This is a genomic window from Streptomyces sp. NBC_00289, assembly GCF_041435115.1.
Taxonomy (GTDB): domain Bacteria; phylum Actinomycetota; class Actinomycetes; order Streptomycetales; family Streptomycetaceae; genus Streptomyces.
The window spans coordinates 6,429,447-6,487,117 of the sequence record NZ_CP108046.1 but is presented as its reverse complement, the minus strand read 5'-3'; the positions used below and the strand labels follow the sequence as shown (position 1 = coordinate 6,487,117).

The following is a 57,671-nucleotide window of genomic DNA, read 5'->3' as shown; positions in this document are numbered from 1 at the left end:
GCCGTCACCGACCGCGTCACCGGTGAACTCGTCGGCGAGGTCGTCCTTCACGAGTGGGACCCCGACGCGCGCAGTTGCACCTTCCGCACGCTGATCGGGCCGCGCGGCCGGGGCCGGGGGTTCGGCACCGAGGCGACCCGGCTCATCGTCGGGTACGGCTTCGAGGAACTCGGCCTGCACCGCGTTCAGTTGGAGGCCTACCGGCACAACCACCGCGCCCTGCGGGTGTACGAGAAGGTCGGGTTCGTCACCGAGGGAGTCCGCCGGGAGACGCAGGTGCGCGACGGTGAGTGGGTCGACGAGGTGCTGATGGCGATCCTCGACCACGAGTGGCCCGGCGTCAGCTCCACGGCTGGATGACCGTCACCCCCGCCCCGGGCGCCGTCCCCATCGCCGCCAGCGCGGCCGGCGCCGCGTCCAGCGCGATCGTGGACGTCACCAGGAGGTCGGGGCGCAGCAGCCCCGAGCGCACCAGCTCCAGCATCGGCGGGTAGGCGTGCGCGGCCATGCCGTGGCTGCCGAGGAGTTCGAGCTCCAGGGCGATCACCCTGGCCATCGGGACCGGGGTGGTGCCGGTCGCCGAGGGCAGCAGACCCACCTGGACGTGCCGGCCGCGACGCCGCAGGCCGTTCACGGAGGCGGCGCAGGTGACGGGCGAGCCGAGGGCGTCGAGGGAGAGATGGGCTCCGCCCCCGGTGAGGTCGAGGACCGCCGCCGCGGTGTCCGGCGTCCGCGTCGCGTCCACGCACTCGGCCGCCCCGAAGCGGCGGGCCAGGTCCAGGGCCGCCGGTGACACGTCGACGGCGACGACCCGCGCGCCGGAGGCCGCCGCGATCATCACCGCGGACAGGCCCACGCCCCCGCAGCCGTGTACGGCGACCCACTCCCCCGCCGCCACCCGGCCCTGCCGCACGACGGCACGGAACGCGGTGGCGAACCGGCAGCCGAGCGAGGCCGCCGTCGCGAAGGACAGTTCGTCGGGTACGGCGACGAGGTTCACTTCTGCGTGGTCCAGCGCCACGTACTGCGCGAACGAGCCCCAGTGGGTGAACCCGGGCTGGGTCTGCCGCTCGCACACCTGCTGGTCGCCCACGGCACAGGCCGGACAGGTCCCGCAGGCGCAGACGAAGGGCACGGTGACCCGGTCGCCGGGGCGCCGGCCGGTCACCCGGGCGCCCACCGCCTCGACGACGCCCGCGAGTTCGTGACCGGGAACGTGCGGCAGCGCGATGTCCGGGTCGTGGCCCTGCCAGCCGTGCCAGTCACTGCGGCACAGCCCGGTGGCCTCGACGCGGACCACGACCCCGTGCTCCGCCGGCTCCGGGTCCGGCACCTGCCGTACCTCGGCCGGCTCCCCGTACCGCTCGAACACCACCGCCCGCATGTTTCTCCTCCTCGTGGGGCCCGGCCCGCCTCCGGGGCGCGCCGAACCCTGTGCCGAGACCGTGACCGCGCTCGGTCACCCGGACATCATCGCTCGCGGGCGAAGGTCCCGGGTCGGGCACCAGGGCTTGAGCCCAACGACAGGCCCTAGAAGGCTGATGAAGATCTTGGTGAGGGGCTGTCCGGCCGTCAGGCCGGACAGCCCCTCCGGTCATGTAGTGGCTGGTGCGAGGTGCCAGGTGCCACTGGTGTGGGTGAGTCCGAGGTTGATCAGTCGGCGGAGGTTGAGGGCGGCGGCCCGGGTGTGGAGCCAGGTGTTGTTCTTGATGGTGCCGCGGTAGCGCAGGCGCCGGTTGCCGTGGTGGACGAGCCAGGCGACGGCGCGTTCGACCGGTGGTCTCCAGCGGCGGTAGTCGGCCTGCCAGCCAGGGTCGGTGGCGGCCTGGTGGCGGGCGGCTGTCTGGAGGTCGTGGTGCGGTCGGATGGTCAGGATGCGTCCGGCCTTGGCTTTGGTGCACCGCTCGCGCAGGTGGCATGCGGTGCATAAGTCCCCGAAAGAGGCTTTGCGTTGGTGGTGCTGCCCGCCGGGGTCGGACAGGGCCACGGCGTGTCCGGCCGGGCAGGTCACGATGGCGGCTGTGGTGTCGATGGCGAAGTCGTCGAGGATGAAACCGCCGGGGATGGCGGGTCGCAGTGGGGCGGGTTTGAGGAACAGCCGGTGGCCGGCCTCGTGGAGGGTCTGGCGGGCGTCGGCGGCGGAGTAGGCGGTGTCGCCGAAGACGTCCAGCGGGTCGTCCTCGTCGGCGAGCAGGTCCAGGCCGACGGCGGCCTCGTGGTGTTCGGCTCCGGCGCCGGGCCGCAGGGCGACGGCGGTGTATAAGCCGGTCTCGGGCTCGATGGCCAGGTGGGCCTTGAAGCCGTCCTGCTGGTGGCTGCGGGTCTTGTGGATGTGCCGGGCTTCGGGATCGACGGTGGAGAGCATCCGGCTGGGAGCGGTGCCTTGGGTGATGCGCCAGCGTCCGTCGCGGCCGTCGGAGTCCTCGGCGGGCTCGACGTCCTGGCCGGCGACCAGGGCCAGGATGCCCACCACGTTCGCGGCTTTGTCGCCGAGTTGCTGGTCTGGCAGGTGGCCCAGCAGTCGCAGGGCATCGGTGACCAGCGCGTCGACCAGCTCGGCGCGGGCCTGCTCGTCGTTCCAGGCGATGCGGGGCTTGCCCGGGTCGGTGTAGTCGTGGGCGGTGCACTGCGCAGCGACGACCGCGTCGGCGCCGGGGACCTCGCGGATCACCGCGCGGACGGCGGCGATGAGCTGGGTGACGGTGTCCTGGGTGGCGACCGCGTCGTCCAGCACGGTGGAGTCCAGCGCCCGGCGGTGCTTGCCCTTGAGGACTCCGGTGGCCTTCACGACCTCGCGCACGGCCTCGAAGATGCGGTTGGGGCGGGCGGAACGGGCCAGCCGGCGGCGGAAGTAGGCCAGCAGCGACGGGTCGAAGGCCATGTCGTGCAGGCCCAGCCCGCAGGCGGCCTTCCACCGCAGGTCGCACCGCAGCTCCTGGACCGTCTCGAAGTCCGACAGCCCGTTAAGGGCCTGCAAGGTGATCGCGGCGGCCAGAATCTGCGGCGGCATGCTCGGCCGTCCGTTCGCCGACGGGTACATGTCCACGAACATCTCAGCCGGGAACAGCTCGCCGCGGTGCTCGGCCAGGAACGCGAACACACTCCCTGCCGGGATCAACTCCCGGCAGGTCTCCCACACGTCCGGCCCGACCATCTCGCCGACCCACTCACCCATCGCCACATGGCGAGTCTGGCCCTGCCGCTGACGCGGCAGGGCCAGAACCCAAGATCTTCATGAGCCTTCTAGCCGCCTGCCGTGACCCTCGGCCGGTCCTCCTCGGTCTCGACGGTCGGCGCGTCCTCTCCCTCGCTGAGGCCGAACCGCCGGTGGAAGCGGCGCAGCGGGGCGGGTGCCCACCAGGTCGCCCGGCCGGTGAGGCGCATGACCGCGGGGACCAGGAGGCTCCGGACGATCATCGCGTCCATCAGGACCGCCAGGGCGATGCCCAGACCGAGCATCTTCGTGTTGGTCACGCGTGAGGTGCCGATGGCGACCATCACCACCGCCAGGATCACCGCGGCCGCCGTGATGAGCCCGCCCGTGCGCTGCAGGCCGTGCCGGACCGCCTCGTTGTGGTCGCCGGTCCGGTCGTACTCCTCCTTGATGCGGGAGAGCAGGAAGACGCCGTAGTCCATGGAGAGGCCGAAGGCCACGCAGAACATCAGGACCGGCAGCGTCGTCTCTATGGAGCCGGGGCTGGTGAAGCCGAGCAGGCCGGAGAGGTGGCCGTCCTGGAAGACCCAGACCACCGCGCCGAACATCGCCGTCAGGCTGAGTGCGTTGAGCAGCACCGCCTGGAGGGGGATCAGCACGCTGCCGGTGAGGAGGAAGACCAGGATCAGGGTGACGACCGCGATGAAGCCGGCCGCCCACGGGAGGCGCTCTCCTATGGCGTGCTTGGAGTCGACGAGGACGGCGGCCGTGCCGGTCACCTTGGTGGCGAACGGGGCCTCCGTGGCCCGCAGGTCGGCCACCAGGCGCTGGGCGGGACCGTCGACGGCCTCGCCCTTCGGGAGCACCGTGAAGTACGCCGAGTCGCCCTCGACGAGCGGGCCGTCCACCCGCAGCACCTCGGGCAGTGCGGCGATCCGCTCCTTGTAGGCGATGTACTGCGCAGCTGTCGCCCGGCCCTCGGCGAGGACTTCGAGGCCGCCGCCGGGACTGCCGGGGAAGTCGTCGCGGATGTGCTGCTGCACCACGTGGGACTCGGCGGACGAGGGCAGTTGACGGTCGTCGGCGGTGCCGAACTTCACGCCCAGGAAGGGCAGTCCGAGCAGGATCAGGACGGCGGTGGTACCGAGCGCGAAGAACGGGGCGCGGCGCATGACGAGCGTGGCCGTGCGGGCCCAGGCCGTGCCCTCCTGCCCTGCCTGCCCCGGCGGCCGGCCGCGCCGCAGCAGGCGGCGCAGGTCGAGGGAGTCGACCCGGTGTCCGAGCAGCACCAGGGCCGCCGGGAGCAGGATCAGTGCGGCGGCGGCCGCCAGCAGCACCACGGCGATGCCGGCGTAGGCGAAGGAGCGCAGGAAGTACTGCGGGAACAGCAGCATGGCGGCCAGCGACACGGCGACCGTGAGCGAGGAGAACAGGACCGTGCGGCCGGCCGTGCGCAGGGTGGTGCCGACGGCGGTCAACGGTTCGGCGCCGGCGGCGAGTTCCTCACGGAAGCGGCGGACGATGAACAGGGCGTAGTCGATGGCGAGACCGAGGCCCAGGGCGGTGGTCAGGTTCATCGCGAAGACGGAGACGTCGGTGAACTCGGTGAGGCCGCGCAGCACCGCGTTCGTGCCGAGGATCGCGATGATGCCGATGCCGAGCGGCAGCAGGGCCGCGACCGCGCTGCCGAAGACCATGACCAGCAGCAGGAGCGTCACCGGCAGGGCGATCATCTCGGCCCGGGTCAGGTCCTCCTGAATGGTCTTCTGCATCTCGTGCCGTACGGCGACGGGGCCGCCGACCGTCACCTTCACCGGGCCGTGTCCGCCCCGGTAGGAGGGCACCATGCGGTCGAGGGTCTTCCCCATGGTCTTCTCGTCGCCCGTGATGCGGGCGGCGATCAGTGCCTGGTGGCCGTCCGTGGCACGCAGGGCGGGGGTCTTGGACTGCCAGTAGGAGCCGACACCCGTGACGCCCGGCTCCGCGGCCAGACGGGTGGCGAGCCGCCCGGCCTCGGCGGCGACCGCGGGGTCGTCCACGGAGGAGCGCCCTGAGTGGACGAGCAGCAGGAGGTTGGGCTGGGAGCCCGGGAACTCGCGCTCCAGCGCCTTGGTGGCGTAGGTGGACTCGGCGGTCGGGTCCTCCCAGCCGCCGCTGCCGAGCCGGTCGGCGACCCCGCTGCCGGCCAGTACGGCGAGCGCGGTGAGCACCAGGGCCACGAGCAGCGACAACCGGGGGCGAGCGGTGACGAAACGGGTCCAGCCCCCGAGCCGGGGCGGCCTGTCGACTTCGGTCATCGTGCGGTGTCCCCTTCACCGTGATCCCTGCCGCCCGCAGGTGTCCGTGCGCAGGCAGCATGGGTGTGTTGTTGCCATAGACTGGCAAACACGAGTGATCGCTCGCGTTTCACCAGAATGCGAGCGACCGCTCGTGTTTGTCAATCGCGTTCGGAGAGCTGGGGATAACGCGTGCCCGACAACCAGGAAAAGGAACAGCCGCGCCGCCGTCAGGCCCGCGGCGAGCGCCGCGTCGCCCAACTGCTCGAAGCCGCCGCGTCCGTCTTCTGCGCGACCGGCTACACGGCCGCGAGCACCAACGCCATCGCCCGCGAGGCGGGCGTCTCACCGGGCACGCTCTACCAGTTCTTCCCCAACAAGGAAGCGATCGCGATCGAACTGGGCGACCGCCTGATGCACGAGATGCGGGAGACCTACGGCGAGGCGCTCGCCCCGGTCGATCCCGCGACCCCGCTGGAGGAGGCGGTGGGCGCGGCCGTCGACCGGTTCATCGACTTCAACTGCGAACACCCCGTGTTCTTCGCGCTCATGCACGGCCCCGACATCCCGGGCCGGATCTCCGAGGAGCACGACGCCCTGCACGCCACCCTGCTCGCCCGCATCGAGGGCCTGCTCCGCTCCCTCCTGCCCGAGGCGCCCGGCGCCGACGTGACCCGTACCGCGCACATGTGCCTGGGCCTGTACAAGGCCGGCCTGGAGCTGGCCCTCGCCCACGAGGGGGCCGAGCGCGACGCGTACGTCCAGGAGTTGAAGCATGTCCTGATCCGCTACCTGGAGCCGCTGATCGGCGGCCGGACCGCCGCCTCCGCGCATCCCACCGCGCCTCCGCCCGCCTGACCGGACCACAGGCCGCTCCCGCACCCCCGGCCGCCGGGACCTCTCTTTGAGTAGTACCCCCTAGGGGTATAGTGTGAGTGAGGTGAGCACCACTGTGGGCCGGGTAGGCCATGGTGGAACGCGCCAATCCCACACACCTCTGTGAGGAGAACGACATGACCGCGGGAACAGACACCACCGGCTCCGTCACCACCGTCTACAAGGTGACCGGGATGAGCTGTGGACACTGCGAGGGCTCCGTCTCCGGCGAGATCTCCGAGATCCCCGGTGTCAGCTCGGTGAAGGCGGTCGCCTCCACCGGTGAGGTCACCGTCGTGTCCGCGGCCCCGCTGGACGAGCGGGCCGTGCGCGCCGCCGTCGACGAGGCGGGCTTCGAGCTCGTCACCAACGTTTGACCCAGCGTCCGGATCAGCAGTCTGGAGTCGGGCATGTCCAGCACCACCACGGAGACGCCGTCAGCCGCCACGACCGAGGTCGAGCTGCTCATCGGCGGAATGACCTGCGCCTCCTGCGCGGCCCGCGTCGAGAAGAAGCTCAACCGCATGGACGGCGTCAGCGCCACGGTCAACTACGCGACGGAGAAGGCCAGGGTCACGTACCCGGCCGCCGTCGAGGTCGCCGACCTGATCGCCACCGTGGTGAGGACCGGGTACACGGCCGAGGAGCCCGCGCCCGAGGTGGAGGCGCCCGAGCAGGCGCCGCACGACCCCGAACTGTCGGCCCTGCGGGAGCGGCTGGTCGTCTCCGCCCTGCTGGCGGTCCCCGTCGTGCTGCTGTCGATGATCCCGGCCCTCCAGTTCGACAACTGGCAGTGGCTCGCGCTGACGCTCGCCGCGCCCGTGGTGGTCTGGGGCGGGTGGCCGTTCCACCGGGCCGCCTGGACCAACCTCCGGCACCGGGCGGCCACCATGGACACCCTGGTGTCGCTCGGCACGCTCGCCGCCTTCGGCTGGTCGCTGTGGGCGCTGTTCTTCGGTGACGCGGGCATGCCCGGCATGAAGGACCGCTTCGAGCTCACCGCCGACCGCATGGACGGTGCCTCGACGATCTACCTCGAGGTCGCCGCCGGAGTCGTCGCGTTCATCCTGCTGGGCCGCTATCTGGAGGCCCGCTCCAAGCGGCGGGCGGGAGCGGCCCTGCGGGCACTGCTGGAGCTGGGCGCCAAGGACGTGGCCGTTCTGCGGGAAGGGCGCGAGGTCCGGGTCCCGGTGGCGCGGCTGACGGTCGGCGACCGTTTCGTCGTACGGCCCGGGGAGAAGATCGCCACCGACGGCACCGTCGTCGAGGGCGTCTCGGCGGTCGACGCGGCCCTGCTGACCGGCGAGTCGGTGCCGGTGGACGTGGCCGTCGGTGACCCGGTCACGGGCGCGACCGTGAACGCCGGCGGCCGGCTGGTCGTCGAGGCCAGCCGGGTCGGCGCCGACACCCGGCTCGCGCGGATGGCGAAGCTCGTGGCGGACGCGCAGAACGGCAAGGCCGAGGTTCAGCGGCTCGCCGACCGCGTCTCCGGGGTCTTCGTGCCCGTCGTCGTCCTCGTCGCGGTCGCCACCTTCGGCGGCTGGCTCGGCGCCACGGGCGACACCGCCGCCGCCTTCACCGCGGCCGTCGCGGTGCTGATCATCGCCTGCCCGTGCGCGCTCGGCCTGGCCACACCGACCGCGCTCCTGGTCGGCACCGGGCGCGGGGCGCAGCTCGGCATCCTCATCAAGGGGCCCGAGGTTCTGGAGTCCACGCGCCGCGTCGACACCGTCGTCCTGGACAAGACCGGCACGGTCACCACGGGCCGCATGGCCCTCCAGGCGGTGTACGTCGCCGAGGGCGTCGACGAGCGGCAGGTGCTGCGGCTCGCGGGCGCCCTCGAGCACGCCTCCGAGCATCCGGTGGCCCGCGCGGTGGCGGCGGGCGCCGAGAAGCGGGTCGGCCCGCTGCCGGCGGTCGAGCGGTTCGAGAACGTGCCCGGCAGGGGCGTACGCGGGCGGGTGGAGGGCCACGAGGTGGCGGTGGGGCGGCTCGCCGAGCTGTCCGTGCTGCCGGAGGAACTGGCCCGGGCCAAGGACGGGGCCGAGCGGGACGGTCGTACGGCCGTCGTGATCGGCTGGGACGGGGCGGCACGCGCTGTCGTCGCCGTGGCGGACGCGGTCAGGGAGACCAGCGCCGAGGCGGTCCGCGAACTGCGCGCCCTGGGGCTCACGCCGGTGCTGCTGACCGGGGACAACCAGGCGGTGGCCGAGGCCGTGGCGCACGAGGTCGGTATCGACCGGGTGATCGCCGAAGTGCTGCCCGAGGACAAGGTCGACGTCGTACGGCGGCTGCGGGCCGAGGGGCGGACCGTGGCCATGGTCGGCGACGGGGTCAACGACGCGGCCGCGCTCGCCACCGCCGACCTGGGGCTCGCCATGGGCACCGGGACGGACGCGGCGATCGAGGCGGGTGACCTGACCCTGGTGCGCGGGGACCTGCGAGTGGCCGCGGACGCGATCCGGCTCTCCCGCCGGACGCTCGCCGTCATCAAGGGCAACCTCGTGTGGGCCTTCGGCTACAACGTGGCGGCTCTGCCGCTGGCCGCGGCCGGGCTGCTGAACCCGATGATCGCGGGGGCGGCGATGGCCTTCTCGTCGGTCTTCGTGGTGACGAACAGCCTTCGGCTGCGGACGTTCCGTTGAAGTTCGCAACTGTTACCCGGGGTTAGCCGAAGAACGGGGCACCAGTCCCTCTGGAGTCCGGCGCCACCCTCACATAAGCTCTTCACAAGGCTCGCGCATCATCCTTACGCTTGGGTCCCGTTCGCCGTATCTGTTCTCTTGCGCATCTAACGGACATTTGCAAGAGACGCAGATCACAGTGATGCGAACGTAACCATCTAAGGGGTGCGAAGGTCTAAGTTGACGATGTCAGGAAGCGTCTTGGGGGGCGCCGACTGGCATCTGGGGATGTCTTGGGGGACTTCCTCAGAGATGCGTTGCCGGGGCACGTACACCGGGAAGCTTTGAGCGGCCCTCCCAGCGTGCGCTGTCCCGGCAGATCGCACACAGCAGTAGTACGGCGAGTTCTGCTCGTTTTGCTCAACAGCGATTCAGGCGCTGTCTCTCAGACGCCCGGCCGGATCCCGTGGGGGGAATCCGCACCGGGACATGGGAAGGCGCCCTGGACGCCGGCCCGTGGGGGGACCGTCGCCAGGGCGCCTTCCGCTATGTCGGACGCGCTTCGCGATCGTCTACGAACCCACAGCGGAAGGCCCCGCACCCGGATCACCGGATACGGGGCCCTGGGATGCGGCTCAGCGCGCCTCGACGGGGATGAAGTCGCGCTCGACGACACCCGTGTAGATCTGGCGCGGACGGCCGATGCGGGAGCCCGGCTCCTTGATCATCTCGTGCCACTGGGCGATCCAGCCCGGGAGGCGGCCGAGGGCGAACAGGACCGTGAACATCTCGGTCGGGAAGCCCATCGCGCGGTAGATCAGACCGGTGTAGAAGTCGACGTTCGGGTAGAGGCTGCGCGAGACGAAGTAGTCGTCGGAGAGCGCGTGCTCCTCCAGCTTCAGCGCGATGTCCAGCAGCTCGTCGGACTTGCCGAGGGCGGACAGCACGTCGTGCGCGGCGGCCTTGATGATCTTGGCGCGCGGGTCGAAGTTCTTGTAGACCCGGTGGCCGAAGCCCATCAGACGGACGCCGTCCTCCTTGTTCTTCACCTTGCGGATGAAGGAGTCGACATCGCCGCCGGCGTCGCGGATGCCCTCGAGCATCTCCAGCACCGACTGGTTGGCACCGCCGTGCAGCGGGCCCCACAGGGCGTTGATGCCGGCCGAGATCGACGCGAACATGTTCGCCTGCGAGGAGCCGACCAGGCGGACCGTGGACGTCGAACAGTTCTGCTCGTGGTCCGCGTGCAGGATCAGCAGCTTGTCGAGCGCGGAGACGACGACCGGGTCGAGGTCGTACTCCTGCGCCGGCACCGAGAAGGTCATGCGCAGGAAGTTCTCGACGTAGCCGAGGTCGTTGCGCGGGTAGACGAACGGGTGACCGATCGACTTCTTGTACGCGTAGGCCGCGATCGTCGGAAGCTTGGCGAGCAGGCGGATCGTGGAGAGGTTGCGCTGCTTCTCGTCGAACGGGTTGTGGCTGTCCTGGTAGAAGGTGGACAGCGCGGAGACCACGGACGAGAGCATGGCCATCGGGTGGGCGTCGCGGGGGAAGCCCCGGTAGAAGTTCTTGACGTCCTCGTGCAGCAGGGTGTGCTGCGTGATGTCGTTCTTGAACGAGGTGAGCTCGTCGACGGTCGGCAGCTCGCCGTTGATCAGCAGGTAGGCGACCTCCACGAAGGTGGAGCGCTCGGCCAGCTGCTCGATCGGGTAGCCGCGGTACCGGAGGATGCCCGCCTCACCGTCGAGGTAGGTGATGGCGGATTTATAGGCGGCGGTGTTGCCGTACCCGCTGTCCAGGGTCACCAGACCGGTCTGGGCGCGGAGCTTGCCGATGTCGAAGCCCTCGTCGCCGACGGTGCTGTCGATCACCGGGTAGGTGTACTCGCCGTCGCCGTACCGCAGTACTACAGCATTCTTGGTGTGCTCGCTCACGTCATCCCTCACCGACGTTGTGCCTCTTCTTCGAGGTTGCCCTGACTGTCTCTACCATCCCCCATTTGGCGCAGGAGAGTGCACTCGGGGTCGACCATTGGGCCTATCGGCGGCACTCAGTGCCGCCAACCTGCTCATCCTGCCCCCCTTCGGCCCGCTTCCGGAAGAGCTCTGTGACCTAGGTGACTCATTTGATCGATCATTCTTCGTGACGGGTGCGGTCAGCGGCCCGCGAGCCGGAAGTCGAGGGCCGTGCAACGGCGGCCCGCGGACACCGTGCGCACCGCCTGGCCGATCGCCTTGCGGGAGCCGACGAGGACGACCAGCTTCCTGGCCCGGGTCACCGCCGTGTACAGCAGGTTCCGCTGCAGCATCATCCAGGCGCCGGTGGTGACCGGGATCACCACGGCCGGATATTCACTCCCCTGCGAACGGTGAATGGTCACCGCGTAGGCATGGGCCAGTTCGTCCAGTTCGTCGAAGTCGTACGGCACTTCCTCGTCCTCGTCCGTCAGCACGGTCAGGCGCTGGTCGACCGGATCGAGCGAGGTGACCACGCCCACCGTGCCGTTGAACACGCCGTTCTCGCCCTTGTCGTAGTTGTTGCGGATCTGGGTGACCTTGTCGCCGACCCGGAAGACCCGGCCGCCGAACCGCTTCTCGGGCAGGTCGGGGCGGCCCGGGGTGATGGCCTGCTGGAGCAGGCCGTTGAGGGTGCCGGCGCCGGCCGGTCCGCGGTGCATCGGCGCGAGCACCTGGACGTCCCGGCGCGGGTCGAGTCCGAACCTGGCCGGAATCCGACGGGCCGCCACGTCCACGGTGAGCCGGCCGGCGTCCTCGGTCTCGTCCTCGACGAAGAGGAAGAAGTCCTTCATGCCGTCGGTGACCGGATGCTGTCCCGAGTTGATCCGGTGCGCGTTCGTCACCACCCCCGACTGCTGGGCCTGACGGAAGACGCGGGTGAGGCGGACGGCCGGGATCGGGCCGCCCTCGGCGAGCAGGTCGCGCAGGACCTCGCCGGCGCCCACGCTGGGCAGTTGGTCCACGTCCCCGACGAACAACAGGTGGGCGCCCGGGGGCACCGCCTTGACCAGCTTGTTCGCCAGCAGCAGGTCCAGCATGGACGCCTCGTCGACGACCACGAGGTCCGCGTCGAGCGGGCGGTCCTTGTCGTAGGCCGCGTCACCGCCGGGCCTCAGCTCCAGCAGCCGGTGCACGGTGGAGGCCTCGGCGCCGGTGAGCTCGGCCAGGCGCTTGGCGGCCCGGCCGGTGGGGGCGGCCAGCACGACCTTGGCCTTCCTCGCGCGGGCCAGCTCCACGATCGAGCGGACCGTGAAGGACTTGCCGCAGCCGGGCCCGCCGGTGAGGACGGCGACCTTCTCGGTGAGCGCGAGCCGGACGGCCGCCTCCTGCTCGGGGGCGAGCTCCGTGCCCGTACGCCCCTTCAGCCAGAGCAGCGCCTTGTCCCAGGCCACGTCACGGAACCCGGGCATCCGGTCCTCGTCCGTGCGCAGCAAGCGCAACAGCTGGGCGGAGAGGGAGAGTTCGGCACGGTGGAACGGGACGAGGTAGATGGCTGTGACCGGATCGCCGCCGTCCGGGCCGGGGACCTTCTCGCGGACGACACCGGGGTCCTCGCCGTCCTCCGCGGGCGCCGCGAGTTCGGCGAGGCACTCGATGACCAGTCCGGTGTCGACCTGGAGCAGCTTGACCGCGTCGGCGATCAGCCGCTCCTCGGGCAGATAGCAGTGGCCCTGGTCGGCGGACTGCGAAAGGGCGTACTGGAGGCCCGCCTTGACGCGCTCGGGGCTGTCGTGCGGGATGCCGACGGACTGGGCGATCCTGTCGGCGGTGAGGAAGCCGATGCCCCAGACGTCGGACGCGAGCCGGTAGGGCTGGTTCTTCACCACGGAGATCGAGGCGTCCCCGTACTTCTTGTAGATGCGGACCGCGATGGACGTGGACACCTCGACGGTCTGGAGGAAGAGCATGACCTCCTTGATCGCCTTCTGCTCCTCCCAGGCGTCGGCGATCTTCTTGGTGCGTTTGGGGCCGAGGCCGGGCACCTCGACGAGCCGCTTCGGCTCCTCCTCGATGATCGTGAGGGTGTCCAGGCCGAAGTGCTGGGTGATGCGGTCGGCGAAGACGGGTCCGATGCCCTTGACCAGGCCGGAGCCGAGGTAGCGGCGGATGCCCTGGACGGTGGCGGGCAGCAGGGTCGTGTAGTTCTCGACCGTGAACTGTTTTCCGTACTGCGGGTGCGACCCCCAACGGCCCTCCATCCGCAGGGACTCGCCGACCTGGGCGCCGAGCAGCGCGCCCACGACTGTGAGGAGGTCGCCGGCGCCTCGGCCGGTGTCGACCCGGGCGACCGTGTAGCCGTTCTCCTCGTTGGCGTACGTGACGCGCTCCAGGACGCCTTCGAGCACGGCGAGCCGCCGCTCCCCGCCCTCCGCCCCGCTCCCCGCCTGATTCGACATGCTCCGACGCTACCGGGGTGCTCCGACAGCGGGAGCCGCCGCCGGGAAACGCCCGCCGGGCTCCGTTCATCACGATCCGGTCTCGGGATGCGGCCAGGGGCTTGATTGACACCCGTGTAATCGATTCCAATCCTCCGTACACGTTCGTGTAATCGATTCCACGAGGAGGTGGAGCGGCGATGGCGAGCATCAAGGACGTCGCGGCCGAGGCAGGCGTGTCCGTCGCCACGGTGTCCCGCGCCCTGAACGGCCATCCGTCGGTCAGCGCCGACGCGCGCACGCGCGTGCTGGCCGCCGTCGAGGCGCTGGGCTACCGCCCGAACGCCGTCGCCCGGTCGCTGCGCACCGACCAGACCCACACCCTCGGCCTGGTCATCAGCGACGTGATGAACCCGTACTTCACCGAACTGGCCCGCTCCGTGGAGGAGGAGGCCCGGGCGCTGGGCTACAGCGTCATCATCGGCAACGCCGACGAGCGGCCCGACCTCCAGGACCACCACGTACGGACGCTGCTGGACCGCCGTATCGACGGACTGCTGATCTCCCCGACCGACGGCGGTTCGCCGCTGATCCTCGACGCCGCGCGGGCGGGGACGCCGATGGTCTTCGTGGACCGGTGGATCCCCGGCGTGGACGTGCCCGTGGTCCGCTCCGACGGGCGGGCGGCCGTCCGCGACCTCGTCGCCCATCTGCACGGACTCGGCCACCGGCGGCTCGCGATCATCGCGGGCCCCGCCGCCACCACCACCGGCAGTGAGCGCGTCGAGGCCTTCCGGCAGGCCATGGCGGAGTACGGCATCCCCCTCCCGGACGCCTACACCGGCCAGGGCGACTTCCAGGCCGAGAGCGGACGGCGGGTCACCGAGGGCTTCCTCGACCTGCCCGAGCCACCCGAGGTCGTCTTCGCCGCGGACAACCTGATGGCCCTGGGCGCGCTGGACGCCGTCCGCGCGCGCGGGCTGCGGGTGCCCGAGGACCTCGCGCTGGCCGCGTTCGACGACATCCGCTGGTTCGTGCACACCGATCCGCCGATCACCGCGATCGCCCAGCCCACGGGCGAGCTGGGACGCGCGGCCGTGCGCGCCCTCGTCGACCGCATCGAGGGACGACCCCCCGAGTCCGTCACGCTGCCCGCCCGGCTCGTCGTCCGCCGCTCGTGCGGCGAACCGGCCCCCCGGGGGCCGTCGCACCCGACGAATCCCCCAGAGCCGTCCCCCGTAACGAACAGGAGCACGTCGTGAGCAACCGGGATGAGTTGCTGCGCATCGAGGGCATACGGAAGACCTTCCCCGGCGTGATCGCGCTCGACGGCGTCGACTTCGAGCTGAACCGCGGCGAGGTGCACGTGCTGCTCGGCGAGAACGGCGCGGGCAAGAGCACCCTCATCAAGATGCTGTCGGGTGCCTACACCCCCGACGCCGGCCGGATCCTGGTCGGCGGCGAGGAGGTCCGCATCCACGGAGCGCAGGATTCCGAACGTCTCGGGATCGCCACCATCTACCAGGAGTTCAACCTGGTCCCCGACCTGACGGTCGCCGAGAACATCTTCCTTGGCCGGCAGCCGCGCCGCTTCGGGGTGATCGACCGGAAGCGGATGGAGAGGGAGGCCGCCGCACTCCTTGAGCGGGTCGGCGTGCACGTGTCCCCCCGCGCGCGGGTGCGTGAACTCGGTATCGCCCGCCTCCAGATGGTCGAGATCGCCAAGGCCCTCAGCCTCGACGCGCGCGTCCTGATCATGGACGAGCCGACCGCCGTGCTCACCTCCGACGAGGTGGAGAGGCTCTTCTCCATCGTGCGCAGGCTGCGCGAGGACGGCGTGGGCGTCGTCTTCATCACCCATCACCTGGAGGAGATCGCCGCCCTGGGCGACCGGGTCACCGTCATCCGCGACGGCCGAAGCGTCGGCCAGGTCCCCGCGTCCACGCCCGAGGACGAACTCGTACGCCTGATGGTGGGGCGGTCGATCGAGCAGCAGTACCCGCGGGAACGGGCCGACACCGGCACCGCGCTGCTCACCGTCGAAGGGCTCACCCGCGATGGTGTCTTCCACGACGTGAGCTTCGAGGTGCGGGCCGGTGAGGTCGTCGGCGTCGCGGGGCTGGTCGGGGCCGGCCGTACGGAGGTCGGGCGGGCCGTGTTCGGCGCCGACCCGTACGACGCGGGCACCGTGAAGGTCGGTGGCGCACGACTGCGCGGGCATGACGTGACCGCCGCCATGTCGGCCGGCATCGGGCTCGTGCCCGAGGACCGCAAGGGCCAGGGCCTGCTTCTCGACGCGTCCGTCGAGGAGAACCTCGGGCTCGTGACGCTGAGGTCCGCCACCCGCGGCGGACTCGTCGACCTCCGGGGCCAGCACGAGGCGGCCGCCCGGATCGCCGGGCAGCTCGGCGTGCGGATGGCGGGCCTGGGCCAGCAGGTGCGGACGCTGTCCGGCGGCAACCAGCAGAAGGTCGTCATCGGCAAGTGGCTGCTCGCCGACACGAGGGTGCTGATCCTCGACGAGCCGACGCGCGGTATCGACGTCGGCGCCAAGGTCGAGATCTACCAGCTCGTCAACGAGCTGACGGCCGCCGGCGCGGCCGTCCTGATGATCTCCAGTGACCTGCCCGAGGTGCTCGGGATGAGTGACCGGGTGCTGGTGATGGCCCAGGGGCGGATCGCCGGCGAACTCACTGCCGCCGAGGCGACCCAGGACGCGGTCATGGCGCTCGCCGTCGGCTCCCCCACTTCCCCGAAGCAGACCGAGACCGAAACGGAGGCCTCCCGTGGCCACTGACACGCTCAAGAGCACGACGGGCGCGCGAGGCGCCACGGGCGGCCTGCGCCGCCTCCTGCTCGACAACGGCGCGCTGACCGCGCTGATCGTCCTCGTGATCGCGATGTCGGCGCTGTCCGGCGACTTCATGACGACGGACAACCTCCTCAACGTCGGCGTCCAGGCGGCCGTGACCGCGATCCTCGCCTTCGGTGTCACCTTCGTGATCGTCTCGGCGGGCATCGACCTGTCGGTCGGCTCGGTGGCGGCCCTGTCGGCCACCGTCCTCGCCTGGAGCGCCACCTCGCAGGGCGTCCCGGTCGCCCTGGCGGTCGTCCTCGCGATCGCCACCGGCATCGCGTGCGGCCTGGTCAACGGCTTCCTGATCTCGTACGGGAAACTGCCGCCGTTCATCGCGACGCTGGCCATGCTCTCGGTGGCCCGCGGCCTGTCGCTGGTGATCTCGCAGGGCTCCCCGATCGCCTTCCCCGACTCCGTCTCCCACCTCGGCGACACGCTCGGCGGATGGCTGCCGGTGCCGGTGCTCGTGATGGTGGTCATGGGGCTCCTCACGGCGTTCGTGCTGGGGCGCACCTACATCGGCCGCTCCATGTACGCGATCGGCGGCAACGAGGAGGCGGCCCGCCTCTCCGGGCTGCGGGTCAAGAAGCAGAAGCTCGCCATCTACGCCTTCTCCGGCCTGTTCGCCGCGGCCGCGGGCATCGTGCTCGCCTCCCGGCTGTCCTCCGCGCAGCCGCAGGCCGCGCAGGGTTACGAGCTGGACGCGATCGCCGCGGTCGTCATCGGCGGCGCCTCGCTGGCCGGCGGCACGGGCAAGGCCTCGGGGACGCTGATCGGCGCGCTGATCCTCGCGGTGCTGCGCAACGGCCTCAACCTCCTTTCCGTGTCCGCCTTCTGGCAGCAGGTCGTCATCGGTGTCGTCATCGCCCTGGCGGTGCTCCTCGACACGCTGCGGCGCAAGGCGGGGGCGACCCCGGTGGCCGCCGGGGCCTCCGCCGGGAACAGGGGCAGGCAGGCGATGACGTACGGACTCGCCGCGGTGGTCGCGGCGGCCGTCGTCGGCGGGATGTCGTTCCTGCACAACGGCTCGCCGGCGAAGGACCAGAAGATCGGACTGTCGCTGTCGACCCTCAACAATCCCTTCTTCGTGCAGATCCGTTCCGGCGCGCAGGCCGAGGCGAAGAGGCTGGGCGTCGACCTGACGGTCACGGACGCGCAGAACGACGCCTCGCAGCAGGCCAACCAGCTGCAGAACTTCACCAGCGAGGGCATCGGTTCCATCATCGTCAACCCGGTGGACTCGGACGCGGCGGGCCCGTCGGTGCGCTCGGCGAACAAGGCGGACATCCCCGTCGTCGGCGTCGACCGCGGGGTGAACAACGCCGAGACGGCCGCGCTGGTCGCCTCCGACAACGTCGAGGGCGGCAGGCTGGGCGCCCGGGCGCTGGCCCGGAAGCTGGGCGGCAAGGGCACCGTCGTGATCCTTCAGGGCCAGGCCGGCACCTCCGCCAGCCGGGAGCGCGGCGCCGGCTTCGCGGCCGGGCTGAAGGAGTACCCGGGCATCAGGGTCGTCGCCAAGCAGCCCGCGGACTTCGACCGCACCAAGGGCCTCGACGTGATGACGAACCTGCTCCAGGCCCACCCCGACGTCGACGGTGTCTTCGCCGAGAACGACGAGATGGCGCTCGGCGCGGTCAAGGCGCTCGGCGCCAAGGCCGGCACGTCGGTCCAGGTCGTCGGTTTCGACGGCACGCCGGACGGGCTGAAGGCGGTCGCGGACGGCACGCTGTACGCGTCGGTCGCGCAGCAGCCGACCCAGCTCGGGCGGATCGCGGTGGACAACGCGGTCCGGGCGGCCGAAGGCAGGAAGGTCGAGAAGACGGTGAAGGTGCCGGTGAAGGTGGTCACGAAGGAGAACGTGGCCGGCTTCGGCGGCTGACATCGGCGAGCGGGCGGGCGGTCCTGGCGACCGCCCGCCTCCCGTCACATCCAGGGGAGACACTTCATGTACGACTACGACCTCCTGGTCGTCGGGTCGGCCAACGCCGACCTGGTGATCGCGGTCGAGCGGCGGCCGGAGACCGGGGAGACGGTGCTCGGCTCGGACCTGGCCGTCCATCCGGGCGGCAAGGGCGCCAACCAGGCGGTCGCGGCCGCCCGGCTCGGAGCGCGTACGGCCCTGCTGGCCCGGGTCGGCGCCGACCCGCACGGCGAGCTGCTGCTGGACTCGCAGCGGGCCGCCGGCGTGGACACGGCGGGCGTCCTGACAGGCGGGGCGCCGACCGGGGTCGCGCTGATCACGGTGGACCCGTCCGGTGACAACAGCATCGTCGTCTCACCGGGCGCGAACGGCCGGCTGACCCCCGAGGACGTCCGGGCCGCCGCGCGGCTCTTCCGGAGCTCGCGCGTGGTGTCGGCGCAGCTGGAGATCCCGCTGGAGACAGTCGTGGAGGCGGTGCGGAGTGTGGCCCCGGGCGGTCGCTTCGTGCTCAACCCGTCACCGCCGCGGCCACTGCCGGACGAGCTGCTGGCGGCCTGCGACCCGCTGATCGTCAACGAGCACGAGGCGAAGGTGATCCTCGGCGTCGCCGGCGCCGACGCCGGCGAGGAGCCGGAGGACTGGGCGCGCGTCCTGCTCGCGAGGGGCCCCCGCTCGGTGGTCGTGACGCTGGGCTCGGCGGGCGCGCTGGTCGCCTCCGCGGAGGGCATGACCCGGGTGCCGGCCGTGCGGGTGGACGCCGTGGACACGACGGGTGCGGGCGACGCGTTCACCGCGGCACTGGCCTGGCGGCTGGGTGCGGGCGCCTCGCTCGCGGAGGCGGCGGCCTACGCGTCCCGGGTCGGGGCGGCCGCCGTCACGAAGGAGGGCGCGCAGGTGTCCTTCCCGACGGCGGCGGAGGTCGAGGCGTTGAACGACGGGGCGCCGGGCGGCGAACCCCGGACCACCGGCAGCAGCGGCGCCGGGCCGGACGACGCGTGGAACGACGGGGCCCCGGACGGCGGACCCGGGACCACCGGCAGCGGGGCCGGTCCGGACGACGCCTTGAACGGCACGGCCCCGGGTGGCGGACCCGGGACCGGCGGCGGCGTCGGGCCGGACGACGCGTCCGGCACGGGCGGGCCAGGCGAGGCGCGGTGAAGAAGGCCGGCATTCTGAACCGCCGTCTCTCCGGCGCCCTCGCCGAACTGGGTCACGGGGACGGGGTCCTGGTCTGCGACGCGGGGATGCCGATACCGGACGGCCCGCGGGTCGTGGACCTGGCGTTCCGGGCCGGGGTGCCGTCCTTCGCGGAGGTGCTGGACGGCCTGCTGGCCGAGCTGGTGGTGGAGGGCGCGACGGCGGCCACGGAGGTACGGGAGGCCAATCCGGGGGCCGCGACGCTGCTGGACGGGCACTTCCCCGGCCTGGCCCTGGTCTCCCACGAGGAGCTCAAGGAACTGACGACGGGAGCCCGTCTGGTGGTGCGGACCGGCGAGGCACGCCCGTACGCGAACGTGCTGCTGAGGTGCGGGGTGTTCTTCTAGGGCACCGCGGCGGTGCCGGACACAAATTCGAGAGGGCCCGGTCCGTCGACCGGGCCCCCTCGGGTTTTCCCCTCCGCATCAGAACTCCGCGATCCCCCCAGATCCCTCCCCAGAAGTCCTGATGCCAAGTACGACCCGCGGAGTGCGGGAAGGGTTGCACGGGTTCCGAAGATTTTTTCCGGCGGTCAGATCACGTGCTCCGGCGGCCGGATCACGTGCTCCACGAACCGCCCGGCCGTCTCCGCCAGCACCTCGCGCCCGTCCCTGGCCCACAGCCCGTCGTTGAACAACTCGACCTCGATGGGCCCGGTGTACCCGGCCGCCTCGACGTAGGACTTCCACTCCCGCATGTCGATCGAGCCGTCGCCGATCTGGCCGCGGCCGTTGAGGACCCCCTCGGGCAGCGGGGTGGTCCAGTCGGCGAGCTGGAAGGTGTGGATACGGCCGCCCGCGCCCGCCCGGGCGATCTGCCGCGGCGCCGTGTCGTCCCACCAGATGTGGTACGTGTCCACGGTGACGCCGACCTGGTGGGCGGGGAAGCGTTCGGCGAGGTCGAGGGCCTGGGCCAGGGTCGACACCACGCAGCGGTCCGCGGCGTACATGGGGTGCAGCGGCTCGATGGCCAGCCGTACGCCGTGGGCTTCCGCGTACGGGCCCAGTTCGCCGAGCGCGTCCGCGATCCGCTCGCGCGCCCCGTGCAGGTCCCTGGAACCGGCGGGCAGGCCGCCGGAGACCAGCACCAGGGTGTCGGTGCCGAGGGTGGCCGCCTCGTCGACCGCGCGGCGGTTGTCGGCCAGGGCCTCCGCCCGCTCCCGTGGCTCGATCGCGGTGAGGAAGCCGCCGCGGCACAGGGTGGTGACGGCCAGGCCCGCGTCCCGGACCAGTTTCGCCGTGGCCTCCACGCCGTACGACTGGACCGGTTCGCGCCAGAGGCCGACGCCGGGGACGCCCAGGGCGAGGCAGGCGTCGGCCAGCTCCGGCAGCGACAGTTGCCTGACGGTCATCTGGTTGACGGAGAAGCGGGAAAGCGAGCCTGTCACCGGGTCACCCCGTGGAGTGCGAGCAGGGTCCTCATCCGCTCCTCGGCCAGCTTCGGGTCGGGGAACAGGCCCAGACCGTCGGCGAGTTCGTAGGCGCGGGCGAAGTGCGGGAGGGAGCGGGCCGACTGGAGGCCGCCGACCATCGTGAAGTGCGACTGGTGGCCGGCGAGCCAGGCCAGGAAGACGACACCGGTCTTGTAGAAGCGGGTGGGCGTCCGGAACAGGTGCCGCGACAGTTCGACCGTCGGATCGAGCAGGGCCCGGAAGCCCGGTACGTCGCCCGTGTCGAGGACCCGTACCGCCTGGGCCGCCAGCGGTCCCAGCGGGTCGAAGATGCCGAGCAGGGCGTGGCTGAAGCCCTGCTCGTCGCCCGCGATCAGCTCCGGGTAGTTGAAGTCGTCGCCCGTGTAACAGCGGACGCCGTCGGGGAGGCGGCGGCGGAGGTCGATCTCCCGCTGGGCGTCCAGGAGGGAGACCTTGATGCCGTCGATCTTGTCGGGGTGGGCCGCGATCACCTCCAGGAAGGTGTCCGTGGCGGCGTCGAGGTCCGCGGACCCCCAGTAGCCGTCGAGGGCCGGGTCGAACATCGGGCCGAGCCAGTGCAGGATCACCGGCTCGGTGGCCTGGCGGAGCAGGTGGCCGTAGACCTCCAGGTAGTCCGCGGGGCCCTCGGCGGCGGCCGTGAGCGCGCGGGACGCCATCAGGATCGCCCGGGCGCCGGACTCCTCCACCAGCGCGAGCTGCTCTTCGTACGCCGCCCGTACCTCGGCCAGGGACGCCGGGCCGGTCAGCTGGTCGGTGCCGACACCGCAGGCGATACGGCCGCCGACCGACCTGGCCTCGGCGGCGCTGCGCCGGATCAGCTCGGCCGCGCCCGCCCAGTCCAGGCCCATGCCGCGCTGGGCGGTGTCCATCGCCTCGGCGACCCCCAGCCCGTGGGACCACAGATGGCGGCGGAAGGCGAGGGTGGCGTCCCAGTCGACGGCGGCGGGCGAGTCCGGGGACACGTCCGCGAAGGGGTCGGCGACGACGTGTGCCGCCGAGTAGACCGTGCGCGAGGTGAAGGGGGTGCCGGGAGTGACGGCGAGGGGGTTCGTGCGGGGCTCGTACACCCTCAGACCCCCCGTGGCATCGGGGAGTTGGATGGTCACAGCGTGATCTCCGGTACGTCGAGACGGGCGCCCTCGGAGGAGGACCGCAGGCCCAGTTCGGCGAGCTGCACGCCGCGGGCGCCGGCGAGGAGGTCCCAGTGGTAGGGGGCGTCGGCGTAGACGTGCCGCAGGAACAGCTCCCACTGGGCCTTGAAGCCGTTGTCGAACTCGGCGTTGTCCGGCACCTCCTGCCACTGGTCGCGGAAGACCTCGGTGGCGGGGATGTCGGGGTTCCAGACCGGCTTGGGGGTGGCGCTGCGGTGCTGGACGCGGCAGTTGCGCAGACCGGCCACCGCGGAGCCCTCCGTGCCGTCCACCTGGAACTCGACGAGTTCGTCGCGGTTGACGCGGACGGCCCAGGAGGAGTTGATCTGGGCGATGGCTCCGCCGTCGAGTTCGAAGATGCCGTAGGCGGCGTCGTCGGCGGTGGCGTCGTAGGGCTTGCCGTTCTCGTCCCAGCGCTGCGGGATGTGGGTGGTGGCGATGGCCTGGACGGACTTCACCCGGCCGAAGAGCTCGTGCAGGACGTACTCCCAGTGCGGGAACATGTCGACGACGATGCCGCCGCCGTCCTCGCTGCGGTAGTTCCAGGACGGGCGCTGGGCCGACTGCCAGTCGCCCTCGAAGACCCAGTAGCCGAACTCGCCGCGGATGGACAGGATGCGGCCGAAGAAGCCGCCGTCGATGAGGCGCTTGAGCTTCAGCAGGCCCGGCAGGAACAGCTTGTCCTGGACGACGCCGTGCTTGATGCCGGCGCCTGCGGCCAGCCGGGCGAGTTCGAGGGCGCCCTCGAGGCCGGTGGCCGTCGGCTTCTCGGTGTAGACGTGCTTGCCGGCGGCGATCGCCTTGCGGATCGCCTCCTCGCGGGCGGAGGTGACCTGGGCGTCGAAGTAGATATCGACGCTGTCGTCGGCGAGGACGGCGTCCACGTCCGTCGAGACGTGCTCCAGGCCGTGCTGCTCGGCGAGCGTCCGGAGCACGTGCTCACGGCGGCCGACGAGGATCGGCTCCGGCCACAGCACGGTGCCGTCGCCGAGGTCGAGGCCGCCCTGTTCGCGGATGGCCAGGATCGAGCGGACGAGGTGCTGGCGGTAGCCCATGCGCCCGGTCACGCCGTTCATGGCGATACGCACCGTCTTGCGTGTCACGTCTTTCCCTTCGTAGGTGTCGTACGCAGCGTCGTACGCGAGTCGTACGCGAATGTGTGCGCCGCGTCCGCCCTACTGATGAGCGTTGCAGCAAGCGCTTTCTATCCAATGAGAAGCTAGCCTCTGACCAGCGGTCTGGACAAGACCGTGACGGGGTTGAGTTGTTCGAGGGGGCGAACAACGGGGGCCGGTGGCCGTAAGGTCTGCTCGAAACCGTGGCTGTGGGGTGCCTGTGCGGGCTGCGTCCATCGTCCAGGCCGTGCGGCCACGCACCCGTGTACGACGACGTACGGCGACGTACGACCAGATGCGACGAGACGCGCTACCGGAGGACGAGGACATGACGGTGACCCTGGCGGACGTGGCGGCCCGCGCGCAGGTCTCCCCCGCGACGGTGTCGCGCGTGCTGAACGGGAACTACCCCGTCGCCGCTTCCACCCGCGAGCGGGTGCTGCGGGCGGTGGACGACCTGGACTACGTGCTCAACGGTCCGGCGAGCTCACTCGCCGCGGCCACCTCCGACCTGGTCGGCATCCTGGTCAACGACATCGCCGACCCCTTCTTCGGGATCATGGCGAGCGCGATCCAGTCCGAGATCGGGGGGCCCGGCGGCCGCGCCGGCGGGGAGCGGCTGGCGGTGGTGTGCAACACCGGGGGCTCCCCGGAGCGCGAGCTGACCTACCTCACCCTGCTGCAACGGCAGCGGGCGGCGGCCGTCGTGCTGACCGGCGGCGCCGTGGAGAACGTGCCGCACGCGACGGCGATGACGGCGAAGCTGCGGAAGATGGCGGACGCCGGCACCCGGGTGGTGCTGTGCGGTCGCCCGCCCGCACCCGACACCCAGGCGATCGCGCTCACCTTCGACAACCGCGGGGGCGCCCGGCAGCTCACGGAGCACCTCATCGGTCTCGGGCACCGGCGCCTCGGCTACATCACCGGCCCGGAGGAGCGGACGACCACCCGGCACCGGCTGGAGGGCCACCGGGCGGCGCTCGAGGCACACGGCATAGAGGAAGACCCGCGCTGGACGGTGCACGGCCGGTACGACAGACGTTCCGGGTACGAGGCCACGCTCGAGCTGCTGCGCCGGGACCCGTCCCTGACGGCGGTGGTGGCGGCGAACGACTCCGTCGCGCTCGGGGCCTGTGCCGCCCTGCGCGACTCCGGCCTGCGCATCCCGGACGACGTGTCCGTGGCCGGCTTCGACGACCTGCCGTTCAGCGTCGACACGGTGCCGTCCCTCACGACGGTACGACTCCCGCTCGCGGAGGCCGGAGCACGGGCCGGCCGCATCGCGATGGGCCGCGAGGAACCGCCGCCCGGGGGGATCGCCACCGTACGGGGCGAGTTGATGGTGCGGGGGTCCTCCGGGGGGCCCCGGGTCTGAGGGGGGCTCCTCGGGTCGGGTCGGGTGCGGGGTTCTCCGGGGGCCCGGGTTTGAGCGCGGCGCGGCTCGGGTGCGGAGTTCTCCCGGGGGCCCCGGACCTGAGCGCGGCTCGGCTCGGGAGCGGGGGGTCTCCGGGGGCCCCGGGTCTGAGCGCGGCGCGGCTCGGGTGCGGAGTTCTCCCGGGGGCCCCGGACCTGAGCGCGGCTCGGCTCGGGAGCGGGGGGTCTCCGGGGGCCCCGGACCTGAGCGCGGCTCGGCTCAAAGCGGGGCCGGCACAGGTTCGCTGCGGGGCCATGCCGTTCCGGTGTGGGCATGGACGGGTGGCGTTCGTCGGCCTAGGCTCGTCCCACGGTATCTCTGACTGAGTCAACCATCGGGGTCGACGATCATGACCGTCCAGGACATCCGCGCCTTCAACCGCTTCTACACGAACGTCATCGGGGCCCTCGACTACAGCCGCCACCTCTACGCCCCCTACACCCTCACCGAGTCCCGCGTCCTGTACGAACTCGCGCACTCGCCTCGTACCGACGCGGCCGATCTCCGGTCCGAACTCTCCCTGGACTCCGGGTATCTGAGCCGGATCCTGAACAAGTTCGAGCAGGACGGGCTGATCGAGCGGACGCCCTCCCTGGAGGACCCGCGCCGGCGCCACGTCACGCTCACCGCCCGCGGACGCGAGACCGCCGCCCTGCTCACCGAGCGCGCGGACGAATCCGTCGGCGCCCTGCTCGCGGCCGTGCCGCCCGCCGACCGCCCGCGCCTGTCGGAGGCGATGCGCACCGTCCGTACGATCCTGTCCGACGGCCGCCCGGCCCGGCGCGAGGACGTCGTGCTGCGCGAGCCGGGACCCGGTGACCTCGGCTGGATCGTGCAGCGCAACGCGGCGCTGTACGCCGCCGAGTACGGCTTCAACGCCGACTACGAGGGGCTGGTCGCGAGGATCGTCGCCGACTTCGCCGAGGACCACGATCCGCACCTCGAACGGGTGTGGATCGCCGAGATCGACGGGCGGCCCGTCGGCTGCGTGATGTGCGTACGCGACGAAGCCCCCGGCACCGCCCGGCTGCGCCTGCTGCTCGTCGAGCCGGACGCGCGCGGACTCGGCATCGGCGACCGGCTCGTGGCGGCCGTCGTGGACTTCGCGCGCGGTGTCGGCTACCGCGACCTCGTCCTGTGGACGAACGACGTCCTGACCGCCGCCCGCCACGTCTACCGGCGCCACGGCTTCGTCCTCGCCGCCGAGAAGGAGCACCGCTCGTTCGGAAAGGACCTGGTCGGCCAGGACTGGCGCCTGGACCTGCAGGGCACCGGCGAGTGACAGTAGGGACCATGAAACTGGCGTTCTCCACCCTCGGCGTCCCCGGCCTCCCCCTCCCGGAGGTGCTGCGGCTCGCGACCACGTACGGCTATCACGGCATCGAACTGCGCGCGCATTCCGAGGAACCGGTCCACACCGGCCTCGACCTCGCCCAACGGGCCGATGTGGCCGCCGAGTTCAAGGCGGCGGGGGTGGAGGTGCTCGGCGTGGCGGGTTACGCGCGGGTGGCCGCGCCGGGCCCGGACGCCCCCGTCATCGAGGAGCTCCGACGGCTCCTGGACCTCGCCCGCGACCTGGGCGCCCCCTTCGTCCGGGTCTTCCCCGGCGGCGCCCCGGAGCAGAGCCGGGAGGAGGCCGACGCGACGGCGGCCCGGCGGCTGGGCACCGCCGCCGAGTACGCCGCCGACCTCGGGGTCCGCATCCTGCTGGAAACCCACGACTCGCACCGCACCGGCGCCGACGCGATCCGCATCCTCGGCCTGGTCGGCCACCACCAGGTCGGCTCGCTCTGGGACGTCATGCACACCTGGCTGGGCGGCGAGCAGCCCTCGGAGACGTACGCGGCGCTCTCCCCGACTCTCGGATACGTCCAGGTCAAGGACATCGTCTCGGCGCAGGACACCACTCCCGTCCGGCTCGGCACCGGCGTGCTGCCCCTCACCGAGTGCGTGGAGGTCCTCTCCCGGCACGGCTGGGACGGCTGGCTGTGCTGGGAGTACGAGAAGCGGTGGTACGAGGCCGCGGCCCCGCTTCCCGGCCTGCTGGGCCCGGGCCGCGAACACCTGGCCCGCCTTCTCAACGAGTCGGCCTAGGCGGGACGAGCCGTCAGCTTCGCGGCCGGGTCGAGACACCAGTCCAGTACGGCGGGCCACGAGCCGTATCCGGCGACCAGGTCGAGGTGACCGGCGCCGGGGATGATCTCGGTCGGCACGCGGAGCGGCTCGCCGTAGGCGGTACGGGCCCCTTCCGGGCAGTACGGGTCGTCGTCACCGGCGACGAGCCGGACCGGCCCGGGCAGGGCGAAGTCCAGCGGCGGCGGGGCGAACGCGGCGACCTCGGGAATCCCCGCGAGCACGGAGGCGGACGGCGGCGCCACGAGCAGCACCCGGTCGACGTCACCGGCCCGTACCGCTCCGCGGGCGACGGCGTGCAGCCACAGCACGGCGGACGCGCTGTGGGCCACGACCACGCGCTCGGTGCCGCCCGGCAGGCCGGTGAGATGGCGGACCGTCTCGGCGAGCCACACGTCGAGGTCCGGAGCGTCGGGGTCGGGCAGCTGCGGATAGGTCACGTGATGGCCGAGTCCGGTCAGCCGGCCGGCCAGCCAGTGCTGCCAGTGGCCCGCGGGACGGTGGTTCTGCCAGCCGTGCAGGATGAGGTGGGAGGACATGTTCGCGATCGTTTCCGATCGCCGGCGATCAGTCCAGTCACCGTTTTCGATCATCGGCGATCGGTCCCGTCAAGCGTTCCGCGGGCCGGCGAGGGTCCCGTCATGCGTTCCGCGGGTCGGCGGCCGGCACCGGGTCACGTCGACGAGCGGACGGCGGCCGCCTCCGGTGCCGGCGCGTCCACGGGACGGACGGCCGCTCGCCGCCCGCCGGGCATCGAGGTCAGGGTCACACCGCCCACCAGGAGGGCCGCCGCGCACCATCTGAGCGGGCTCACCGACTCGCCCAGGAACAGGGCGGCGGACGACATTCCGAAGACCGGGACCAGCAGGGAGAAGGGGGCGACGGTGGACGCGGGATGGCGTCGCAGCAGCCAGCCCCAGGCGCCGAAGCCCCCGACCGTGGTGATCCAGGCGACGTAGAGGACCGTGCACGCGCCCTGCCAGTCGAGGGCCCGCAGGGCGTCCAGGTCCCGGCTCGCGCCCTCCGTCAGCAGGGAGAGGGCCAGCAGGGGCAGCACCGGGACCGTGCTCACCCAGACCATGAAGTTCAGGGCGTCGGGCGGCGAGGCCCTGCGGGTCAGGACGTTCGACACGCCCCAGCAGGCCGCCGCCGCGATCACCAGCGCGAACGCGCCGAGCGGGCCGGAGGCGCCTTCGTCCACGGCGGCGACGCCGATGCCGGCGAGGGCGACCAGCATGCCCAGCGCCCGGATCCGGGTGGGGCGTTCGCCCAGCACCGCGAACGCGATCACGGCCGTGAACACCGCCTGGATCTGCAGGACGAGCGACGACAGGCCGGCCGGCATCCCCGCGTCCATCCCGACGAACAGCAGCCCGAACTTCGCGACGCCGAGCGCCAGCCCGACCCCCACGATCCACTTCCAGGCCACCTTGGGGCGGCCCACCAGGAAGACCGCGGGCAGGGCGGCCACCAGGAAGCGCAGGGCGGAGAAGAGGAGAGGCGGGAAGTGGTCGAGACCGATCTCGATGACGGTGAAGTTCACGCCCCAGACGGCGGCGACGAGGACGGCGAGGGCGAGGTGTGCGGGTCGCATGCGTCGAGGATCACGTGCGCCGACCGTGTAGCACCAGCGATGATTACTGCATGGTTGGATGAAGCCACGCTAACGGAAGCCCGCTGGCGAAAGCCCCCATCGGCACAAAGCCGGGCGGACGAGGAGCCGGACGGACGAAAAGCCGGGCGGACGAAAAGCCGGGCGGACGGAAAGCCGGGCGGACGCGAACTCCGCCGGCTCGGCCGCCGGTCGGCGCACCCGGGAAGGGAGCCCCATGCTTGACCTCCAGCGCCTGCGCGCCCTGCACGCCGTCTCCGTCCACGGGACCGTGGGCGCGGCCGCCGCGGCCCTCGGCTACACGCCCTCCGCCGTGTCCCAGCAGATCGCGAAGCTGGAGCGGGAGACCAGGACGGTTCTGCTGGAGCGGGAGGGGCGCGGTGTGCGGCTCACCGCCGACGCCCTTCAACTGGTCGTCACCGCACATGAGTTGCTCGCCATCGTGGAGCGGGCGGAGACGGAGCTCGAGGAGCGGCGGGGGGTGCCGTCGGGACGGCTGACGATCGCCGCGTTCGCGTCGGCGGCACGCGGGCTGCTGCCCGGCGTGCTGGCCGATCTGGCCGTACGGCACCCCGCCCTCGACACCCGGCTGACCGAGATCGACCCGCATCTGTCCGTGGACCTGGTGGCGAAGGGAGCCGTCGACCTCGTCGTCGCGCACGACTGGGACATCGCGCCGCTGCCGTGCCCGGCGGGCGTGGAGCAGGCGGTCATCGGGGACGACCTGTGCGATCTGCTCGTGCCCGAGGGGCATCCCCTCGCCGGGCGGAAGGCCGTACGGCGGGCCGAGCTGGGCGGCGAGCGGTGGATCTGCCAGCCGCCCGGCCGGGTCTGCCACGACTGGCTGGTGCGGACGCTGCGCGCGGCCGGCCACGAGCCGGAGATCGTCCACCAGGCCGAGGAGAACCCGACCCTGGTGGCACTGGTCGCGGCCGGCCTCGGGGTCGCCCTCATCCCGCGGCTGGGCCGCGGTCCGCTGCCCGCGGGGGTGGCCGTGGTGCCGCTCGACCCCATGCCCGTACGACGGCTGTACGCGCTGTGGCGGGAGGGAGCGGCGGGGCGTCCGGCGATCGCGGAGACCGTGCGCACCCTGCGGGAGCACTGGCCGAAGGTCGCCGCTCACGCGTCCCGTTGACCCCACGGCCACCAACTTCCGGGAATCGGCCCCGACCCGGGAACCCGGCCACGCCCCGGTCCGTCCAACCCGCAAGCTGCCGGATGAGTCACCTCGGTGCGGTATCGGCCTCGCTGCTGGCTGCGACCGCCGAACCACCCTCTCCGCCGTACCGCGGCCGGCAGCGTGCCGTCATCGGCGCGCCCCCCTCCAACTGCGCCGATGACGGCCCCTTGCCGACGAGTACCGTGCGCGCTCCCTTGACTGGCAGAAACTTCCCGACTATTGCTGACTGTTCGGCAGTTTCCTTCAGTGGATCTTCTCCGGAAGGAGCGCACGTGCCCTCCAGACGTACCGTTCTCGCCGCCACGGCCGGCCTCGCCGCAGCCGTCACGGTCGGCGGCCAGGCGCACGCGGACGACCATCGGCTGCGCGCCCTCATCTCCCACATGACGACGGAGGAGAAGGTCGGGCAGTTGTTCGTGATGCGGGTCTACGGTCACTCGGCCACCGCTCCCGACCAGGCCGACATCGACGCCAACCTCCAGGAGATCGGTGTCCGTACCGCCGCCGAGCTGATCGCCAGGTATCGGGTCGGCGGCATCATCTACTTCACCTGGGCGCACAACACGCGTGATCCGTACCAGATCGCCGCGCTGTCCAACGGCATCCAGCGGGCCTCTCTACAGCAGCCGCGCGGTCTGCCCGTGCTGATCTCCACCGACCAGGAGCACGGGATAGTCACGCGCGTGGGCGAGCCCGCCACCCTGTTCCCCGGCGCGATGGCCGTCGGCGCCGGCCGGTCCCGGGCCGACGCCCGCACCCTCGGCCGCATCGCGGGCGCCGAGCTGCGCGCGACCGGCATCCGGCAGGACTACGCCCCGGTGGCCGACGTGAACGTCAACCCGGCCAATCCGGTCATCGGCGTACGGTCCTTCGGCGCCGACCCGGACGCGGTGGCGTCGCTGGTCGCCGCCGAGGTGTCCGGGTACCGGCACGCCGGGGTCGCGGCGACCGCCAAGCACTTCCCCGGGCACGGTGACACCGCCGTCGACAGCCACTACGGCTTCCCGGTCATCACCCACAGCCGCGAGGTGTGGGAGCGGCTGGACGCGACACCCTTCCGGGCCGCGATCGCCGCCGGCATCGACTCGATCATGACCGCGCACATCATGGTCCCGGCGCTCGACGACTCCGGCGACCCGGCCACCCTCTCCCACCCGATCCTGACCGGCATCCTGCGCGGGCGGCTCGGCTACGACGGGGTGGTCATCACCGACTCGCTCGCCATGGAGGGGGTCCGCACCAAGTACGGCGACGACCGCGTGCCCGTGCTCGCGCTCAAGGCCGGCGTGGACCAGCTCCTCAACCCGCCCTCGCTGGACGTCGCCTGGAACGCGGTCCTCGGGGCCGTACGCGACGGCGAGCTCACCGAAGCACGCCTGGACGAGTCACTGCTGCGCATCCTGCGGCTCAAGTCGAGGCTGGGGCTCTTCGACCGGCCGTACGTCAGCCGGTCCGGCGTCACCCGCACGGTCGGCACCGCGGCGCACCTCAGGGCGGCCGACCGGATCGCCGAGCGGACGACGACGCTGCTGGTCAACGAGGGGGGCCTGCTGCCGCTGTCCCGGCGCACCCACGGCAGGCTGCTCGTCGTCGGCGCGGACCCGGCCTCCCCGTCCGGCACCACGGGACCGCCCACCGGCGTCCTGGCCGCGGCCTTCACCGAACTCGGCTTCACCGCCACCGCCCTGTCCACCGGCACGGCCCCGTCCGCCGCGGTCGTCGCCCAGGCGGTCGCGGCGGCCCGAGACGCGGACGCGGTGGTGGTGGGGACGTACAACGTCACCGCGACCAGCTCGCAGAAGACACTGGTCGAGCAGTTGACGGCGACCGGCAAGCCGGTCGTGGCGATCGCCGTCCGCAACCCCTACGACGTGGCCCAACTGCCCGCCGTACGGGCCTACCTGGCGGCCTACTCCTGGACCGACGTCGAACTGCGCGCCGCCGCGCGGGTGATCGCGGGGCGCGTCGCGCCGCGCGGGAGGCTGCCGGTGCCGGTGCAGCGGGCCGACGATCCGACGCGTGTGCTGTTCCCGCTCGGCCACGGGCTTTCGTACAAGGCCTAGAAGGCTCATGAAGATCTTGGGTTCTGGCCCTGCCGCGTCAGCGGCAGGGCCAGACTCGCCATGTGGCGATGGGTGAGTGGGTCGGCGAGATGGTCGGGCCGGACGTGTGGGAGACCTGCCGGGAGTTGATCCCGGCAGGGAGTGTGTTCGCGTTCCTGGCCGAGCACCGCGGCGAGCTGTTCCCGGCTGAGATGTTCGTGGACATGTACCCGTCGGCGAACGGACGGCCGAGCATGCCGCCGCAGATTCTGGCCGCCGCGATCACCTTGCAGGCCCTTAACGGGCTGTCGGACTTCGAGACGGTCCAGGAGCTGCGGTGCGACCTGCGGTGGAAGGCCGCCTGCGGGCTGGGCCTGCACGACATGGCCTTCGACCCGTCGCTGCTGGCCTACTTCCGCCGCCGGCTGGCCCGTTCCGCCCGCCCCAACCGCATCTTCGAGGCCGTGCGCGAGGTCGTGAAGGCCACCGGAGTCCTCAAGGGCAAGCACCGCCGGGCGCTGGACTCCACCGTGCTGGACGACGCGGTCGCCACCCAGGACACCGTCACCCAGCTCATCGCCGCCGTCCGCGCGGTGATCCGCGAGGTCCCCGGCGCCGACGCGGTCGTCGCTGCGCAGTGCACCGCCCACGACTACACCGACCCGGGCAAGCCCCGCATCGCCTGGAACGACGAGCAGGCCCGCGCCGAGCTGGTCGACGCGCTGGTCACCGATGCCCTGCGACTGCTGGGCCACCTGCCAGACCAGCAACTCGGCGACAAAGCCGCGAACGTGGTGGGCATCCTGGCCCTGGTCGCCGGCCAGGACGTCGAGCCCGCCGAGGACTCCGACGGCCGCGACGGACGCTGGCGCATCACCCAAGGCACCGCTCCCAGCCGGATGCTCTCCACCGTCGATCCCGAAGCCCGGCACATCCACAAGACCCGCAGCCACCAGCAGGACGGCTTCAAGGCCCACCTGGCCATCGAGCCCGAGACCGGCTTATACACCGCCGTCGCCCTGCGGCCCGGCGCCGGAGCCGAACACCACGAGGCCGCCGTCGGCCTGGACCTGCTCGCCGACGAGGACGACCCGCTGGACGTCTTCGGCGACACCGCCTACTCCGCCGCCGACGCCCGCCAGACCCTCCACGAGGCCGGCCACCGGCTGTTCCTCAAACCCGCCCCACTGCGACCCGCCATCCCCGGCGGTTTCATCCTCGACGACTTCGCCATCGACACCACAGCCGCCATCGTGACCTGCCCGGCCGGACACGCCGTGGCCCTGTCCGACCCCGGCGGGCAGCACCACCAACGCAAAGCCTCTTTCGGGGACTTATGCACCGCATGCCACCTGCGCGAGCGGTGCACCAAAGCCAAGGCCGGACGCATCCTGACCATCCGACCGCACCACGACCTCCAGACAGCCGCCCGCCACCAGGCCGCCACCGACCCTGGCTGGCAGGCCGACTACCGCCGCTGGAGACCACCGGTCGAACGCGCCGTCGCCTGGCTCGTCCACCACGGCAACCGGCGCCTGCGCTACCGCGGCACCATCAAGAACAACACCTGGCTCCACACCCGGGCCGCCGCCCTCAACCTCCGCCGACTGATCAACCTCGGACTCACCCACACCAGTGGCACCTGGCACCTCGCACCAGCCACTACATGACCGGAGGGGCTGTCCGGCCTGACGGCCGGACAGCCCCTCACCAAGATCTTCATCAGCCTTCTAGGGTCTGCTCCAAACGACAGGGCCTGGTTCCATGCGCCCCTACCAGGCGTACCGCCGGTACGCCTGGTCCTCGGCGGACACCCCCCGAAAGACGCAAAGCCCCCCGCGCGTCTGGCGTGTGCCCGCCTCGGCGGGTCACGCTGGGCGGGGGTGTCCGGTGGTGGCGATGCGCGCGAAATGGTCGGTGGGGGTGGTGTGCTCGCTGCTCGCCGTCCTGCTGACGGGGTGCCAGGGCCCGGTGTCCGGGGCGGACGGCGAGGAGGACGGCCGGCTCGGCGGGACCACCGCGTCGACGGCCGCGACGGCCACACGTGACCCCGGCTACGGGGCGGTGTTCCTCGGGGTCGGCGAGTGCAGTTCCTTCGGGACGACCAGCTTCACCGAGGTGGCGTGCGCGGGCGAGCGGGCCTCGGCGCGGGTCGTGGCGCGCCACGTCGGCAGGGTCGGTGACGGCCCACCCTGCCCGCCGACCACCGACTTCGTCCTGCACATCAGCGCCCAGCGCCCCTCCCCCGACAGGGGCGGCCGAAAGATCGCCCAGGGCTATGCCTGCATGCGCGGCCTGCAGCCGCCGCACCCCGGCGACCCCGGCGGCGGGGGCGGCCCGCGGACCATCGTCGGCGACTGCGTGCGCGGCCTCGGCGACGGCAAGGTCCGCGAGACGGCCTGCGCCGGCACCGGCGGACAGAAGCCGCAGTACGAGGTGACGAAGGCGGTCCGCAGCCGCGCGGACTGTCCGGCGTCCACCGCCCTGTACGTACAGCTCGGCGGCGCGGACCCGGTGGGCTGCGCCCGGCCGGTGTGAGAGACACCGGCCGGGCGCGGCACCGGAGTTACGGACGCAGCGCCGGCTCGCGCTCCACGTCCCTCTGGTCGAGCCTCGCGTCGAACTTCGCCAGCGGCTTGGCGGCCGCCGGGTCCGCCTGGACGGTCGCGGAGGCGACGCCCGCCCACTTGAGGATGCGGGCGGTGGCGAGTGCCTTCTCGTCGGCGGCCAGGCCGGCGACGTTCGCGCCGTGGTTGAGACCGGGCGCCGTGAACACGTACGAGTCCTTCGCACCCTTGCCGACGGAGAACCGCTCCGCGCCCCACGGGTCGTTCTGGCCGTAGACGAAGAGCATGTGGTGGGCGTTGTGCCGGACCCAGGTGTCGACGTCACGCATCGCCGTCGGCCGGAACGTCATCGGGATGGAGCGCGGGACGAAGTTCCGGGGCGGCTGGTAGCCGTAGCGGACGTACTTCTTCTCGATGTACGGGAAGTGGATCGTCGGCGCGCCGAGCTGCGTGCCCGCCTGGTAGTAGTACGGCGTGTACGGCTCCAGGCCCTGGTCGGTGTAGAAGGAGAAGCCGGAGATCGTGTCGATCGAGTTCCAGATGTCGTCGTCGGTCGCGTTCTTGGCGTCCGCCGGGATCGAGTCGCAGTCGGAGAGCAGGCTGTACTGCCAGAAGCCCCAGACGTAGTCGAGGACGACCGCCTCGTAGGCCCGGTCCAGGCTGCCGATGGTGTCGAAGGTGTAGCCGTTCTCCGCCGCGTAGGCCGCGTACTTCTTCTCCAGCGGCTCCCGGCGCACCAGCGCCTCACGCTGCACCGCGTTCAGCCGGTCGCGGCACTCCTTGGTGCCTACGGACGTGAAGAAGCGGTCGTACGCCGAGTCCTCGTCGTTGACGACGTCGTTCGGGGCGACGTACGCGACGACACCGTCCATGTCACGCGGGTAGAAGCGCTCGAAGTAGGTGGCGGTCATGCCGCCCTTGGAGCCTCCCGTAGAGATCCACTTCTTGGTGTAGACGGACTTGAGGGCCTTGAAGATGCGGTGCTGGTCACTGGCCGCCTGCCAGATGTCCAGCTTGCTCCAGTCGGCCGGGTCGGGCCGCGAGGGGGTGAAGAAGCGGTACTCCATGGAGACCTGGTTGCCGTCCACGATCTGGGTCGGCTCGCGGCGGCTCGGGGTCGTGGAGACGCTGTAGCCGCCGGTGTAGAAGACCGTCGGACGGGAGACGTCCTTGTGCAGCACGGTGATCCGCTGCTGGAACGTGCCCTTGGACGGGTGGCGGTGGTCCACCGGCTGGGTGTAGTTCAGGACGAAGAAGCGGTAGCCGGTGTAGGGCTTCTCCTGGATGAGGCTCATCCCCGGTATGGCCAGCAGCCGGTCCTTGATGTCGGTGTCGGTGGCGGTGGTGCCGGTGGCCTCCGGTTGGGCGGCGGTGGCCGCCCCCGCCGTACTCAACGTGCCGATGAGCACCGTGAGCGCCAGCAGCCATCTGAGCGCCTTGCGCATGCACACTCCCCTGTGAGACGTATGTGCGCCGGAAGCTAGCGGAGCAACTCACCTCAGCACCAGGGGAGATGGGCAGAAGAGGGAAATCCCTCTGCCCGAGCCGCCCGTTCGGTCCCACTCAGCACAGGATCCAGCCGGAACTGACCGACTTCCGGCCCACCGAGCCCTTGATCCACACGCAGCGGTGACCGGCGTGCACGGTCACCGGGCCGGCCCGGTGCGCGTAGCGGCCCTTGTCGACGACGGGACGGCTGCCTCGCGCCTGGACACTCACCGACATCTGCCGCTTCGTACCGGGATTGTCCGGAAGGGTGACGGCACAGACGTAGCCGCCCCGCTTGAAGACATGCACGGTGCCGGTGGCGAACGGCAGCGTGCGGACCTTGCGGCCCGAGCAGGAGGTGGCGGCCTGCGCGTCTGCCGGCGCCACGAGCGCGAGCAGCCCGGAGGCCGTCAGGACGGCCACCCCGGCCGCGAGCCGCCGACGTATCGCACCACGGTCCACTGTCGTCCCTCCACACCCCGGCAATGAGCGTACTGGTGTACGGACGCCGAACACGTGTCGGACGGTTGCTCATTCATCACGGGGAAGCGGTGACGGACTCCTCGCCCGGCCAAGGGCACGGCGGCGAGCGCTCAGGCCGCCGCCGGCTCGTCCTCACCGACGAACGTCCGCCACAGATCGGCGTACCGCCCGCCGAGGGACAGCAGTTCGTCGTGCGTGCCGTCCTCCACCACCTGACCGTGATCCATCACCACGACACGGTCGGCGCGGGCGGCAGTGGTGAGGCGGTGGGCGACGACGAGGGTGGTACGGCGGCCGGCGAGGCGGTCCGTCGCCTGGTTGACCTGGGCCTCGGTGGCCAGGTCGAGGGCGGCCGTGGCCTCGTCGAGGAGCAGGACGTCGGGGTCCACCAGTTCGGCGCGGGCCAGGGCGATCAGCTGGCGCTGGCCGGCCGAGAGGTTGCGGCCGCGTTCGGCGACCTCGTGGAGGTAGCCGCCCGTGAGCGTGGCGATCATCTCGTGGGCGCCGACGGCGCGCGCCGCCGCCTCCACCTCGGCGTCGGTGGCGTCGGGGCGGCCGTAGGCGATGGCGTCGCGCACGGTGCCCTGGAAGAGGTACGCCTCCTGCGGGACGACCCCCAGGCGGTGCCGGTAGGCGGTGATGTCGAGAGAGCGCAGGTCCGTGCCGTCGACGGTGACCCGGCCGCCGGTGGGGTCGTAGAAGCGGGCCACCAGCTTCACGAGGGTCGACTTGCCGGCGCCGGTCTCGCCGACGAAGGCGACCGTCTGGCCGGCCGGGATCCGCAGGCCCACGCCGCTGAGCGCCTCTTCCTCCGTGCCGTAGGCGAAGTGCACGTCCTCGAAGGCGATCTCGCCCCGCAGGGACGGCACTTCAAGGGGTTCGTCGGCGGCCCGGGTCGAGGTCGGTTCCCGCAGCAGTTCCTGGATGCGGCCGAGCGACACGGTGGCCTGCTGGTACCCGTCGAAGACCTGGGAGAGCTGCTGCACGGGCGCGAAGAACAGGTCGATGTAGAGCAGGTAGGCGACCAGCGCACCGGTCGTGAGCGTCGTGGCGTCCACCCGGCCCGCGCCCGCGATCAGTACGGCGGCCGCGGCGACCGACGACAGCAGCTGCACGAACGGGAAGTAGATGGAGATCAGCCACTGTCCGCGGATACGGGCCTGCCGGTAGCTGTCGCTGCGCTCGGCGAACCGGCGAGCGCCGTCCCGCTCGCGCCGGAAGGCCTGCACGATCCTGAGTCCGGACACCGACTCCTGGAGGTCGGCGTTGACCGTCGACACGCGCTCCCGGGCCAGTTCGTACGCCTTCACGCTCGCCTTGCGGAAGAAGTACGTGGCGACGATCAGCGGGGGCAGCGTGGCGAACACGACGAGGGCGAGCTGGAGGTCGATCACCAGCAGGGCGCCCATGATGCCGAAGAAGGTGACGACCGAGACGAATGCGGTGACCAGACCGGTCTGCAGGAAGGTGGAGAGGGCGTCGACGTCCGTCGTCATCCTCGTCATGATCCGTCCGGTCAACTCCCGCTCGTAGTAGTCGAGTCCGAGCCGCTGGAGCTGGGCGAAGATCTTCAGGCGCAGGGAGTACAGGACGCGTTCGCCGGTGCGTCCGGTCATCCGGGTCTCGCCGACCTGGGCCGTCCACTGGACGCCGACGGCGAGCAGCGCGAACAGCGAGGCCGTCCAGACGGCGCCGAGGGCGGCCGCGGAGACACCCTGGTCGATGCCGTGCCGGATCATGACCGGCAGCAGCAGGCTCATGCCGGCGTCCACGGCGACCAGGCCGAGGCTGACCAGGAGGGGCAGGCCGAAGCCGCGCAGCAGCCGGCGCAGACCGTAGGACTCCTCGGCGGTGACCGCGCCCGCCTCGTCGATGTCCGGGACGTCGTCCGCCGGGGGCAGCGCCTCGACCTGGGCGAGGAGTTCGGGGGTCGCCGGCGTGCCCTCCATGGCGATGTCCCGCGGTACGCGTTCGCCCGCCCAGAGCCTTGGCGTGATGCCGCGCTCGGCGTCGAACTCCGCGTCCAGCTCGTCCCGTACGGAGGTGTCCTCCCGGGGTGCCGCCGCCGGGGCGTGGCCGGGCGAGACGCCGCCGAGCTCGTCCGGGTCGGTCAGCAGGCGGCGGTAGAGCGCGGAGCGCCGCTGGAGTTCCTCATGGGTGCCGAGGTCGGCCAGGCGGCCGCCGTCCAGGACGGCGATCCGGTCGGCCAGGTTGAGGGTGGAGCGGCGGTGGGCGATCAGCAGGGTCGTCCGGCCCTCCATGACGTGCCTGAGCGCCTCGTGGATCTCGTGCTCGACCCGGGCGTCCACGGCGGAGGTGGCGTCGTCGAGGACGAGCAGGCGCGGGTCGGTGAGGATGGCGCGGGCGAGCGCGACACGCTGGCGCTGGCCGCCGGAGAGGGTGAGGCCGTGCTCGCCGACGGTGGTGTCGTAGCCCTCGGGCAGCTCGCTGATGAAACGGTCCGCCTGGGCGGCCCGGGCAGCCGCCTCGATCTGCTCGTCACTCGCGTCGGGACGGCCGTAGGCGATGTTGTTGCGCACCGTGTCCGAGAAGAGGAAGGAGTCCTCGGGAACCAGGCCGATCGCGGCCCGCAGGGAGTCGAGGGTGAGTTCGCGGACGTCGTGGCCGCCGATGAGGACGGCGCCGTGCGTCACGTCGTAGAAGCGCGGGAGGAGGAGGGAGACCGTGGACTTGCCGGAGCCGGAGGAGCCGACGACGGCGAGGGTCTCGCCGGGGCGGATCTCGAAGCTGAGCCCGTCCAGCACGGGACGCTCGTCGTCGTAGCCGAAGCGGACGCCGTCGAACTCGACGCTCGCCGGGGCGTCGGCGGGCAGCTCCTTGGTGCCGTCGGTCAGGGACGGCTCGGTGTCGATCAGCTCCAGGACGCGTTCGGTGCCGGCCCGCGCCTGCTGCCCGACCGTGAGGACCACGGCGAGCATGCGCACCGGGCCGACGAGCTGGGCGAGGTAGGTGGAGAAGGCGACGAACGTGCCGAGCGTGATGTGTCCGCCGACGGCGAGCCAGCCGCCGAGCGCGAGCATCGCGACCTGGCCGAGGGCGGGCACGGCCTGGAGCGCCGGGGTGTACCTGGCGTTCAGCCGGATCGTGCGCAGCCGGCCCGCGAACAGCCGCCGGCCCACCTCCCGCAGCTTCCCGGTCTCCTGCTCCTCCTGCCCGAAGCCCTTCACCACCCGCACGCCGCTGACGGCGCCGTCGACCACGCCGGCCACGGCGGCGGCCTGGGCCTGGGAGTACCAGGTGGCGGGGTGCAGCCGCGTCCGGCTGCGCCGGGCGATCCACCACAGGGCGGGCGCGACGGCGAGGGCGACGAGTGTGAGCGGCAGCGACAGCGACGCCATGACCACCAGGGAGATGACGAAGAGGAGCAGGTTCCCGATGGTCATCGGGAGCATGAAGAGCAGGCCCTGGATCAGCTGGAGGTCGCTGGTGGCCCGGCCGACCACCTGGCCGGTGGACAGCTCGTCCTGGCGGCGCCCGTCGAGCCGGGTGATCGTCCCGTACATCTCGGTCCGCAGGTCGTGCTGGACGTCCAGGGCGAGACGGCCGCCGTAGTAGCGGCGGACGTAGGCGGAGACGTAGACGAACAGGGCCGCGACGATCAGGGCGCCCGCCCAGGGGGCCATGTCGCGGGTGTGGTCGCCGATCACGTCGTCGATGATCACCTTGGTGACCAGCGGGACCAGCGCCATGACGGCCATGCCGGCCAGCGAGGCGCCGAGGGCGAGGACGACGTCCTTCGGGTAGCGCCACGCGTATCCGGCGAGTCTGCGCGCCCAGCCTCGCGTCTCCCCCTGCTGCGCTGCCACGCCGTTGCCTTCCGTTCGACCTGATCTTCCGGAAGACACCAACGCGGAATGAAGCGGATTTCATCCCTCCGCAACAATTCGCTTCGCGGATCGGGGGGCGGGGGCGCGATGCGGGGGTGCGGGTTCGTGGGGGGCTGGTCGCGCAGTTCCCCGCGCCCCCATAGGGGCAACGTCGCGCCCGCGCGGCGGAGCCGTACGGTCGGGACTGTCCCGCGTCCCTTCGAGGGCGGGTGCGGGTTCGTGGGGGCTGGGCGCGCCGTTCCCCGCGCCCCTGTAGGGGGCCGTCGCGGCCGCGCGGCGGAGCCGTACGGGCGGGACAGTCCCGCGCCTCTTCAGGGGGTTGTGCGGATCCGGAGGCGGTAGAAGCGCGTCGTCTGGGCCGTGTTCTGGTTGTCGTCGCTCACCAGGAGTACCCGTAGGGCGCCCCTGCTCCTGCCGGTGATCACCATGCCCTCGATGTTGTCGAGGAGGGGGTTCGGCTGGGGTTGTCCGGCGGTGGCGCCCAGGGTCGGGCAGGTGACGATGTCCGTCAGCAGGGTTTTGCCGATCAGGTGTACGCCGCTCTGGCCCGTGAGGTTCCCGACGCCGCTGGTGTCCGTCGCCCGGCGCGGGTCGGCCAGGTAGAGGCGGACCGTGTTGCCGACGCCCGCGGTGAAGCCGCGTTCCAGGACCAGGAGGCGGCCGTCGGGCGTGGCCTGGACCTCGGGGACGCCGAGTCCCGCGTCGACCGGGTACGCGTACTGGGCGGCGAGCCGGAAGTGGTCGCCCCCGGTCCGCTTCCAGGTCTGGAAGCGGACGATCCCGGCGGAGTCGCCGGAGAGCGCGTACTCCGTCGACGCGAGCAGGGTGCGGTCGCCCGGAAGGAGCGTCAGGCCCTCGAAGGTGCCGTTGGAGACGGCGCGGCCGGCCGGGGCGACCCGGAGGGCGTCGGGCACCGGGAGACAGTCGAGGATCCTGCCGTCGCGTGAGTAGCGGCGCACCGACGGCTCGGTCTCGGAGGTGACCAGGCGGGTGCCGTCGCGGTCGAGGGCGGTGCCGTTCTCGTCGGCGAGCGGGACGACGGACGTCGGCGCGAGCGTCCTCGCGTCGAGGCCGAACAGCGAGGAGCGGTCGGAGAGGGCGGCGAGCGAGCCGTCCGGGTTCTGCGCGAGCGCGGAGAGGTTGCCCACGAAGGTGCCCCGGTAGGTCGTCTTGTCCAGGGCGTCGGAGAAGCCCTGGAGGGAGACGGACGGGGAACAGGCGTGGTTCTCCTGTGCGTTCGCCGGACCGGCGGCGGTCAGACAAGTGGCTGCCGCCAGCCCGGCGGTGAGGGTCGCGAGTACGGTTCTCAGGCGCATGGGGTCACCGTAGGGCGGGCCGGTGACGGGCGGGCGTCCGTGACGCGTCAGGCGGTGGACGCGGCCAGATCGCGGTGGATGACCTTGGCGACACCCTGGATGGTGCTGATCCCGTAGCTCATGGTGCTGTTGCCGTGCGTGAGCACGGTGATCATGTAGTCGTGGCCGCCGCCCTTGAACGTGCCGACGCTGTGCACCCGCCAGCCGTGCGTGGCGCGCTCCAGCCAGCCGTTCTTGACGTGCACGGAGACGGTGGACGGAGCGCCGTACGGCGTACCCCAGCGCTGCGAGGAGATGACCTGGCTCATCAACGTCCGTATGTAGGTACGGGAGTTGTCGGTCAACACGGTGTTGCTCGCGGTGACCAGCTTCAGCAGCCGCTGCTCGTCGGTCACGTTGATCTGGGTCAGGCCCCAGTAGCCGTTCGCGCCGGGCGTGGTGCGGGTCATGTTGGCGGCGGCGAGGAAACCCTTGACCTTCGTCAGGCCCAACTGCGCCCACAGGGTGGAGGTGGCACTGTTGTCCGACTTGGTGATCATGGCCTTGGCCAGCGTCTTCTCGCGGTCCGTGAGAGCGCGGCCGGTCTTCTGCGCGTCCCACAACAGGGTGCCGAGGACGGTGACCTTGACGACGCTGGCGGAGTCGTAGGCGGTGGCGGGCCGCAGTGTGCAGGTGGTCTTGGTGGAGCGGTCGTAGAGGCCGACGGCGATGGTGCCCTTGCGGTTGACCAGGGCGGCGGTGATGTCCTTCTTCAGCTTCGTCGCCAGGGCCGCGTTGGAGGACGTGCAACTGACCGTCGGCGTGGCGGCGGCCGCGGGGGCGGCGCCGGCCACGACGGGTATGAGCACGCCGGCGCCGAGGGCGGCCGCGAGCAGTCTCGCTCGTCTGGGTATCCCGTGAGTCATGCCCCTATGACTCACGAGTTCGAACGAAAAGTTGTACGGATTGCCTGCCGCGTTGGGCAAAGGCTGGGCAACGCGTTACCGCCTCCTGGCGTATTCACAGCCCGGAGCCAGCTCCGGCACAGCGCTCACTCACCCCGGGCGGACACGCTGCGCGGGTGACATCTGCCACCGATCCGCATCCCCAGACGACCGTGACCCCCGACCGGCCGCCGCCGGACCCCGCCACGGCGGCCCGGGAGAAGGCGCCACGCTGGTCGCTTCCCGCCCTGCTCGCCATCCTGGTCGTGGCGGCGGTGCTGTACTCCTGGAACCTGTCAGGCTCCAGCCTGAACAGCTTCTACAGCGCCGCCGTGTTGAGCGGCACACAGAGCTGGAAGGCGTGGTTCTTCGGCTCGTTGGACGCGGGCAACTTCCTCACCGTCGACAAGCCGCCGCTCGCCCTCATGGTCATGGGCCTGTCGTGCCGGATCCTCGGATACGGCACCTGGCAGATGATGGCCCCGATGGTCGCGGCCGCGCTCGGCACGATCTGGATCCTGCACGCCTCGGTCAAGCGGGTGTTCGGGCACGCGGCGGCCACCGTGGCCGCGCTGGTCCTCGCCCTGACCCCGATCACGGTCGCCATCAACCGCGACAACAACCCGGACACGCTGCTGGTCCTGCTGATGGTGGGCGGCGCGGCGCTCGGACTGCGCGCGGTCCGGGACGGCAGGCTGCTGCCGCTGCTGGGCTCCGCGGTCTGCTTCGGACTCGCCTTCAACACGAAGATGCTGCAGGGCTACATCGCGCTGCCCGCCGTCTTCGCCGTGTATCTGTACGCGGCCCGGCCCCGGCTCGTGAAGCGGATCGTGAACCTGCTGCTCGCGGCCGTGGCCCTGGCGGTCTCCAGCTTCTGGTGGGCGGCTGCCGTGTCCCTGGTCCCGGCCGACGACCGGCCGTACATCGGGGGCTCGACGGACGGCACCGCCTGGAACCTGATCATGGGCTACAACGGCCTGGGCCGGGTCTTCGGCGGCGAGGGCAACGGCGGGGGCGGCGGCGGGGGCGGCGGCTTCTCCGGAACCGCGGGCCTCGGCCGGCTCTTCAACGAGATCCTCGGCGGCCAGATCTCCTGGCTGATCCCCTTCGCGGCGATCGCCTGCGTCGGCGGCCTGGTGCTGTGCGGCCGCGCCCCGCGCACCGACCTGACGCGCGCCGCGCTGGTGCTGTGGGGCGGCTGGACCGCGCTGCACTACCTGACCTTCGCCATGGCCGAGGGCACGATGCACCCCTACTACACGACCGCGCTCGCCCCGGGCATCGCGGCGCTGTGCGGTGGCGGCGGAGTGCTGCTGCTGCGCGCCTTCCACACCGACCGGCGGTGGGTGTGGGTGCTGCCGGCCGGCCTCGCGGTCACCGCGGTGTGGGCGGTCGTGCTGCTGCGGCGGTCCTCCGGCTGGAACACCTGGCTGTGGCCGGCGATCGCGGTCGTCATGGCGCTGGCGATCGCCGGTCTCCTCGTCTTCCGCTCCGGCGACCGCGCTCGGCTGCTGGCGGCCTCCGTGGCCGCGGCCGTCGTCGCGGCGGTGGCGGGCCCGACGGCCTACGCCTGGTCGGTGCCGTCCGGTTCGGGCGGCGGCATGGGCGGTACGAACCCGACGGCCGGCCCCTCGACGGGCGGCGGCTTCGGCGGCGGGCCCGGCGGCGGCGGCGGTGGCGGCAACCGGGGCGGCTTCCCCGGCGGTCAGCCGCAGGACGGACAGAACAGCCGGGCCGACGGCGGCCAGGGCACCGGCGAGCTGCCCGGCGGCGGTCAGATGATGCCGGGCGGCGGGAACGGCGAACTGCCGGGCGCCCCGGGGGGCACCGGTGAGACGGGCGGCACGCCGCCCGGGGGCACCAACGGCACGACAGGCGACGGTGGTACGGCCGAGGGCGGCGCCGGTACCGGCGGCCAGCCGGGCGGTGGCGGCGGCCTGGGCGGCGGCGGCATGGGCGGCGCGAGCAGCGAGCTCGTCTCCTACCTGAAGAAGCACCAGGACGGCGCCAAGTGGCTGCTCGCGGTGTCCGGTTCGCAGAGCGCCGCCCAGCTCATCCTCAGCAGCGGCGAGCCCGTCATCTCCATGTGGGGCTGGTCCGGCTCCGACAAGGCGATGACGCTCACCCGGCTCAAGGAGCTGGTGAAGAAGGGCGAGCTGCACTACATCCAGCTCGGTGGCGGGATGGGCGGGGGCATGGGCGGCGGCTCGGACGTCAGCTCCGAGGTCACCGCGTGGGTGCAGAAGAACGGGACGGCGGTGAAGGAGAGCGCCTACAGCAAGACGGCGTCCTCGGACGCGTCGACGTCGTCGTCCTCGTCCTCGTCGTCCGCCGGGCAGAGCACCACCTCGGCGGTCTATCGCCTGGACGCCTCCGACGTGAGCTGACGCCGGCCCGGATCGGCACACGACGGCCCCTGACCTTCGGTCAGGGGCCGTTTTGGTACGTCAACTCGCGTAGATGAGGGGCAAATTGCCGGACTCCGTCATTCGATGGACACGTTCGGTTCATGGACAAGCCTGCATGTCCATGCCACTCTCCCGATTGCCGCCTCCATTCAACCCGCGTAGATGGGACCCCCTACATGCCGGCGACACGCCTACGCCACTGGAAGTCGGTGGCGCTCACCACCGCCACCGTCCTGGTCGGCCTCACCGTTCCCGCCCTCACCGCGACCCCCGCCGCGGCGACCACGACGGCGTACGACTCGACGTACTACAAGAACGCGGTCGGCAAGACCGGAAGCAGCCTCAAGTCCTCGCTGCACACGATCATCAGCAGCCAGACGAAGATCTCGTACTCCGCCGTCTGGAACGCCCTGAAGGTCACCGACCAGGACCCGAACAACAGCAGCAACGTGATCCTGCTGTACAGCGGTGTCTCGCGCAGCAAGTCCCTCAACGGCGGCGACGTCGGCGACTGGAACCGCGAGCACACCTGGGCCAAGTCCCACGGCGACTTCGGCGAGGTGACCGGGCCCGGCACCGACCTGCACCACCTGCGTCCCGCGGACGTGCAGGTCAACAGCATCCGCGGCAACCTGGACTTCGACAACGGCGGCAGCACGGTCTCGGGCGGTGGCGGCAGCCTCGTCGACTCCGACTCCTTCCAGCCGCGCGCCGCGGACAAGGGCGACGTGGCCCGCATGATCCTCTACATGGCCGTGCGCTACGAGGGTGACGACGGCTTCGCCGACCTGGAGCCCAACGAGAAGGTCGGCAACGGCAGCAACCCGTACATGGGCAAGCTCTCCGTCCTCAAGGCCTGGAACGAGGCGGACCCGCCCAGCGCCTTCGAGGAGAAGCGCAACCAGGTCATCTACGACACCTACCAGCACAACCGGAACCCGTTCATCGACCACCCGGAGTGGGTCGAGGCGATCTGGTAGGACCGCTGTTCGCCGGGCGCGGTGCCCCCCGCCGCACCGCGCCCTCACCCCGTTGCGGATCATGGACGCAGTCGTCCGGCCAACGGGGAGGAAAGAGTGGGCTACTGCCTGGAGATGAGCACCGGGGACATGCGCGACGTGATCCGTCTGCTCACGGCGGTGGAACGCACGGAGAAACAGGAACGGGTCCTCGGAGTCGTACGCGAACGCTGCGCGCGGACCGACGCCCGGTTCCGCGAGCAGCACATCGAACTCGACGTGACCGTGAGTCAGGCGCTCGACGAACTGATCGAGGGAACGCCCAGCGTGGAGCTGAGCCCTGCGTACACCTACGCCTTCCACGAGGCGGTGGCGTCCCACTTCTCCGACACCACCGACCTCGGGGTGTGGCGGTGGCCGTCCTGGTTCTACCGCATGGACGACGAACTGGTCCGGCACGGTGTGCCGTCCGACCTCCTGCCGGGCTCGTTCCTGTTCAGCGGTCCGCCGATACGGCTGCCGCACCCCGGCGACGCGTTTCCCTCGGTGGGGATCCTGCCCGCCCAACGGGCCGCCGCGCTCGCCGACGTGTACGAGGCCGTCCACGATCGGCTGAGCCCCGAATACCAGGACACGGCGCGTAAGTTCGCCGGGTTGATGCGGTTCGAGGCGGAGGAGTGGGAGAGCGCGCAGAAGCTGGGCCGGAGTGCGGACACGATCTTCTTCTGGTTCAGCTGAACGGGGGGGCGCGGGGCGGTGGGGCGGGTGCGGGTGCGTTGTGGTTTTTCGCGCAGTTCCCCGCGCCCCTAAGCGATCGGGGGCCGGCCACGTGGGCGGGTGCGGGTGCGTTGTGGCTTTTTCGCGCAGTTCCCCGCGCCCCTAAGCGATCGGGGGGCGGCCACGTGGGCGGGTGCCGGTCCGTTGTGGTTTCTCGCGCAGTTCCCCGCGCCCCTAAGCGATCGGGGCCGACCGCGTGGGCGGGTGCCCGTTCGTTGTGGGTGTTTGCGCCGTTCGCCGCGGGCCCGTGGGGCGTTGCCGAACCGCGTTGGGTGGGGCGGGTGTTGCGTTCGGTCAGGTCAGGTCAGGTGGGTGGGTGCGAACATGCGCAGCAGGGCCGGGAGGACGACCATCGAGGGGCCGGGTGAGGTGAGGGCCTTCGCCAGGTCCTGTTCCAGGGTCTCGGGGGTTGTGCGCGTCCCCGGGACGCCGAACGACTCGGCCAGGGCCACGTAGTCCGGGCGGCTCAGCTCGGTCGCCGTGGCCTGGCCGAAGGTGTCGGTCATGTACTCGCGCAGGATGCCGTAGCCGCCGTCGTCGACGATCAGCCAGGTGACGTTCAGGTCGTACTGCCGTGCCGTCGCCAGTTCGGCGATCGAGTACAGCGCCCCGCCGTCGCCGGAGACCGCGAGCACCGGGCGGGTGGGGTCGGCGACCGACGCGCCCAGCGCCGCCGGGAAGCCGTAGCCGAGGCCACCGGCGCCCTGCGCGGAGTGCATGTGGTTGGGCCCCTTGGCGTCGAAGGCCGACCACGCCCAGTACGCGAGGATCGTCATGTCCCAGAAGGACGGCGAGTCGGCCGGCAGCGCCCGCCGCACCGACGCCAACAGGTTCTGCTCCAGGGTGAGTTCCTGGGCGTCGATGCGCTCACGCACCTTCGACAGCAGCGTGCTTACGCGCTCCGGGGCGCCCGCGTCCTCCCGCGCGTCCACCGTCTCCAGCAGGGCCTGGAGCCCGAGGCGCGCGTCCGCGTGGATGCCCAGCGCCGGCTGGTTGGACTCGAGCTTGCCGAGGTCCGCCTCGATCTGGATCACCTGGCCCCGGGGCCTGAACGTGTGGTAGTTCGAGGAGAGTTCACCGAGACCCGAGCCGACGACCAGGACGACGTCGGCGTCCTCCAGGAAGTCGGTGGTGTGCCGGTCCTCCAGCCAGGACTGGAGGGAGAGGGGGTGCTCCCAGGGGAAGGCGCCCTTGCCGCCGAAGGTCGTGACCACGGGTGCCTGGAGCTTCTCCGCCAGCTGACGCAGCTTCCGTGACGCGTCCGCCCGTACGACCCCGCCGCCCGCGATGATCACCGGGCGCGCCGCCCGCGAGAGCAGGTGGGCCGCCACGGCGGTCAGTTCGGGGCGCGGCGGCAGTTCCTCGGGGGTCGCGTCCACCGCCGTCACGACCGGGAGGGGCGTCCGGGCGAGCAGGACGTCCTGCGGGATCTCCACCCACACCGGCCCGTGCGGGGCCGTCAGCGCCGACTTCCAGGCCGCCGCGACCGCGGACGGGATCTGGGACTGGGTGCGCACGGTGTGGACCGACTTCACCACACCCCGGAACGAGGCCGCCTGGTCGGGGAGTTCGTGGAGATAGCCGTGGCGGCCGCCGCCGAGGCCGGGGGTCGGGATCTGGCTGCTGATCGCCAGCACGGGGGCGGAGGCGGCCGCGGCCTCCTGGAGCGCGGCCAGCGAGGTCAGCGCGCCCGGGCCGGTGGACAGCAGCAGCGGCGCCGCCTCGCCGGTGACCCGGCCGTAGGCGTCCGCCGCGAAGCCCGCGTTGTTCTCCACCCGCAGGCCGACGTACCGCAGGTCCGAGCGGCGCAGCGCGTCGAACATGCCGAGGGCGTGCTGGCCGGGCAGTCCGAAGACGGTCGTCGCCCCCAGCCCGGCCAGTGTCTCCACGACCAGGTCTCCGCCGTTGCGGCCTGGAGGAGGGTTGAGCGCGGCCTCCGTCTGGGCGGGCGTGGGACGGAGTTCCAGGTCGTGGTCGTGGGTCACTTCGAACGAGCCTCGGCAATCTGGCGGGACATGATCGTGGTCAGTTCGTACGCCGTGTGGGACGCGGCCACCGAGGTGATCTCGGCGTGGTCGTAGGCGGGGGCCACCTCGACGACGTCGGCCGAGACGAGGTGGCAGGAGGCGAGGCCGCGCAGGATCTCCAGGAGTTCGCGGGAGGTCATGCCGCCCGCCTCCGGCGTGCCCGTGCCGGGCGCGTGCGCCGGGTCGAGGCAGTCGATGTCGATGGAGATGTACAGCGGGCGGTCGCCGATGCGCTGGCGCAGCTGGTCGGCGACCTCGTCGGCGCCCCGGCGGTAGACGTCCGCGGAGGTGACGATGCCGAAGCCCATCTTCTCGTCGTCGGTGAGGTCCTGCTTGCCGTACAGCGGGCCGCGGGTGCCGACGTGGGAGAGCGCGGAGGTGTCGAGGATGCCCTCCTCGACCGCGCGGCGGAACGGGGTCCCGTGCGTGTACTCGGCGCCGAAGTAGGTGTCCCAGGTGTCGAGGTGCGCGTCGAAGTGGAGCAGGGCTACCGGGCCGTGCTTCTTCGCCACGGAGCGCAGCAGCGGCAGCGCGATGGTGTGGTCGCCGCCCAGGGTCATCAGGCGGGCGCCCGTGCCGAGCAGGTCGTCGGCGGCGGCCTCGACGGTGTCGACGGCCTCGTGGATGTCGAACGGGTTCACGGCGATGTCGCCGCCGTCCGCGACCTGCGCCAGCGCGAAGGGGGACGCGTCCTGGGCCGGGTTGTAGGGGCGCAGCAGCCGGGACGCCTCGCGGATCGCGTTGCCGCCGAAGCGGGCGCCCGGCCGGTAGGAGACGCCCGAGTCGAACGGCACACCGATCACGGCGACGTCGGCGCGGCCGACCTCGTCCAGTCGCGGCAGCCGGGCGAAGGTCGCGGGTCCGGCGTAGCGCGGGATGCGGGAGGAGTCGACGGGGCCGCGGGGCGTCTCGTTGCTGCTCATGGGGAACTGCCTTCTTTCCTACGCTTCATCGCGTATGTACTGCGTCTTCTGACGACTTTACTGGGAAGCCGGCACCGGTTCGGATACGCGTTCGGGAGTCCGGCCGGCGAGCCGCTCGCGCCAGGCGGCGAGGACGGCCGCGTCGGTCGGCCGGGTCGCCAGGGACACGACGACGTAGGCGGCCAGGGAGGACAGCAGCCCGTAGTAGACGGGTTCGTTGGCGAGGATGCCGTAGCCCGCCATCAGGCCGATCACCGCGAGACCGCCGACGGTGACGGCGGCCAGGGCGCCCTGCACGGTGCCGCGCCGCCACAGCAGCCCGCCCAGGATCGGCACGAGCAGACCGCCGACGAGCAGGTTGTACGCCACGGTCAGCGCCTCGACGACGTTGTTGAGGGCGATCGCCGTGCCGATCACGGCGAGGCCCATCACCAGGATGAACACCCGGTTGTCCCTGACCTCGTCCCGCGCGTCCTCGGCGGGCACGGCGGCCGGCCGGACCGCTCCGCGCAGCCGCGACCAGATGTCGTTGTTGGCGACGGTCGCGCAGGCGATGAGCGCGCCGGAGGACGTCGACATCACGGCGGCCAGGGCGGCGGCGAGCACCAGACCTCGGACGCCGACGGGCAGTTCGTCCTTGACGATGGTCGCGAAGGCGTCGTCGGGGCTGGTGAGCTTGGGGTAGAGCACCTTGGCGGCGGTGCCGATGACGGCGCCGGCGAGGGCGTAGACGAGACAGTAGGTGCCGGCGACGGTGCCGCCCCACTTGGCGGTCCGGTCGCCGCGGGCGGTGAACACGCGCTGCCAGATGTCCTGGCCGATGAGCATGCCGAAGGTGTAGATCAGCACGTAGGTGAAGATCGTCTCGCCGCCGATGCCCAGCGGGTCGAAGTACTCGGTGGGCAGTTTCGCCCGCATCTCGGAGAAGCCGCCGGCCCGGACCACCGCGATCGGCAGCAGCAGGAGCAGCACGCCGACGGTCTTCACGACGAACTGCACCATGTCGGTGAGCGTGATGGACCACATGCCGCCGAGCGTGGAGTAGGCGACGACGATCGAGCCGCCGAGGACGATCGCGACGGTCCGGTTCATGTCGAAGAGGACGTCGAAGATCGTGGCGTACGCGATGGTGGAGGTCACCGCGAGCATCAGCGTGTACGCCCACATGACGACGCCGGAGATGACGCCCGCCCGGCCGCCGTAGCGCAGGTCGAGCATCTCGGAGACGGTGTAGACCTTGAGGCGGGCGATGCGGGCGGAGAAGAAGACGCTCAGCGCCAGCAGGCCCAGGCCGATGGTGAAGACCATCCAGGCCCCGGACAGCCCGTACTGGTAGCCCAGGCCCACGCCGCCGATGGTGGAGGCGCCGCCGAGGACGATGGCCGCCATGGTCCCGGAGTACATCGCGGGCCCGAGCCGGCGGCCGGCCACGAGGAACTCGCTCTTGGACCTGGCGCGGCGCATGCCCCACCAGCCCACGGCCAGCATGCCGGCCAGGTAGACGACGATCACTGTGTAGTCGACGGCCATGGGGCCCTCCTTCGCGCACTCTCGGTGGCGTGTCGTGCAGATACCGGGGACGGTCGGCAGCGGTTCACGGGGACATCCGCCCGTACCCGTGGCTGCCGGTCGGGACCGACATAGGTGGCCGGAAAGCGACTGCGAAGTGTACGTTTCATCCATTCCCGGTGCTCTGGATGGAAGGAACGTCCACCATGCCGGACCCCGCCGTTCCGCCCACCCCGCCCGTACCCCTCGCGGCCCTGCTGGCCCGCGAGGACCTCGCCCTGCGCCACATCGCCGGGCCGGCGGATCCGGACGTGGTGATCCACTGGGCGCACACCTCGGAGATGGCGGACCCGTACCCGTACCTGCTCGGCGGTGAACTGCTGCTGACGGCCGGCGTGCACATCCCGGATGCGGCGGCCGCCGACGAGGGTTCCTCCGGTCGAGCGAGGCCGGGACCGGGGACGTACTTCGACGACTACGTCTCCAGGATCGTGGCGGCGGGCGGCGCGGCCCTCGGCTTCGGCCTGGCCCCGGTGCACGACACGGTGCCGCGGGCGCTGGCCGCGGCCTGCGACGCGTACGGGCTCCCGCTCCTGGAAGTGCCGCCGCAGACCACCTTCTCCGGCGTGGCCCGTGCGGTCTGGCAGCTCATGGCCCAGGCCCGCCTGGCGGAACTGCGCCGCGTCACGGCCGCCCAGCAGAGCCTGGCGGCCGCGGCCTCCGGCCCCGACCCGGTCCCGTCGGTCCTGCGCCGCCTCGCCCAACGCCTGGGCGGCCGGACCGTCCTGTACGACCCGGAAGGAGCCGAGCTCGCCTCGGCGGGACGACACCCGGAACCCGAGGCGGCGGAAGCGCTGGCCGCGCTGGCCCGGGTGGTACGACCGACACATCAGGGCGGCCCGGCGCGTCCCGGCGCCCCGGCGAAGGCGGGGGCGTGGGCCGAGGCGGGTGCGCGGGCCGACGCGGGAACGCCGGCCGACACGGGTCCCGCCTCCGCCACCGACACCGTCGGCGGCACGCGTCTCGCCGCCTACGCGCTCGGTAGCGGGCAGGGGTTCGTGCTCGGGGTCGCGGTGGCGGGGCGGGAGGCGGGGGATCACACGATCGCCTCGGTCGCCGCCGTCCTGCTCTCGCTGCTGACCGGCGAGCACCGGGGCGGCGCGGGTGCGGCCCGGTCGTCCGCACTGGTCCGGCTGCTGCTCGGCGCCGCGCCGGAGACGGTCGCGCCGCTGCTCGGCGGGGAGCGGTGGCTCGTCGTGCACGCCGCCCGTCCGGACGCCCGGGCTCCCGACGCCGTGGCCGCCGCCGCCCTGGGCGCGGCCCTCGGCTCCCCACTGATCGACCTGGCACAGGACCTCGTACGGGTCCTCGTCCCGGCCGACCGCGAACCGGAGCCGCAGCCCGGCTGGACGCTCGGGGTCAGCGACGCCGCCGCCCCGCCGGAGTGGCCGGCCGCCGACGCCCGGGCGGCCCGCGCCCTGGCCCGGGCCCGCGCCGGCCGCACGGCGCTGGTCCGCCACGGCGCCCGCCCCGGCCTCGCCGCGCTGGTCCCCCGGGACGAGGCCGAGGCCCACGCCCGTGCCGTCCTCGCCCCCATCACCGCGTCTCCCGCCCTCACCGAGACCCTGCGCACCTGGCTCTCCCTGCACGGCGGCTGGGACCGCACGGCGGTCGCCCTGTCCGTCCACCGCAACACCGTCCGGCAGCGGATCGCCCGCTGCGCGGCCCTCCTCGGCACGGACCTGGACGACCCGGACGTACGCATGGAGCTGTGGTTCGCCCTGCGTCAAGAGGACCAGTGACACACGTCCCAGCGTGCGGGACGCCGGGGACCCGCACAGTCGCCTGCCTCACAATGGGAACCATGCCGATACCCGGGACACCCAGCCGCGCCGAGCTCGTCGACCACCTCGTACGGACCCGCATCGCGGGCGATGTCGCGACGCCCCGCGAGAACAACCTCTCCCACTACCGCCAGCTCGCGAACGGCGTCCGCAACTTCTGGCTCGGCCTGGAGCTCGGCGACCGCTGGACCGACGAGCAGGACGTGCTCGCGGTGATGGCGGAGCGGGTCGGCGTGAACGACGACCCCGAGTACCGGTTCGGCCAGGACACCATCGACCCCGAGCTGACCGTCGACGCGCTGCAGCGCATGGCGGGGCGGCTGCGCAAGGCCGCCGACGGGCAGCAGCGGGTCCTCTTCGCCACCGGTCACCCGGGCGGCCTCCTCGACGTGCACCGTGCCACGGCCGCCGCCCTGCGCGCGGCCGGCTGCGAGATCGTCGTGATCCCGGACGGGCTGCAGACGGACGAGGGGTACGTCATGCAGTTCGCGGACGTGGCGGTGCTCGAGCACGGCGCCACGCTGTGGCACACGCACTCCGGCGAGCCGATGAAGGCCATCCTCACCGCCCTGGAGCGCGCGGAGCGCCCGCTGCCCGACCTGGTCGTCGCCGACCACGGCTGGGCCGGGTACGCCGGCCGGCACGGCGTGGACTCGGTGGGCTACGCCGACTGCAACGACCCGGCCCTGTTCCTCGCCGAGGCGGAGGGCACCGTCCAGGTGACGGTCCCCCTCGACGACCACGTGCTCAGCCCGCGCCACTACGACCCGATGACGGCGTACCTGCTGGCGGAGGCCGGACTCACGCAGAGCTAGTGCCGAGGCAGGCGGCGCTGGTGCCGGGCCGAGGTGTCAGATCCCGGCGATCGACGCGGGGGCGCGTTCGGCGCGGGCGAGGGCGCGGATCACGTCGGTGGTGCCGTGGCGGTGGACGGCCAGGCGGACCAGCAGGTCGACGACGGGTGCGGTCACCCGCTCGGGGAACCGCGGGGTGGGCAGTCCGACGCTGACGGCCAGGTCGTCGGTGTGGACGACGACTTCCATCAGCCGGGTGAGCAGGAGGTCGTCGAGGTCGAGGGACCAGTCGCCCCACGTGTCCATCCGGACCGGCCGCCCGGCACGCACGCCCGGCAGCTCGGCCTCCACCTGTCCGACCGCCTCCCGGTGGCGGGCGAGGAGCGCTTCGGGTCCGTCCGCCGCCCTGGCCTCGCCGCCCTTGCGGATCCGGATGTTGACGGCTCCGTCGACGCCGGCGTCCAGCCAGGTCACCCGCTGCGTGTAGTACTCCCGCAGGGAGATCAGCGGTTGGGCGGGGTCCGGCCCCGCGAGCAGGCCGGGCAGGGCGAGTTCCTGCCCGGCGAGGTGCGCGGCGAGGCCGCCGACGGTGAAGTCCGGCAGGGCGCTGGGCCGGTCCCAGGCCGCGGCGACGGCCGGTTCGGCGAGCAGTCCGGAGGCGACCCGGACCGCCTCCGGGAAGGCGGTCCGGAGGCGTCCGCCGCGCGGGTTCCATGACTCTTCCGTGTCCATGACGGTCATGCCCCCATCCAAGCCGAGGGCGGCCGGTCACGGCCAGGGATTGAGGCCCTCCGCGCGCCGCTGCGCGTATCCGGGCGTCGGGTCCAGGTAGACCCGGCTCACCGCGGGGACGACCTCCCGCAGCCGCTGCTCGGCCTGCTCGCAGGCCCATTCGATCTGGGCGGCCGTGGACACGTCCCGGAAGTCGACCTTGGCGGCCACGAGGGCTTCGCTCGGGCCCTGCACGAGCGTGGTCAGCTCCAGGACGGCCTCGATGTGCTCGACCGCGAGCAGTTCCGCCCGGATCCGCTCCCGCACGGGCCGGGGCAGCGGCCGCCCGATGAGCAGTTCGGCGTTGGAGCGGCCGAGCACCCAGGCGACGTACAGCAGGAGTACGCCGATGAGGAGCGAGGCGGTTCCGTCCCACGCCCCCGATCCGGTGAGCTGCCCGCCGAGCAGTCCGCCCGCGGCGAGGACGAGACCGACGAGGGCGGCGGAGTCCTCCAGGACGACGGCCTTCACCGCGGTGTCGGGCGTGTATCGCAGATAGCGCCCGAAGGGCACGCGGGCCCTGGCCGCCTCGCCGCGCGCCTGCCGGATGCCGGTGCGCAGGGAGTAGCCCTCCAGCAGGAAGGCGACGGCGAGCACGATGTACGAGACGAGGGGGTCGCCGAGTTCCTCGCCCGCGACCAGGGTGTGGATGCCGTCGTAGAGGGAGAAGACCGCGCCGCCGACGAAGGTGGCGACGGCGGCGAGCATGGCCCAGATGTATCGCTCGGGGCCGTAACCGAGCGGGTGGTCCTCGTCGGCCGGTTTCGCGCTGCGTTTGAGGGCGGTCAGCAGCAGGACCTCGGTGACCGTGTCGGCGACGGAGTGCGCGGCCTCCGAGAGCATCGCGCTGGATCCGCTGATGACGCCGGCCACCGCCTTCGCGAGCGCGATGCCGAGATTGGCGACGGCGGCGACGATCACCGTGAAGGTGCTCTCGCCGCCGCCCTGTTCCTGCGTCGGTTCCGCCTGCGCTGCTGCCATGCCTGTCAGTCTTCCCGGGGGACGCGGACCAAGCCCTCCTGGACGACGGAGATCGCGAGCCGGCCGTCCTGCGTGTAGATGCGGGCCTGGCCGAGGCCACGACCGCCGTAGGCCGACGCCGACTCCTGGTCGTAGAGCAGCCATTCGTCGGCGCGGAACGGCCGGTGGAACCACATGGCGTGGTCCAGCGAGGCCCCGACGACGTCGCCGACGGCCCAGCCGCCGCGGCCGTGCGCGAGCAGGACGGAGTCCAGGAGGGTCATGTCGGAGACGTACGTGGCGAGGACGACGTGCAGCAGGGGTGCGTCGACGGCGCCCTCGAGCTTGCCGTTGGTGCGGAACCACACCTGTGAGCGGGGCTCGCGGGGCCGGCCGAACTCGCCGTACGGCGGTTCCTCGACGTAGCGCAGGTCGATCGCCTCGCGCGCCTCGATGAACTTCTCCACCACCTCCGCCGGGAGGTGGTCGTAGCCGCGCAGCCGCTCCCGGGAGGTGGGCAGCGTCACCGGGTCCGGCGCGGACGGCATCGGGGCCTGGTGGTCGAGGCCGTCCTCGTACGTCTGGAAGGACGCCGACAGGCCGAAGATCGGCTTGCCGTGCTGGACGGCGACCACCCGGCGGGTGGTGAAGGAGCGACCGTCGCGAAGCCGGTCGACGTTGTAGACGATGGGCGCGCCGGGATCGCCGGGGCGCAGGAAGTACGCGTGCAGCGAGTGGGCGTGGCGGTCCGCGGGGACGGTCCGCCCGGCGGCGACCAGCGCCTGGGCCGCGACCTGTCCGCCGAAGACCCGGGGGACGACGGCGGACCGCGACTGGCCGCGGAAGATGTTCTCCTCGATCGGCTCCAGGTCGAGCAGATCGAGGAGATCGAGTAGTGCCTGGCTCATGGGCTCAGTTCTACCGGGGGGGAATTTCGCGGACCTTACAGACCCATGTTTTTCGCGATGATCGACTTCATGATCTCGCTGGTGCCGCCGTAGATACGGTTGACACGGTTGTCCGCGTACAGGCGGGCGATCGGGTACTCGTTCATGAAGCCGTAGCCGCCGTGCAGCTGGAGGCAGCGGTCGATGACACGGTGCGCGACCTCGGTGCAGAACAGCTTGGCGCTGGCGGCCTCGGCGGCACTGAGCTCGCCCGCGTCGAGGGCTTCGAGCGCGCGGTCGGCGACGGCCTCCGCCGCGTCCACCTCGGCCTGGCAGGCGGCCAGCTCGAACTTGGTGTTCTGGAACGAGGCGACGGACTTGCCGAAGACCGTGCGCTCCTGGACGTACTCCTTGGCGAACCGGACCGCGGCCTTGGCCTGGGCGTAGGCGCCGAAGGCGATGCCCCAGCGCTCGGAGGCCAGGTTGTGACCGAGGTAGTAGAAGCCCTTGTTCTCCTCGCCGAGGAGGTCCTCGACGGGAACCTTCACGTCGACGAAGGCGAGCTCGGCGGTGTCGGACGTCTTCAGGCCGAGCTTGTCGAGCTTGCGGCCGATGGAGTAGCCCTCGGCCTTGGTGTCCACGGCGAACAGGGAGATGCCGAAGCGGCGGTCCTCGGCGGTCGGCGCGGAGGTGCGGGCGCAGACGATCACGCGGTCGGCGTGGACGCCACCGGTGATGAAGGTCTTGGAGCCGTTGAGGACGTAGTGCGTGCCGTCCTCGGAGAGCTTGGCGGTGGTCTTCATGCCGGCGAGGTCGGAGCCGGTGCCCGGCTCGGTCATCGCGAGGGCCCACATCTCCTCGCCGGAGACGAACTTCGGCAGGAAGCGCTTCTTCTGCTCGTCGGTGGCGAGCATCTTGATGTACGGCAGGCCGAGCAGCACGTGCACGCCGGAGCCGCCGAACTGGACGCCCGCGCGGGCGGTCTCCTCGTACATGACGGCTTCGAACTTGTACGAGTCGATGCCGGCGCCGCCGAACTCCTCGTCGACGCGGATGCCGAAGACACCGAGCTCGGCGAGCTTGTAGTAGAAGTCGCGCGGCGCCTGGCCGGCGGCGAACCACTCGTCGTAGACCGGGACGACCTCGGCCTCGATGAAGGCCCGGAGGGTCTCCCGGAACGCCTCGTGGTCCTCGTTGAACACCGTACGGCGCACCGCCGCCACCCTTCCTTGCGCCTAAACCGGCGCCGCTCTCGCGTACGTGGTTGCTCGCCGTGGGGGTTGCTCAATGCGTGATTGCGGTCCCCATGGCTAAGCGCTTGCTCATTAACCGTACCGGCGGGTAGGCAGACGCGTCCAGAGGATCGGGGCAGGGCGATGCCGTAACGCTCGTCACTCTCCGGCGGCCGCGAAGGCTCCCCTCGCCATGCGGTGCAGCAGGGCCGCGGTGCCCGCGCGGCCGGGGAGCGCGCCGGGGCGGCCCAGGTGGGGGGTGGAGTTCAGCAGCCCGAACACCGAGTGGACCGCCGAGCGGGCCGCGGGTTCGGTGAGGCCCGGGTCCACCTCGCGGACCACCTCCACCCACAGCTCCACGTACTGCCGCTGCAACTGCCGCACCAGCTTGCGGTCGGTGTCCCGGAGGCGGTCCAGCTCGCGGTCGTGCAGGGTGATCAGAGGCCGGTCATCGAGGGCGAAGTCGATGTGGCCCTCGATGAGCGAGTCGAGGGCCGCCTCGGGGTCCGCCGCCTGACGGGCCTCCTGGAGGCGGCGCTTCGCGCCGGTCAGCAGCTGGCCACTGATGCCGACCAGCA

43 protein-coding genes and 1 pseudogene (2 of these 44 cut by a window edge) are annotated in these 57,671 nt (G+C 71.8%); 21 read left to right on the top strand and 23 right to left on the bottom strand.

What is annotated here, in order from left to right; genetic code table 11:
• Positions 1-360, top strand: the 3' portion of a protein-coding gene (locus OG985_RS29430; protein WP_371671357.1) for a GNAT family N-acetyltransferase. It extends 204 nt beyond the left edge of the window; only the last 360 of its 564 coding nucleotides appear in the window; its start codon lies beyond the left edge, outside the window; the stop codon is at positions 358-360.
• On the opposite strand, the gene OG985_RS29425 is transcribed toward OG985_RS29430, so the two are convergent.
• The 3 genes from OG985_RS29425 to OG985_RS29415 form a co-directional block, all read right to left on the bottom strand.
• Positions 341-1,384: a zinc-dependent alcohol dehydrogenase family protein gene (locus tag OG985_RS29425; RefSeq protein WP_371671356.1), complete on the bottom strand. Its 1,044-nt coding sequence runs from the start codon at positions 1,382-1,384 to the stop codon at positions 341-343. The genes OG985_RS29430 and OG985_RS29425 overlap by 20 nt on opposite strands.
• A 210-nt stretch (positions 1,385-1,594) precedes the next feature.
• Positions 1,595-3,175 carry an IS1182 family transposase gene (locus OG985_RS29420; RefSeq protein ID WP_371666829.1) on the bottom strand — a complete coding sequence of 527 codons (1,581 nt, stop codon included), beginning with the start codon at positions 3,173-3,175 and terminating at the stop codon, positions 1,595-1,597.
• Positions 3,176-3,243: 68 nt separating this feature from the next.
• A complete protein-coding gene (locus OG985_RS29415; RefSeq protein WP_371671355.1) occupies positions 3,244-5,451 on the bottom strand; it encodes an MMPL family transporter in 2,208 nt (735 codons plus the stop codon).
• A gap of 171 nt (positions 5,452-5,622) precedes the next feature.
• Here OG985_RS29415 and OG985_RS29410 point away from each other — a divergent pair, with 171 nt between their 5' ends.
• From OG985_RS29410 to OG985_RS29400, 3 genes are all read left to right on the top strand, one after another.
• Positions 5,623-6,288, top strand: coding sequence for a TetR/AcrR family transcriptional regulator (locus OG985_RS29410; protein WP_371671354.1), 666 nt, complete (start codon positions 5,623-5,625; stop codon positions 6,286-6,288).
• A 155-nt stretch (positions 6,289-6,443) separates the two neighbouring features.
• On the top strand, positions 6,444-6,683 hold the full coding sequence (locus OG985_RS29405) for a heavy-metal-associated domain-containing protein (protein WP_371671353.1): 240 nt from the start codon (positions 6,444-6,446) through the stop codon (positions 6,681-6,683).
• A gap of 33 nt (positions 6,684-6,716) precedes the next feature.
• Entirely contained in the window at positions 6,717-8,951 is a 2,235-nt protein-coding gene (locus OG985_RS29400) for a heavy metal translocating P-type ATPase (protein WP_371671352.1), read from the top strand.
• A gap of 614 nt (positions 8,952-9,565) precedes the next feature.
• Here the strand turns inward: OG985_RS29400 and OG985_RS29395 are convergent.
• Both OG985_RS29395 and OG985_RS29390 read right to left on the bottom strand, forming a co-directional pair.
• Positions 9,566-10,876, bottom strand: coding sequence for a citrate synthase (locus OG985_RS29395; protein WP_371671351.1), 1,311 nt, complete (start codon positions 10,874-10,876; stop codon positions 9,566-9,568).
• 209 nt (positions 10,877-11,085) lie between these two features.
• Entirely contained in the window at positions 11,086-13,344 is a 2,259-nt protein-coding gene (locus tag OG985_RS29390; RefSeq protein ID WP_371671350.1) for an ATP-dependent RecD-like DNA helicase, read from the bottom strand.
• Between the two features lie 179 nt (positions 13,345-13,523).
• Between OG985_RS29390 and OG985_RS29385 the strand changes: the two genes are divergently transcribed.
• The 5 genes and pseudogenes from OG985_RS29385 to rbsD all read left to right on the top strand — a co-directional run bounded on the left by OG985_RS29385 (position 13,524) and on the right by rbsD (position 19,645).
• Positions 13,524-14,585: a LacI family DNA-binding transcriptional regulator gene (locus OG985_RS29385; RefSeq protein ID WP_371671349.1), complete on the top strand. Its 1,062-nt coding sequence runs from the start codon at positions 13,524-13,526 to the stop codon at positions 14,583-14,585.
• A complete protein-coding gene (locus OG985_RS29380) occupies positions 14,582-16,120 on the top strand; it encodes a sugar ABC transporter ATP-binding protein (RefSeq protein ID WP_371671348.1) in 1,539 nt (512 codons plus the stop codon). The genes OG985_RS29385 and OG985_RS29380 overlap by 4 nt, the downstream gene beginning before the upstream one ends.
• Positions 16,110-18,059, top strand: coding sequence for a substrate-binding domain-containing protein (locus OG985_RS29375; protein WP_371671347.1), 1,950 nt, complete (start codon positions 16,110-16,112; stop codon positions 18,057-18,059). Before OG985_RS29380 ends, OG985_RS29375 begins: the two co-directional genes overlap by 11 nt.
• Before the next feature lie 66 nt (positions 18,060-18,125).
• Positions 18,126-19,031: pseudogene (gene rbsK, locus OG985_RS29370) on the top strand (ribokinase); the annotation flags it as partial.
• A 224-nt stretch (positions 19,032-19,255) separates the two neighbouring features.
• The gene (gene rbsD / locus OG985_RS29365; protein WP_371671346.1) at positions 19,256-19,645 is read left to right on the top strand and encodes a D-ribose pyranase; all 390 of its coding nucleotides are present in this window, start codon (positions 19,256-19,258) and stop codon (positions 19,643-19,645) included.
• A 185-nt stretch (positions 19,646-19,830) separates the two neighbouring features.
• Here rbsD and OG985_RS29360 read toward each other — a convergent pair whose 3' ends face one another.
• Genes OG985_RS29360 through OG985_RS29350 form a run of 3 tightly spaced genes read right to left on the bottom strand, consistent with a single transcriptional unit; the run spans position 19,831 to position 22,984 of the window.
• Complete coding sequence (locus OG985_RS29360) at positions 19,831-20,649, bottom strand: sugar phosphate isomerase/epimerase family protein (protein WP_371674530.1); 819 nt, start codon at positions 20,647-20,649, stop codon at positions 19,831-19,833.
• 32 nt (positions 20,650-20,681) lie between these two features.
• Positions 20,682-21,836 (bottom strand): dihydrodipicolinate synthase family protein, encoded by a 1,155-nt coding sequence (locus OG985_RS29355; protein ID WP_371671345.1) that lies wholly within the window; start codon positions 21,834-21,836, stop codon positions 20,682-20,684.
• Positions 21,833-22,984, bottom strand: a complete 1,152-nt coding sequence (locus tag OG985_RS29350; protein WP_371671344.1) for a Gfo/Idh/MocA family protein — start codon at positions 22,982-22,984, stop codon at positions 21,833-21,835. Before OG985_RS29350 ends, OG985_RS29355 begins: the two co-directional genes overlap by 4 nt.
• Positions 22,985-23,324: 340 nt before the next feature.
• On the opposite strand from OG985_RS29350, the gene OG985_RS29345 reads away from it, so the two are divergent.
• From OG985_RS29345 to OG985_RS29335, 3 genes are all read left to right on the top strand, one after another.
• Positions 23,325-24,371: a LacI family DNA-binding transcriptional regulator gene (locus tag OG985_RS29345; RefSeq protein ID WP_371674529.1), complete on the top strand. Its 1,047-nt coding sequence runs from the start codon at positions 23,325-23,327 to the stop codon at positions 24,369-24,371.
• 388 nt (positions 24,372-24,759) lie between these two features.
• The gene (locus OG985_RS29340; RefSeq protein ID WP_371671343.1) at positions 24,760-25,692 is read left to right on the top strand and encodes a GNAT family N-acetyltransferase; all 933 of its coding nucleotides are present in this window, start codon (positions 24,760-24,762) and stop codon (positions 25,690-25,692) included.
• Between the two features lie 11 nt (positions 25,693-25,703).
• Positions 25,704-26,504, top strand: a complete 801-nt coding sequence (locus OG985_RS29335; RefSeq protein ID WP_371671342.1) for a sugar phosphate isomerase/epimerase family protein — start codon at positions 25,704-25,706, stop codon at positions 26,502-26,504.
• Here the strand turns inward: OG985_RS29335 and OG985_RS29330 are convergent.
• Both OG985_RS29330 and OG985_RS29325 read right to left on the bottom strand, forming a co-directional pair.
• Positions 26,501-27,082: an RBBP9/YdeN family alpha/beta hydrolase gene (locus tag OG985_RS29330; RefSeq protein WP_371671341.1), complete on the bottom strand. Its 582-nt coding sequence runs from the start codon at positions 27,080-27,082 to the stop codon at positions 26,501-26,503. The genes OG985_RS29335 and OG985_RS29330 overlap by 4 nt on opposite strands.
• A 134-nt stretch (positions 27,083-27,216) precedes the next feature.
• Complete coding sequence (locus OG985_RS29325) at positions 27,217-28,137, bottom strand: EamA family transporter (protein ID WP_371671340.1); 921 nt, start codon at positions 28,135-28,137, stop codon at positions 27,217-27,219.
• 235 nt (positions 28,138-28,372) lie between these two features.
• Here OG985_RS29325 and OG985_RS29320 point away from each other — a divergent pair, with 235 nt between their 5' ends.
• From OG985_RS29320 to OG985_RS29305, 4 genes are all read left to right on the top strand, one after another.
• Positions 28,373-29,290: a LysR family transcriptional regulator gene (locus tag OG985_RS29320; protein ID WP_371671339.1), complete on the top strand. Its 918-nt coding sequence runs from the start codon at positions 28,373-28,375 to the stop codon at positions 29,288-29,290.
• A 317-nt stretch (positions 29,291-29,607) separates the two neighbouring features.
• Positions 29,608-31,398 (top strand): glycoside hydrolase family 3 protein, encoded by a 1,791-nt coding sequence (locus OG985_RS29315; protein WP_371671338.1) that lies wholly within the window; start codon positions 29,608-29,610, stop codon positions 31,396-31,398.
• Positions 31,399-31,466: 68 nt separating this feature from the next.
• Complete coding sequence (locus OG985_RS29310) at positions 31,467-33,047, top strand: IS1182 family transposase (RefSeq protein WP_371666829.1); 1,581 nt, start codon at positions 31,467-31,469, stop codon at positions 33,045-33,047.
• 229 nt (positions 33,048-33,276) lie between these two features.
• Positions 33,277-33,915, top strand: coding sequence for a hypothetical protein (locus OG985_RS29305; protein WP_371671337.1), 639 nt, complete (start codon positions 33,277-33,279; stop codon positions 33,913-33,915).
• A 28-nt stretch (positions 33,916-33,943) separates the two neighbouring features.
• Here OG985_RS29305 and OG985_RS29300 read toward each other — a convergent pair whose 3' ends face one another.
• The 5 genes from OG985_RS29300 to OG985_RS29280 form a co-directional block, all read right to left on the bottom strand.
• Entirely contained in the window at positions 33,944-35,389 is a 1,446-nt protein-coding gene (locus OG985_RS29300) for a S28 family serine protease (RefSeq protein ID WP_371671336.1), read from the bottom strand.
• A gap of 118 nt (positions 35,390-35,507) precedes the next feature.
• Positions 35,508-35,894 carry a hypothetical protein gene (locus tag OG985_RS29295; protein ID WP_371671335.1) on the bottom strand — a complete coding sequence of 129 codons (387 nt, stop codon included), beginning with the start codon at positions 35,892-35,894 and terminating at the stop codon, positions 35,508-35,510.
• A gap of 131 nt (positions 35,895-36,025) precedes the next feature.
• On the bottom strand, positions 36,026-39,742 hold the full coding sequence (locus OG985_RS29290) for an ABC transporter ATP-binding protein (RefSeq protein WP_371671334.1): 3,717 nt from the start codon (positions 39,740-39,742) through the stop codon (positions 36,026-36,028).
• 332 nt (positions 39,743-40,074) lie between these two features.
• Positions 40,075-41,079, bottom strand: coding sequence for an esterase-like activity of phytase family protein (locus tag OG985_RS29285; protein ID WP_371671333.1), 1,005 nt, complete (start codon positions 41,077-41,079; stop codon positions 40,075-40,077).
• 47 nt (positions 41,080-41,126) lie between these two features.
• Positions 41,127-41,984 (bottom strand): serine hydrolase, encoded by an 858-nt coding sequence (locus OG985_RS29280; protein WP_371671332.1) that lies wholly within the window; start codon positions 41,982-41,984, stop codon positions 41,127-41,129.
• 155 nt (positions 41,985-42,139) lie between these two features.
• On the opposite strand from OG985_RS29280, the gene OG985_RS29275 reads away from it, so the two are divergent.
• From OG985_RS29275 to OG985_RS29265, 3 genes are all read left to right on the top strand, one after another.
• On the top strand, positions 42,140-44,389 hold the full coding sequence (locus tag OG985_RS29275) for an ArnT family glycosyltransferase (protein ID WP_371671331.1): 2,250 nt from the start codon (positions 42,140-42,142) through the stop codon (positions 44,387-44,389).
• A 197-nt stretch (positions 44,390-44,586) separates the two neighbouring features.
• Positions 44,587-45,390: an endonuclease I family protein gene (locus OG985_RS29270; RefSeq protein ID WP_371671330.1), complete on the top strand. Its 804-nt coding sequence runs from the start codon at positions 44,587-44,589 to the stop codon at positions 45,388-45,390.
• Between the two features lie 114 nt (positions 45,391-45,504).
• On the top strand, positions 45,505-46,107 hold the full coding sequence (locus OG985_RS29265; RefSeq protein WP_371671329.1) for a hypothetical protein: 603 nt from the start codon (positions 45,505-45,507) through the stop codon (positions 46,105-46,107).
• 338 nt (positions 46,108-46,445) lie between these two features.
• Here OG985_RS29265 and OG985_RS29260 read toward each other — a convergent pair whose 3' ends face one another.
• From OG985_RS29260 to OG985_RS29250, 3 genes are read right to left on the bottom strand one after another with little or no spacing between them, the layout of a single operon-like run.
• Entirely contained in the window at positions 46,446-48,131 is a 1,686-nt protein-coding gene (locus OG985_RS29260) for a thiamine pyrophosphate-binding protein (protein WP_371671328.1), read from the bottom strand.
• The gene (speB, locus tag OG985_RS29255; RefSeq protein ID WP_371671327.1) at positions 48,128-49,096 is read right to left on the bottom strand and encodes an agmatinase; all 969 of its coding nucleotides are present in this window, start codon (positions 49,094-49,096) and stop codon (positions 48,128-48,130) included. Before speB ends, OG985_RS29260 begins: the two co-directional genes overlap by 4 nt.
• Before the next feature lie 57 nt (positions 49,097-49,153).
• Entirely contained in the window at positions 49,154-50,626 is a 1,473-nt protein-coding gene (locus OG985_RS29250) for a sodium:solute symporter (RefSeq protein WP_371671326.1), read from the bottom strand.
• Between the two features lie 185 nt (positions 50,627-50,811).
• Here OG985_RS29250 and OG985_RS29245 point away from each other — a divergent pair, with 185 nt between their 5' ends.
• On the top strand, positions 50,812-52,407 hold the full coding sequence (locus OG985_RS29245; RefSeq protein ID WP_371671325.1) for a helix-turn-helix domain-containing protein: 1,596 nt from the start codon (positions 50,812-50,814) through the stop codon (positions 52,405-52,407).
• Between the two features lie 62 nt (positions 52,408-52,469).
• Positions 52,470-53,264: a phosphatase gene (locus OG985_RS29240; RefSeq protein WP_371671324.1), complete on the top strand. Its 795-nt coding sequence runs from the start codon at positions 52,470-52,472 to the stop codon at positions 53,262-53,264.
• A 36-nt stretch (positions 53,265-53,300) separates the two neighbouring features.
• Here OG985_RS29240 and OG985_RS29235 read toward each other — a convergent pair whose 3' ends face one another.
• From OG985_RS29235 to OG985_RS29215, 5 genes are all read right to left on the bottom strand, one after another.
• A complete protein-coding gene (locus OG985_RS29235) occupies positions 53,301-53,984 on the bottom strand; it encodes a maleylpyruvate isomerase N-terminal domain-containing protein (RefSeq protein ID WP_371671323.1) in 684 nt (227 codons plus the stop codon).
• Between the two features lie 27 nt (positions 53,985-54,011).
• Positions 54,012-54,995, bottom strand: a complete 984-nt coding sequence (locus tag OG985_RS29230) for a cation diffusion facilitator family transporter (protein ID WP_371671322.1) — start codon at positions 54,993-54,995, stop codon at positions 54,012-54,014.
• A 5-nt stretch (positions 54,996-55,000) separates the two neighbouring features.
• Complete coding sequence (locus OG985_RS29225) at positions 55,001-55,882, bottom strand: acyl-CoA thioesterase (RefSeq protein ID WP_371671321.1); 882 nt, start codon at positions 55,880-55,882, stop codon at positions 55,001-55,003.
• Between the two features lie 35 nt (positions 55,883-55,917).
• Positions 55,918-57,075 carry an acyl-CoA dehydrogenase family protein gene (locus OG985_RS29220; protein WP_371671320.1) on the bottom strand — a complete coding sequence of 386 codons (1,158 nt, stop codon included), beginning with the start codon at positions 57,073-57,075 and terminating at the stop codon, positions 55,918-55,920.
• A 177-nt stretch (positions 57,076-57,252) separates the two neighbouring features.
• A protein-coding gene (locus tag OG985_RS29215; protein WP_371671319.1) for a TetR/AcrR family transcriptional regulator crosses the window boundary here: on the bottom strand, positions 57,253-57,671 show its 3' portion. Its footprint extends 178 nt past the window's final position; the window shows 419 of its 597 coding nt (coding positions 179-597); its start codon lies off the right edge, out of view; the stop codon is at positions 57,253-57,255.

Coding starts and splice junctions, on each gene's coding strand:
- OG985_RS29425 (WP_371671356.1), bottom strand. CDS start 1,384: ATGCGGGCGGTGGTGTTCGAGCGGTACGGGGAGCCGGCCGAGGTACGG.
- OG985_RS29420 (WP_371666829.1), bottom strand. CDS start 3,175: ATGGGTGAGTGGGTCGGCGAGATGGTCGGGCCGGACGTGTGGGAGACC.
- OG985_RS29415 (WP_371671355.1), bottom strand. CDS start 5,451: ATGACCGAAGTCGACAGGCCGCCCCGGCTCGGGGGCTGGACCCGTTTC.
- OG985_RS29405 (WP_371671353.1), top strand. CDS start 6,444: ATGACCGCGGGAACAGACACCACCGGCTCCGTCACCACCGTCTACAAG.
- OG985_RS29400 (WP_371671352.1), top strand. CDS start 6,717: ATGTCCAGCACCACCACGGAGACGCCGTCAGCCGCCACGACCGAGGTC.
- OG985_RS29390 (WP_371671350.1), bottom strand. CDS start 13,344: ATGTCGAATCAGGCGGGGAGCGGGGCGGAGGGCGGGGAGCGGCGGCTC.
- OG985_RS29385 (WP_371671349.1), top strand. CDS start 13,524: ATGGCGAGCATCAAGGACGTCGCGGCCGAGGCAGGCGTGTCCGTCGCC.
- OG985_RS29360 (WP_371674530.1), bottom strand. CDS start 20,649: ATGACCGTCAGGCAACTGTCGCTGCCGGAGCTGGCCGACGCCTGCCTC.
- OG985_RS29345 (WP_371674529.1), top strand. CDS start 23,325: ATGACGGTGACCCTGGCGGACGTGGCGGCCCGCGCGCAGGTCTCCCCC.
- OG985_RS29340 (WP_371671343.1), top strand. CDS start 24,760: ATGACCGTCCAGGACATCCGCGCCTTCAACCGCTTCTACACGAACGTC.
- OG985_RS29335 (WP_371671342.1), top strand. CDS start 25,704: ATGAAACTGGCGTTCTCCACCCTCGGCGTCCCCGGCCTCCCCCTCCCG.
- OG985_RS29330 (WP_371671341.1), bottom strand. CDS start 27,082: ATGTCCTCCCACCTCATCCTGCACGGCTGGCAGAACCACCGTCCCGCG.
- OG985_RS29325 (WP_371671340.1), bottom strand. CDS start 28,137: ATGCGACCCGCACACCTCGCCCTCGCCGTCCTCGTCGCCGCCGTCTGG.
- OG985_RS29320 (WP_371671339.1), top strand. CDS start 28,373: ATGCTTGACCTCCAGCGCCTGCGCGCCCTGCACGCCGTCTCCGTCCAC.
- OG985_RS29310 (WP_371666829.1), top strand. CDS start 31,467: ATGGGTGAGTGGGTCGGCGAGATGGTCGGGCCGGACGTGTGGGAGACC.
- OG985_RS29305 (WP_371671337.1), top strand. CDS start 33,277: ATGCGCGCGAAATGGTCGGTGGGGGTGGTGTGCTCGCTGCTCGCCGTC.
- OG985_RS29300 (WP_371671336.1), bottom strand. CDS start 35,389: ATGCGCAAGGCGCTCAGATGGCTGCTGGCGCTCACGGTGCTCATCGGC.
- OG985_RS29285 (WP_371671333.1), bottom strand. CDS start 41,079: ATGCGCCTGAGAACCGTACTCGCGACCCTCACCGCCGGGCTGGCGGCA.
- OG985_RS29280 (WP_371671332.1), bottom strand. CDS start 41,984: ATGACTCACGGGATACCCAGACGAGCGAGACTGCTCGCGGCCGCCCTC.
- OG985_RS29270 (WP_371671330.1), top strand. CDS start 44,587: ATGCCGGCGACACGCCTACGCCACTGGAAGTCGGTGGCGCTCACCACC.
- OG985_RS29265 (WP_371671329.1), top strand. CDS start 45,505: ATGAGCACCGGGGACATGCGCGACGTGATCCGTCTGCTCACGGCGGTG.
- speB (WP_371671327.1), bottom strand. CDS start 49,096: ATGAGCAGCAACGAGACGCCCCGCGGCCCCGTCGACTCCTCCCGCATC.
- OG985_RS29250 (WP_371671326.1), bottom strand. CDS start 50,626: ATGGCCGTCGACTACACAGTGATCGTCGTCTACCTGGCCGGCATGCTG.
- OG985_RS29245 (WP_371671325.1), top strand. CDS start 50,812: ATGCCGGACCCCGCCGTTCCGCCCACCCCGCCCGTACCCCTCGCGGCC.
- OG985_RS29240 (WP_371671324.1), top strand. CDS start 52,470: ATGCCGATACCCGGGACACCCAGCCGCGCCGAGCTCGTCGACCACCTC.
- OG985_RS29235 (WP_371671323.1), bottom strand. CDS start 53,984: ATGACCGTCATGGACACGGAAGAGTCATGGAACCCGCGCGGCGGACGC.
- OG985_RS29230 (WP_371671322.1), bottom strand. CDS start 54,995: ATGGCAGCAGCGCAGGCGGAACCGACGCAGGAACAGGGCGGCGGCGAG.
- OG985_RS29225 (WP_371671321.1), bottom strand. CDS start 55,882: ATGAGCCAGGCACTACTCGATCTCCTCGATCTGCTCGACCTGGAGCCG.